This window comes from Amycolatopsis sp. NPDC051716 (assembly GCF_040681595.1).
Taxonomy (GTDB): Bacteria; Actinomycetota; Actinomycetes; order Mycobacteriales; family Pseudonocardiaceae; genus Amycolatopsis.
In genome coordinates this window covers 245,912-302,204 of the sequence record NZ_JBFAZA010000004.1, presented here as the reverse complement: position 1 = coordinate 302,204, position 56,293 = coordinate 245,912, and the positions used below count along the sequence as shown (strand labels likewise).

Below are 56,293 nucleotides of genomic sequence, written 5' to 3'. Positions count from 1 at the left end.
CATCATCGCGATACTCCCGGTGCGCGGTGGAGCCCGCGCGGTTCTGGCTCAGGCGGTGCTTCGAACAACATCATGGGGGCTACGAGGGGTAGTGGTCAAAGTGCACAGCGTAGAGACCGGCTGGCTCGTCAACCGGCGTGGCGCGGGTGGCACACGAAATCTCCACGCCCACCATCATCGCGGCAAGGGCCCTCGGGTTGAACCCCGGCCACCCATACTTCTCAGTGTGCTGACGAACTCACCCCATTGCTCGGGATTTGCTCACTGTGGGTACTGGTGCTCTGGCCGTTGTGCGGCCTGGAACAGTGTTGCATGACACGAACGGCCGCGTCCCCCGAGTCCGCTCTGTGACAACGCTTGGCCGGTCGGCGGCCATGTCGATCTTCGACGCGAGTGCTGTCCGTCACGGGGTGCCCGAAACTTCACAACTTTTTCACTACATAGCGTGATCTTGACTGGTCGATCAGCTCATCGGCCGGCGGAAGACGCCGTCCGGGAAGGCGCCGGCCTGGACGATCCGGCGGCTGAGCCCGCGGCACAGCTCTTCGAGCCGGGCCGTCCGCTCGGCACCGAGGTGGAGCCACGGCGCCCGCGCGGCGGACTCGGTCGCGATCTCGACGGCGGCCCGGATGGTGGTGCCCGCCTCGGTGAGCCCGCCCTCGGCGTCGAGGATGCCGCGGCCGGTCAGCGCGGCCTCGGCGGCCGCCCACTGCTCGTCGCTCCAGCCGCGGGTCAGCTTGGCCGGGGCGGTGGCGAACCCGCGACCGGTGGCGACGTGGGTGACCAGGGCGTCCAGGCCGCTCAAGCCGTTCAGGAGGAGGGCGGCGATGTGGCCGTCGCCGCGGTGCTCGCGGAGCAGGGTGATCGCGTGCCAGAGGACGAGGTGCGGCTCCCCCGGCCAGGCGAGCCCCGCGTGCGCGGCGTAGAGGGGACGTCCTTCGCCGGTGCACCCGTTGCTCGCCTCGCGCGCGAGTTCGGCGGCTTCGGCGACCTCGTCGCTCTTGACGTGGTCGCCGAGCAGGCGGGTCAGCGCCTGGTCGACGCCCTCGAGCCGCGCGTCCAGGACCTGGTCCGGCGTCGCCAGGGTCCAGGCGCGCGGGATCACGCGGGCGACGACCTCGGGGTTGAAGTTGTAGAAGGTGGCCGCGACGACCTCGGGCCCGACGGCCCCCATGGCCGCCGACCGGCTCGCGAAGTACGGCATCCGGCCCGGCCGCAGGCCGATGCCGGTGAGCGCGGCATCGACTTCGGGCGCGAAGTACGAGAAAGCGTGCAAAGAATCGAAAGCCGCCTTGAACCGCTTCTCGTCACCCGACATACCGGCACCCTACTACCGAGTAACCACCCGGCGGAACCACGAGCCAGGTACCCGGAGGGTCGGCCCGCGCACCTGAAGGGTCGGTTGGCGTACCTGCAGAGTCGGCTTGCGTACCTGGCAGGTCGGCTTGCGTACCTGGAGAGTCGGCTTGCGTACCGGCGGGCGGCTGGAGAGCCGACCGTCCGAGTACGCGAACCGACCGGCTGGGTACGCAGGCCGACCCTCGGGGTACGCGGGCCGACCGGCTGGGTACCGGGCTGGAGGCGGACGAGCTGGCATGTAAGCCGGATCCTGTTCCCCGGTCGCCTTGCGGCTCGCGGGGCGGCGGCCATCCATCTCGGCCTGCCGTCGCCGGCAGGCTCCAGCGGCCTACCCGCAGGCTCGGACGGGCCGTCCTCGAACGCCTGCGCAGGAGCCCGGGGGCTCCCTCTTGGCCTTGCTCCGGGTGGGGTTTACCTAGCCGTCCCGGTCGCCCGGGACGCTGGTGGTCTCTTACACCACCGTTTCACCCTTACCCCCGTCCGAATGAAGCACGGCCGGGGGCGGTCTCTTCTCTGTGGCACTTTCCCGCGGGTCACCCCGGGTTGCCGTTAGCAACCACCCTGCCCTGCGGAGTCCGGACTTTCCTCGGGCCGGGTCGCCCCGGCCCGCGACCGCCCTGCCAGCTCGTCCGCGTGCTGGATCGTAGCTCAGTAGCCGGCCACCGCCCCGGTGCGGTGGCGGGGCCGGACCTCGGGCGGGGGCTCGGCGGGCGCCGGGTGCTGGCGGGCCAGTTCGGCCGTCCAGTGCAGGACGGCGGCGGGGCTGTCGAGGCCGATCAGGCCGACGAGCCGGCCCTGGCGGACGAAGCCGGTGATGGGCCGGGTGCCCGGGACCGGCGACTCCAGCAGCACGGTGTCGGTGGCCAGGGACGGCCGGCCGGCGACCTGGATGCGGACGCCGTGCTGTTCGGACCAGTAGCGCGGCACCGGCGTGTAGGCCGGCGAGCCCTGGGGGCCGGCGAGGAGGTTCTGGGCGGCGGCGCGGCTCATCTCGACGGCGTTCAGCCAGTGCTCCTCCCGGTGGGGCGCAGGGTCGAAGCGGAGGTTGGGCCAGCGGGCGACGTCGCCGGCCGCGACGATCGTCGACGAGCCGACGACGTGGCAGGTGGGTCCGCAGACGACGCCGTCGTCGAGCGGCAGCTTGGCGCCGCGCAGCCAGGACACCGCCGGGACGCTGCCCACGGCGACGACGACGCAGGCGACCTCGAGCGCGCGGCCGTCGGCGAACTCCAGGCCGACGTGCGTGGGCGCGGGCCGCCAGCGGCGGATCGTGGTGCCGAGTTCGAGGCGGACGCCGCGGGCGGTGTGCAGCGCCGTCAGCCATTCGCCGATGTCGGGCCCGAGGACGTCGGCCAGCAGGGACCTCGCCCGGCCGAAGAGGACGACCTCGCGGTTCATCTCGCGGAGGCTGGAGGCGACTTCACAGCCGATGAAGCCGTCGCCGATCACGGCGACCGGGCCGGGGTTGCTGGCGAGGGCGCGCTGGAGGGCGATCGTGTCGGCGAGGGTGCGGACGACGACCACGCGCGGGTGGCCGTGCGGCGCGCCGGGCATCCGGCGCGGTTCGACGCCGGTGGCGATGATCAGGCCGTCGTAGTGCAGTTCCTCGTCGCGGAGGTGGACGACCTGCCGGTTCGGCGAGAGCGCGGTGACCGGCGTGTCGAACCGCCATTCGGCGTCGACCTCGAGGGGGTCGGCGAGCAGCGTGTCGGCCCGGCTGACCGCGCCGGTGAGCAGCTGCTTGGACAGTGCCGGCCGGTGGTAGGCGATGTCGGGTTCGGCGCCGAGGACGACGACTTCGCCGTCGAACCCGAGTTCGCGCAGCCGTTCGGCCGCGCGCAGGCCGGCGAGGCCGGCTCCGGCGATGACGATGCGTTCGCTCATCGGGTGGCTCCCAACAGGTGGATGGCTCTCATGGGGCAGGCGCGCGCGGCGGCCTGGACGTGCGGGACGAGCTGGGCACCCGGGCGCTTCTCGTAGGCGAGCTGCCCGTCGAGGCCGAGCTGGAAGACCTGGGGCGCCTCGGACTGGCAGACCCCGTAGGCGTGGCAGCGCTCGCTGTCGACGTCGACGCGCACGGTGGCCGGCTCCGGGTCGTCCCCGGCGGGCGGCGGTGTCACCAGGCCCGCGCGGGCCAGCACCGCGGCGGGCAGCACGCGCAGGACCGACAGCAGCACCGGCGGGACGAGCAGCGTGATGCCGGTGAGCCAGACGACGGCGAGGTGCCCGCTCGCGATGGCGCCGAGCCAGGCGTGCACCGCGAGCAGGCCGATGGCGAGGTACCCGGCCTGGTGGAAGCGCAGCCAGCGGCCCTCGCCGGCACTGCGGCGCAGCCCCGCGGTCACGGACACGGCGATGACGAGCTCGAGGCCGGCGATGCCCAGCGCGTGCCGCGGCGTGCCGTCGTAGAAGGGGAGGAGCAGGTCGGCGACGCCGAAGGGGTCGTCCTCCAGGAAGAGGAAGGTCAGCCCGTGCATGGTCCCGGTGGCGAGGGTGAACGCGGCGAGCACGACGTGCCCGGTGCGGATCGCGTCCTGGCCGCTGAACCGGCGGACCCAGCCGGTGGCGGCCAGCACGCCCCAGCACAGCGTCAGGCACATGCAGAGGTAGGTGAGGCGGCCGGACAGCGCGGCGGCCTCGGCGATCCCGGTGTCGTGCGGCGACACCGGGATCAGCGCGGCGGAAAGGGACATGGGGCGGCTTACCTCCGGGTGCGCGGCGAGGGCCTGCCGGGGGTTCCGAGCAGGCGGAGCAGGCCGAACGTGGCGACGGCGGCGAGGGCCACGAGAACGGCGCCGGCGGCGAGGGCACCGCCGCCGAGGGTGTCGTCCTCGGTGGCGGAGACGAGCAGGGACGTGGTCTCGGCGAGCCCGGTGCTCTCCAGGAGCGTCAGGTGCCCGAGGGAGGTGTCGACGGCGGTCTGGGCGAACGCGCGGACGTCGTCGTCGCGGGTGCCCGCGCGGACGTCGGAGGCGAGCCCGAAGAGCGTGCCGTACTCGGCGCGGAGGCGGTTGACGTAGGCGCGGTCGAACGCGTCGCCGGAGTCGGCGGCGATCTCGCCGGCCCAGCCGCGCTCCTGGTCGGTCGGCTCCCCCGGCAGGGTGACGGCGAGCCGGTCGGCGACCGCGCGGAGAGCGACGTCGAGGCGGGCCTGGTCGTCGGCGATGCGGACGGCGACGGCCCGCACCCGCCGGTTGGTGGCCCGGTCGGCGGCGAGCCTGCTCGACGGCACGGACCACAGCGTGTGCTGCTTGAGCCGGGTCAGCAGGGCGCGGTCGGACTGCTGCAGTTCCCCGGCCGACGCCGGCACGGCACAGCCCAGCACGAGCGCGGTCGCAGCGGCCAGCAACGCCACGAATCGGAGCGGCATCCCCGTTGTCCCTTCGCAAAGAAGTCCTCACCTCCTGTTACGGGGAGAAGGTGTGATCCGGTTCTCGCCGTCACCTTTTAGTGACCTGTGATGTGTATCACAACACCCATTGTGAACCGGTCTGCGGCGGCGCGCGCCCACACTGCATCGAATTGAGGCGTGAAACTAATGCATATGGCCTATTAAGTGATTTTGCGCTACGCTCCGATGACCCCACGGTCCGCCAGTCAGGTGAGGTTGCGAGCTTTATGGAAGCACCGGGAAGAGAAGGTCGCGGCCACGTCGGCTACGCGTCGTCCGCGACCGCGGTCGACACCGGCCCCGCCGCGCGAGACGACCTCGTCCCGCTGCTCTACAAAGACTTCCGCGCCACGCTGTTTGCGCAGGTCATGAGCCTGACCAACCATGATCGGCAGTGGGCGGAAGACGTGGTGCAGGAGACCATGATCCGCGCCTGGCAGCACTCCGACTCGCTCGAACGCGAGCCCGGAATGCTGCGCGGATGGCTGCTCACGGTGGCCCGGCGGATCGTCATCGACGGCTGGAGGAATCGCCGCGTCCGCCCGCAGGAGGTCGCTCTGGAGATCCCGGAAAACGCCGAGTCCACGGACCGCACGGACAGCTCGTTAGCCGCGCTAACGATTACTGGGGCATTGCGGGAACTGGACGCCAAATATCAGTCCGTCATCTACGAGACTTATCTCGCGGGAAACACCGTTCGACAGGCGGCGGAAATTCTCGGAATTCCCGAGGGAACTGTCAAATCGCGGTTGTACACGGCGATGCGGCAATTGCGGAAGGCGCTCGGGGAAGTGACGATCCGATGAGGGAGCGGAAGGGGGACGCCGCGGCCTACGGGCTCGGCGTCCACGATGATCCGGAAGAGTTCGAAGCCCACCTGCTGGGCTGTGCCCGCTGCCGGACCCGGGTCGCCGGGTTCACCCCGGTGGCCGGCGCACTGGCGGAGGCGGTGCGGCTGGGCTACCTGCCGCCGGGGGACGGTGCGGCCCGGCGCCGGAAGTCGGCCGGGGCGGCGGCCCTGCGGGGACCGGTGGCCGGCCCGCTGCTGCTGCTCGCGCTCGGCGTGGCGACGATGGCCCTCTGCGGGGTCCGGCCGGTCGCGGGGAGGACCCGGTTCGCATCCACTGCGTCCATCGTCTCCCCTGGTCAGGTCGTGGCCGGTACCGGCCGCGGTCCGCGGTGTCTCCCGTGGTCGGCCGGTTTCCAGTAGTCTGCCCCAACCCAACATGAAAGTCCTTACGGTGGATACCGAAGTAAATCCCGAGCACCCCGCCAGCGGGGCTTCGGTACCGAAGCGTCCCGCCCCGCGGCTCCCCGGCCGCGAGCCCGAGCTCGGCCGCCTGACCGGGCTCTTCCCGGTCGTGCTGGGCGGCACGGCCGCCAGCGCGGTGCTGGCCGGCGAGTTCGGCATGGGCAAGAGCGCCGTGCTGCGGACCGCCGGGGCGCTGGCCGCGAACGCGGGCTTCACCGTCGCGACGGCCACCGGGTCGCGGCTGGAAAGCCACCTGGCCGGCGGGCTCGTCCGCCAGCTGGCCGACGCGCTCGATGGGCCGGAGGCACCCCCGCGCCCGCCCGTCGCCGAGCTGTGCGGCTCGGCCGGCGAGAGCGAAGCGCTCGACCTGTTCTTCCGGATCGTCCGCGACGCGGCCGAGCGGGGTCCGCTGTTCCTCGGCATCGACAACATCCACCTGGCCGACGCCTGGTCCATGCGCTGCCTGGCCTACCTCCGCAGCCGCGTGCTCGACCGGCCGGTGCTGCTCGTCCTGACGTCCGTCATCGGTTATCCCCCGCACCGCGAGGTCGCGCTGCTGGACATGGTGGGGAGCACGCCGGTCACCATCACGCTGAACGGCCTCGGCGACGCGGCCGCGGCGGAGATCCTCAGCCTCGCCCCCGGGGAGCTGGCCTCCGCCTGCCGCGAGGCGACCGGCGGCAACCCGGTGCTGCTGCAGGCGCTGCGGCCGCGGCTGCTGCCCGGCGCGGACCCGCACGAGCTCGGCTCGTCGCTGATCGGGCAGGTGCTCACCACGCGGGTGCAGGAGTTCCCGCACGCGCCGGCCATCCTGCACGCGGCGGCGATCCTCGGTGAGGACGCCGGCTTCGACCTGCTGGCCCGGCTGGCCGGTGTCGACGAGCTCGACGCGCTGCAGGCGATCGACACCCTGGTCCGGCTGCACGTGCTGAACAACAGCGACCAGCCGACGCTGACCTACTCGTTCGTCCGCAACTCGCTGTTGAAGGACATGCCCCAGACCACGCGGGCGGTCAACCACTCCCGGGCGGCGAAGCTGCTGACGGAGGCGGGTGCACCGCCCGAGCGCGTGGCCGCCCACCTGCTGGAAGCGACGTCGATCCGGATCCCGTGGGCGGTGGACGTGCTGCGGCTGAGCGCGCGCGACGCGGTGTTCTCCGGGCGGTCCGAGCTGGCCGCCCGGCACCTGCGCCGGGCCCTGGAGGAGCGGCTGACCTCGGGACGCCGGATGGCCGTGCTGCTGCAGCTCGCGCACGCGGAGTTCCAGTTCGACCCGCCCGGCGCGGCGAAGCGGGTGCGGGAAGCCGTCGACACCGTCGGCAACCGCGAGACGGCCGCGTACATCGCCACGGCGATGCTGCTGTCGCTCTGCGGAGGCCAGGACGCCCGGCTCGGGATCAGCGCCGCGGGCCAGATCGCGGCGCGGCTCGACGCGGGCGGCCCGGACGCCGTGTGGCCGCTGCTCTGCATGACCTACCTCGCCGAGGCCGGCAGCCGGCTCGGCCCGCCCCCGGAGTTCCGCGACTTCGAGGAGCAGTGGGCGCCGCTGACCGACCCGGCGGCCCAGCGGAGCCGCTCGGCGCTGCTGGCCCTGGACGCCGTCCGCAGCGGCGAGTCGGCGCCGGACGCCGTCGGGCACTTCGCGGACGCGCTGAGCCAAGCCGGGGCGCCGCCCCGCGCCGGGGCCCCCGACACCCGGAGCCCCCGGGAGCTGGATCAAGCCGGGGCGCCGCCCCGAGCGCTGAATGGCGACGACGGCGGCGAGCTGTTCGAGCAGCACTACTTCTTCACGCTGGCCACCGCGGTGCTCGCGGACGAGCCGGCGCACGTCGACCGGCTGTGCCGGGTCCTCGACGTCGAGCGCGAGCCGTGGGACGTGCACGTGCCGCACGGGGCGCTGCCCACCCTGGCCCGCGGGATCGCGCTGCAGGCCAGCGGCGACCTGCAGCGGGCGAGCGTGCACTTCGAGTCCCTGCTGCGCCGCTTCGACGAGCGCGGCGGGACGACGACCTGCCCGGTCGGCGTGCTGTGCGCGGCGAAGCTCGTCGAGTGCTGGGTGGACCTCGGCCGGTTCGAGGCGGCGACGTCCCTGCTGGACCGGATGGACTTCGTCGCGAGCCAGGGCCTGTTCACGCACACGTACCTGCTGTACGCGCGGGGCCGCCTGCGCGTCGCGACGGGGTACACGCGTTTCGGGTTCGAGGACCTCCTCAGCTGCGGGCGGCGCCTGGCGCACCACGGCATGCGGTTCCCGGGGTTCGTGCCGTGGCGCGCGCACGCGGCCCGGGCGGCGCTGGCCCTCGGCCAGACCGACGACGCGGCCCGCCTGGCCGAAGAGGACATCAACGCCTCGGCCCGCTGGGGCGCGGCACGGCCACTGGGCACGGCGCTCACGACGCTGGGGCTGGTCCGCGAGGACGACGAGGCCGAGCGGGCGCTGCAGAAGGCGATCACGACGCTGCGATCGTCCCCGGCCCGCCTGCAGCTGGCGACGGCCCTGACGGAGCTCGGCACGCTGCAGTCCCGGCACGGCCAGTCCGAAAAGGCCATCGAAACGCTCCGGCAGGCGGTGGAGCTGAGCGAGCAGTGCGGAGCGCGCCCGCTGGCCCGCCGGGCGGCGGAGGAGCTGCGCTCTTCGCGGCGCGCGCTGACGCCGGCGAAGGACAACGAGCACGGGCTGACCCGGCAGGAGAACCGCATCGCGGTGATGGCGGCCCAGGGACTGACCAACCGGGAGATCGCCACGGCCCTGCACCTGACGCGGCGGACGGTGGAGCTGCACCTGTCCGGGGCGTACCGGAAGCTGGGGATTCCCGGGCGGGCGGAGCTCGGCGGGGCGCTGGCGAAGTCTTCGCAGCGGGTGGATGGTCGCTGAGCTCGGGTTTTGGGCGGTGTGCGCGGGCGGGCGATGAGCCGTTCGCGGGTCGCGCAGGTTCGGCTGGTGCAGCACGCGGGTGGGGCTGAGCCGTTCCCGGATCGCGCAGGCTCAGCCGGTGCAGCACCCGGCGGCCGCTGAGCTGAGGCAGCGGAGGTTGCGGGCGTGGGCGAGCGCGAGGGGGCGCTGAACCGTCTCGGATCGCGCAGCCTCGGCCGGTGCACCACCCGGCCGCTGAGCCTGAGGCAGCGGAGGGGTGCGCACGGTGCAAGCGCGAGAGGGCGCTGAGCCGCTTCCGGACCTCCGCAAGCCCCGCCGCGCAGCCCCGCGGAGACCCTCTGAGCCAAGGCCGCGCAAGCTCGCACTTCGGCCCACCGCTTCGGGCGGCTATGTCCAGTTTGGACTCCCGCCCGCGGGGGCGCCCCCCGTTCTCCACGCTACCCGGCGGCACCGACAAAACCGGGCCGCGGTTAGCGTGAACGCGTGAACCTCCTCGCGGGCGCGGCCAGCCTGCTGCTCCTGGCCGGTGTGCTCGTCTTCGCCATCGTCCGGCCGCGGGGGTGGCCGGAAGCCGTCGCCGCCGTGCCGGCCGCCGGGGTCGTGCTTCTGCTCGGGCTCGTGCCGCCCGCCGCCGCCGGGGCGCGGGCCGTGGAAATCCTGCCCACTCTCGGCTTTCTCGCCGCGATCCTGCTTTTGTCCTTTTTGGCCAGTGTCGACGGCGTCTTCACCTGGCTCGGCAACCGGCTCGCCGAGGCGTGCCACGGCCGGCCGCGGCGGCTGCTCGTCCTCACCTTCGCCGCCGCCGCCGGGGTCACCGCGATCCTCAGCCTGGATGCCACCGTCGTGCTGCTCACCCCGGTGGTCCTCGCCACCGCCGGCAGCCTCGAACTCCCCGCGCGGCCGCACGTCTACGCCTGCGCGCACCTGGCCAACTCGGCGTCGACGCTGCTGCCGGTGTCCAACCTGACGAACCTCCTGGCCTTCGCCGCGTCCGGGCTGACCTTCGCCGGGTTCACCGCGCTGATGGCGTTGCCGTGGCTGGTCACGATCGCCGTCGAGCTGGTCGTGTTCCTGTGGTTCTTCAAGACCGACCTGCGGCCGCGCGAGACGCCCGAACCGCGGCAGCACCTCGAGACGCCGACCTTCGCCCTCGTCATCCTCGGTCTCACGCTCGCCGGGTTCGCGGTCGGGCAGCTCGGGCACGTCGAGCCGGTCTGGATCGCCGCGCTGGCGGCGCTCATCCTCGGCGTGCGGGCGGTGGCGCGGGGCAAGATCCGGCCGTGGCAGCTGGTCACCGAGGCGGCGCCGCAGCTGTGCCTGTTCGTGCTGGGCCTGGCCGTCGTGGTCGAGGCCGTGTCGGAGCACGTCCTCGGCGGGGTGCTCCGCGAGGTCCTGCCGTCCGCGACCGGCCTGGTCGACCTGCTGGTGGCCGCGGGCGTGGCGGCGCTGCTGGCCAACCTGGTCAACAACCTGCCGGCGACGCTCATCCTGCTGTCGGTGCTGGGCCCGCACCCGGCGCCGGGCGTGCTGCTGGCGGTGTTGCTCGGCGTCAACATCGGCCCGAACGCGACCTACCTCGGCTCACTGGCGACCCTGCTGTGGCGCCGGACGCTCCCGAAGCCGCCCTCGCCGAGGACTTTCCACGCCCTGGGGGCGCTCACGACCCCGCTGAGCCTGGCCGCGGCGACCGTCGCGCTCTGGCTGAGCCTCGGGTTCGCGACCTGACGGCCGATAACCTCAGCTGGGCGTCGTGATCGTCTGGCCCGGCTTCATCGTCGCGCCGCAGTCGTCCAGCGGACCGCCGAAGCGGTCCGCCGCCACGGCCGGGATCGTCTTCGCCGCGTACTCCTGGGCCGCCTTCAGCTTCGCCGGGTCCGTCACCGCGTCACGCCGGACCCAGTCACCGTTGCGGAGGCCCTCGATCGGGGAGCTGTAGATCAGCACGTAGTCGCGGTCGAGGCGGGGGTCCAGCGCGATCCCGTTGCCCGCCGCCCAGGGGCCCCACGAGTGGATGAACGTCGGCTTGACCGTGTCGAACACGTAGTTGCGCAGGCCCGCCAGGTCGTTCTCGTGCACCAGGTCGGCGATCGGCTTGTTCACCAGGCCGGCCATGTCGACCAGCTCGAGCCGGCTGGTCATCGACGAGCCGCCGAGGTCCGGCAGCAGCAGCGACGCCTTCTGCACGCCGAGGATGTCGGCGTAGGTGTTGAAGCCGCGGCCGAAGCGGTCGGCCACCAGGCACGCCGTGATGTTCGGGTTCTTCGCGAACTTGTCCGCCGCGGCCGCGAACCCGATGGCCGACGGGACGAACGCGCCCACCAGCACCACGACGACGCCGACGCGCAGCAGCGCCCGCCGGTGGCGCAGCAGCTCACCGGCCGAGAGCGTGCCCGCGATGACCGCCAGCGGCCAGATCGGGCTGGCGAACCGGTGCTGGTACATCCAGTCGGCGACCATCACGCCGTAGGCGACGATCCCGAGCCCCAGCGGCACGAGCAGCGCGATCAACGGACGCCGCCACGGCGCCTTGACCAGCGCGAACACGATCACCAGCGCCAGCGCGATCACGCCGGCCCAGCCCGCGTAGCCGACCAGCTCGAACGGCCGCTTCACCGCGTCGAACCCCGGCAGGCCCTGCTGCTTCGCCACCGAAGGGTTGGCCAGCAGCCGCCCGAACTCCGAGTGCCGCCACAGGACGTACGCGCCGAACGGCACGGCGAACGCCGCCACCGACAGCAGCGCGAGCCGGAAGCTCTTCCAGAACAGCCCGGACCGAAGCAGGAACAGCGCCGCGAGCGGGTACGCGCCCGCGTAGATCAGGCCTTCCGGGCGGGTCAGCGCGGCGAACGCCACCAGCACCCCGGCCCACACCGCGACCTTCGGCGTCAGCAGCTTGTCCCGCCGCACCGACACGAACAGCGTCACGCCCAGCGTGACGACGACGAACGCGAACAGCGAGTTCTCCAGGCCGGACACGACCCAGATGACGTACGACGGGATCGTCGCCAGCGTCAGGCCGACGACCAGCGTGGCCAGCCACGCGAAGCGGGTGAAGATCTGCTTCGCGGCGATGTGGCAGGCCGTCAGGACGCCGCCGGTGAACAGCAGGCCCAGCGCCTTCGGGAACAGCACGTAGTCCGGGAGGCCGAAGAGGGCGCCTTGGTCGAAGAGGCCGACGAGCTTGCCGAGGCCGAGCAGCACCATCCACGTCGGGTCGGAGAAGCCCTCGACCGGCGGCGCGCCCGGCTGCAGCACCGGGCCGAGGCCGTCGGCGAAGCTGCGGGCGTAGGAGAAGGTGATGGCGGCGTCGTCGACGATCCAGTGGCCGTAGCGGGTCGCGTGGACGGCGACGGCCGCGACACCGGCGAGCACGGCCAGCACCGGCGCCAGGCGCGCGCCCCAGCCGCGGGCGGCCGTGGTGGTGGCCGGGTCCTCGGGGACGTCGCTCGGGGAGGTCTCGGTGAGTGCGCTAGCCGTCATGTCCTCGTCACTGTTCCGCCCGCAGGCTTCTGCCGGTGGGATACGCGCGAGCCGGCGCCCCCTTGCTGGACCCGGAGGCCGGACCCGACACCGCGGCGACGCGGTCGAGACACTGTAGCCAATACCCCATCCGGGGTCCGCCAGGCGTCGGGGTCGAGCGTGATCCGCCCCACACTTCTGTAAATATCTCAGCGCCGGTCAGGCCAGGTGCGAGGTGTCGTTGACGAGGCGGACCGACGCGTTCCCATCGGGGTAGAACTCGACGATCGACAGCGACGCCAGGTCCAGGTGCAGCCGGAACAGCAGCTGCGGGCCGGCGTCGAGGCCCATCCGGAGCAGGGTCTTGATCGGCGTCACGTGGCTGACCAGCACCAACGTCCGGCCGCCGTGCTCGGCGATGAGCTCGTCGCGGGCCTTGCGGACACGCCGGTGGACGACCTCGAAGCTCTCCCCGCCGGGCGGCGCCACCGCGCTGTCGCCCAGCCAGGAGCGGTGCAGTCCGGGGTCGCGGTCGGCCGCTTCGGCGAACGTCAGGCCTTCCCACTCGCCGAAGTCCGTCTCGATCAGGCCGGGGTGGGTCTCGACGCGGCCGCCGAGCGCGTCGGCGACGGCCTGCGCGGTCTGCTTCGTGCGGGTGAGCGGCGAGGAGATGATCGGGACGGCCTCGCCGTCGACGACCAGGCCCTCCATCGCGGCCAGCCGCTTCGCGGCCGCGGCGGCCTGCGTGCGGCCCACTTCGGTCAGCGGGACGTCGCCGCGGCCGGAGTAGCGGCGCAGTGCCGACATCTCGGTCTGGCCGTGGCGCAGCAGGAGCAGCCGGGTCGGGGTGCCCTGGGCGCCGGTCCAGGGCACCGCCGCGCGGTCGGGCTTGCGGGTCGGCAGCTTCGGCGGGTCGGCCGCGGCTCTGGGTTCCCGTTCGGCCGTGGCGGGTCCGCGAACGACGGTTTGCCGGGCGACCCGGCTGGCCCGGCCGGCCGTGGCGGCGCCGGGGCGGCCGGCCGCGGGCTTGCCGGTCGCGGCGTCCATGGCCTCGTTGGCCAGCCGGTCGGCGTGGGAGTTCTGCGCGCGCGGGATCCACTCGTACTTGACGCGGGAGAAGCCCCCGGCCAGCTCCTTGGCCCGCTCGGCCAGCGGCTGCATGTCCGGGTGCTTGATCTTCCAGCGCCCGGACATCTGCTCCACCACGAGCTTCGAGTCCATCCGTACGTCCACAGTGGACGCACCGACCTCGGCCGCGGCGGCCAGGCCGGCGATCAAGCCGTTGTACTCGGCGACGTTGTTGGTGACGACCCCGAGACTTTCCTTGCGCTCGGCGAGGACCTGGCCATCGCTGTCCTTCACCACGGCGCCGTAGCCGGCGGGACCGGGGTTGCCCCGCGAGCCGCCGTCGGCTTCGACCACGACATGCGACGTCACAGACCCGACTCCAAGGTCCGGACCAGGATCGCGCCGCAGTTCTCGCACTGGATGACGTCGTCCTCCGGCGCGGCCTTGATTTCGTTGACCGTGTTGCGGTCCAGCTCCAGCTGGCAGGCGCCGCAGCGGCGGGCGCGGAGCAGCGCGGCCCCGATGCCCTTGTGCTCGCGGACGCGCTCGTACAGCTTGAGCAGCGGCTCCGGGAAGCGCGGCACCAGCTTCACGCGGTCTTCTTCGCGGCGCGCACGGGTGGTGTCGAGGTCCTTGAACGCTTCGTCGCGGCGCGCGATCGCGGCGGCGACCTCGGCCTCGGCCTTGTCGACCTCGGCGCCGGTGCGCTGCGCGTCCAGGCCGAGGGCCTCGCGCTGCTCCATCAGCTCCAGCAGGTCGTCCTCCAGCGCGCTTTGGCGCCGCTCCAGCGACTGCAGTTCGTGCTCGATGTCGGTCATCTGCTTCGAGTTCACCGAGCCGGAGGCCAGGAGCTTGCGGTCGCGGTCCTCGCGGGCGCGCACCGACTCGATCTCCTTCTCCTGCCGGGCGATTTCACGGTCGAGGTCGGAGGCGGCGGTCTCCACCGAGACGAGCGCGTCGCGGCGCTCGCGGGCGGTCTTCTCCCCCGCGTCGATCTCGGCCAGCTCGGGCAGGGTGCGGCGGCGGTGCGCGGTGCGCGAGAGCTCGGCGTCCACCTTGGCGAGCTCGAGCAACTGGCGCTGCACGGCGGGTTCGGCCTTCACGGTGCTCCTCTAAATCGATGTGCGCTCGGCGCGGACGTTCCACGGGTCGGTGCGCCGCGTGGAGACGTGAACGTCGACGTTACCCGCAAAGGCCCGCGCCACGAGCGCCGAGGCTTGCCCGCACCAGGGCCACTCGCTGGCCCAGTGCGTCAACCCGACCAGCGCGGGCACCGGGCCGCGGCCCGCGAGGTGCTCGCCGGCGGGGTGATGCCGCAGGTCCGCGGTGACGAAGGCGTCGACGCCGGCCTCGGTGGCCTGCTTCAGGTAGGAGTCCCCGGCCCCGCCGGACACCGCGACGGTGCGGATCGGGCGGCCGGCGTCACCCGCGCCGAGCACGCCGGGCACGGTCGCGGGCAGGGCGTCGGCGACGCGCTGGACGAACACCGCGAACGGCTCCGGCTCGGGCAGTTCGCCGAGGCGGCCGATGCCGGTGACGCCGTCGGCCTTCGGTTCCAGCGGGCCGGTGACGCGCAGCCCGATCGCCTCCGCGAGCGCGTCGGAGACGCCGGGGTCGGCGGAGTCGGCGTTGGTGTGCGCGCAGTAGAGGGCGATGCCTTCGCGGATCATCCGGTGCACGAGGGCGCCCTTGGCGGAGTCGGCGGGGACGCCGTGCACGCCGCGCAGCAGCAGCGGGTGGTGCGCGACGATCAGCTGCGCGCCGCGTTCGACGGCTTCGTCGACGGTCTCGGCGACCGGGTCGACGCAGAACAGCACCCGGCGCACGGGTTCGGCCGGATCGCCGCAGACGAGGCCGACGGCGTCCCACGACTCGGCGAGCTCGGGCGGATAAGCCTGTTCCAGCACGGAGATGACTTCGGAAAGGGCGGGCACGCGGTGATTTTCGCATGCACGGTCGGGAGCCGTGCGCCTTCGGTCGTTGCTCGTCACGGTGACAGCGGTCCGGGCCTGCGCAACCCGCGGCCGCCACGAGCGTCCGTACGGCGTGACGAGGACGAAGTGGATGATCGCCGCGGTGGGTGCGGTCGCGGCGCTGGTCGCGGCCGGCGTGTTCGTACTGGGCGGTGCCGGTTCGGCGGACGGGATCGTGACGGCGATCCACCCGGACGGCCGGGTGGAGTGGACGGACGCCCGGTTCGTCAAGGCCGAGGAGCAGGGCCGCATCGCCGAACAGGTCCCGGGCACGGCGCACAAGGCGGTCCTGGCCGGTGACGTGCAGATCTTCACGGGAGTCGGCAGCTGGTGCGCGTCGGCGGCCGCGGGCCTCGCCATCGGCTCCGACGGTGCGGGCGCCAACCCGTGCACCCGCGCCGAGTTCCTGGCGACCACCCCGGACAGCCTGTACGCGGTCAAGATCACGGCGAAAGGCGACGTGGTCACCCGGATCGCGGAGTACTACCACCCCTGACCCGGGACGGGAGGCGCCCCGGCGGCACCAGGCCGCCGCGGGCGCCGGGAACGGTCAGTTGCAGTTGCCGCAGCAGCCGCAGCCCTGGCCGGTGCACTTCGAGCAGCACCCGTGCATGATCGCTCTCCTTCCGGTTCGCGTCCTCGCCCGATCGACGCTAAGTGGGCGCCGTGGGCCGCGGATACCGCCGTGTGGGCGGGTGACCGGGTGAATGCGGTGGTTACGCTCGGGGCGCTCGAGGGTGGTGCTCGCGGCGGGGGATGCTTGGTGGGGCGGGTTATCGCCAGGCTGATGGCGGGGGTCACCTCCGCGCGCGGGTCGATGGGGCCGCGGCGCATCTCGCCCATCCGAACTCCCGGGCCAAACGGGGCGGCCTCCACGCGCGCCGCCTGCCGGGCTGCGGGGATCGCACCCACCCCGTCCGACTGCAGCGAGCCAAGCAAGGAACGTTCGCGCCCGCCTACCAGGCCGCGGAGGGCATCGCCCCGCGCGCGGGGAGCAGTCTCCACGCGTGCCGGCCGATAGGCCGCGGGCCATCGCGCCCTTCCAACGCGCGCCCCTCCGGGCCGAGCGGGCCAGCCTCCATGCGCCGCCTGCCGGGCCCGGGCATCGCACCCACTCCACCCGACCGCGGCGAGCCAAGCGAGCAGCCTTCGCGCGGGTCGATGGGGCCGCGGGGCATCGCGCCCATCCGAACTCCCGCCTCTCCCGTCGAAGCCGGGCAGCCTCCACCGCCCAGAACCACGTGACCGGTCACCTGCTGACCCCGGCCACGTCAGGCGGACGGGTGACCAGGCGAACCCGGTGGTTACCCTCGGCGCGTGACGCACATCGTCTTCGTCTGCTCCGGCAACATCTGCCGCTCCCCGATGGCCGAACTGGTGTTCCGGGCCCGGCTCGACGACGCCGGGCTCGGTGACTCCGTCCGGGTGACCAGCGCCGGGACCGGTCCGTGGCACGCCGGTGAGCCCGCCGACAAGCGGGCCCGTGCCACGCTGAAGGCGCACGGCTACCCGACCGCGCACGTCGCGTCCGAGGTGTCCGGCGAGGACCTCGCCGCCGATCTGCTGCTGGCCGCGGACGAGGGGCACCTCGAGTTCCTGCGGTCGCGGGTCGAGGACCCGGCGAAGGTGCGGCTGCTGCGGTCGTTCGACCCGTCGGCACCCGAGGACGCCGAGGTCCCGGACCCCTACTACGGCGGCGACGACGGCTTCGAAGACGTCCTCGGCATGATCGAACGCTCGGTGCCCGGTTTGCTGGATTGGGTGCGTTCGCGGAGGTAGCGGTCACAGCCCGCGAAGGCCCGCCGGGGGCACGGGCTACCGTGGTGGGGTGCGGTTGCGGTTCCTGCTCCGGCCCGGGTGGCTGGCTCTGACGGCGGTGGTGTTCACCTTCGCCATCTGCTGCTTCACCCTGCTCTCGCCGTGGCAGTTCGGCCGGAACACCGAGCGCGAGCAGCAGAACGCCGCGCTCGAGACGTCGTTCACCGCGGCCCCCGTGCCGCTGGCGCAGCTGCTGCCGCCCGGGAGCGTGCCCGGCCGGTACACCGAGTGGCACCTCGTCACCGTCACCGGCCAGTACCTGCCGGACAAGGAAGTCGTCGCGCGGCTGCGGACCGTCCAGGGCGAAGGCGCCTTCGAGGTGCTGACGCCGATGCGGACCACCGACGGCACGATCGTGGTGATCGACCGGGGCTTCGTTCCCCTGGACAGCAAGTCGGCCGTGCCGCCGTACCCGCCGCCGCCGGCCGGGACCGTGCAGGTCACCGCGCGGGTGCGGGCGGACGAGACCGACCCGAAGCACCGCGACGCGTTCGCCGACGCCTCGACCGGCGGGCGGCTGCAGAGCTACGTCGTCGACTCCCGGGTGGTCGCGCGGGCGGGCGGGCTCGACATCCGGCCGGGCTACTTCCAGCTCGACGCCGGCCAGCCCGGTGTGCTCGGCGCGCTGCCGCTGCCGCAGACGGACTCGGGGCCGTTCCTGTCGTACGCGCTGCAGTGGATCGCGTTCGGCGCGATGGCGCTGCTCGGCTGGCTGTACTTCACGGTCCGCGAGCTGAAGCCGGGCGGTGCGCTGGACGCGTCCGAAGCCCCTTCGCGCCGGAAGTCCGTCGCGGAGATCCTCGCGGAAGACGAGCTCGCCGAAAGTGGCCATCAGAAGTAGGCCGCAAATGGCCCTGCGGTGAGGCCACTTGCCCGGGTGATACTCGGGTCATGCTGATCCACCCGTGGGACGCCGCCACTTCCGACCCGGAGTGGCGCGAGTGGCTGTCCGGGCACGACTTCGGCCAGCTGATCGCCGGCGGCCGGGGCCGCGACCTGCCGGTGGTGACGCCGGCGCACTTCGCGTTCGACGGCGACCGCACGATCGTCACCCACCTGGCCCGCCCGAACCCGATCTGGCCGCTGCTGGAGGAGCACCCGCGGGCCCTGCTGACGGTGATCGGCGACTACACGTACATCCGCGCGGACTGGAACGCGACCGCGGACCCGGCCTACGGCGTGCCGACGTCGTACTACGCGACGGTGCAGCTCGAAGGGGACGTCCGGCTGGTCGACGACCCGGCGGCGAAGGCGGCCCTGCTCGACGAGCAGCTGCGGCACTTCGAACCGGACGGTTCACGGGCGCCGGTGAGCGCCGCCCCGGACGCGCCCGACCGGCGGCTGCTGCCGGGGATCCGCGGGATCGAGTTCACGGTCACCGGGGTCAGGGCGAAGTTCAAGTTCGGCGGGAACCGGACGGCGGAGGACCGGGAGCGGATCGGGGCCCGGCTGGCGGAGCGGGGTGGGCCGCTGGACGCGCAGGCCCTGGAGCAGCTGCGCCGCCGCGGCTGAGGGACCCCAGCCGCGGCGTGCGGTTCAGCCGCCGCAGCGCGGGACCGGCAGCACGTCCAGGAAGCCGTGGATGGTCTCGCCGGTGGTGTGGTTCAGCGCGTCCGCCGTCATGTGCTGGGTGACGCCCGGCTGGTTGGCGGTCGGGTGCTGCTCACGAATCCCCGTGGTCGCCGAGACGTCGTCGCCGGTGAAGAAGACCTTGCCGTTGTCGGCGAAGGTGATGGTCCAGACCTGGCCCGCGACGTTGGTGTGGATCTCGAACTCCTCCCCCACGACGAACGGCGACCCGGCGGGGCCGTCGTCGTCGTGCTTGGACTTCAGCGTGAACGGCGTGCCCAGGCTGCCGAAGCCGTCCTGCTCGTAGGTGGGGCCGCAGCGCCGGTCCTTGGCTTCGGCGGTCCCGGTGACGACGAGGGTGAGCAGGCTCGCGGCGACCACGCCGGCCGCCATGTGCTTGTACCGCAAGGTTCCTCCCAGTTTTTCGGCGAAACGTTTGCCTACGCTCGTCGATACGCGGGAGAGTTACAGATCCCGGCGCCGGAAGCCCGTCAGCACGGCGACCACCACCGAGGTCGCCCCGGCCAGCCAGCCCACGACCCGGGACAGCTCCACCGCGCGCGTCACGTGTCCCGCGTCCGGGTTCCGGCCCACCCCCAGCACCGGCAGCTCCAGCACGCCGTGCGGGTACACCGTCCGGCCCCCGACGCGGACTTCCAGCGCGCCGGCGAACGCCGCCTCCACGCGGCCCGCGTTCGGGCTCGGGTGGGCGATCGTGTCGCGGCGCCACGCCCGCCAGGCGCCGCCCGCCGAGCCGCCGACCACCGGGGCCGCCGCCACCGTCAAGGCCGCCGCCACGCGGGTGGGCAGCAGGTGGACCAGCTCGTCGGCACGGTCCACCGCCCAGTGGCCGCGGCGGCCCGCGCGGGATCGGCGCAGCAAGCTCACCGCCCGTGCGCCCAGCAAGCCCGGCACGCCCGCCAGCGCGCCCCACACCAGCGGGGCCACCACCGCGTCGGACGTGTTCTCCGCCAGCGTCTCCACCGAGGCCCGGGACAGCGCGATCGCGCCCAGGCCGCCGGCCACCCGGGGGTCCAGTTCGGACAGTGTCGCGCGCGCCGGCTCGAAGCGGCACTCCTCCAGGTCGCGGGCCAGTTCCGTGCCCTGCTGGGCCAGGCCCGCCGCGCCGAGGACAGCCCACGTCGTCACCGCCGTCGCCGTGGCTTGCGCCAGGGGGCGGCCGCGGCTCGCCCGCTCGAGCAACGTCCCGCCCACAACGAGCGCGCCCGCGACGAGGACGCCCGAGCGGTGCGGGAGCCGGCGGAACGCCGTCACCGGGAGGCGGCGGCGGGGGTCGCCGAGGGCGCCGTCGGCCGCCACGCCCAACACCAGTCCGATCGCGCGCGCCGCGCTCACCCGTGCCCCCCGGCGGAAAGAAAGTCCAGTTCTCCCGCGGAGGCTACTCGCCCTCGGAAGGCCCCTCGGCCACCAGGGCGGCGATCTCGTCACGGGCCTGGACGACGATGTCGCGCATCGCCCGCTCCGCCCGGTCCGCGTCCCCGGCGGCCACCGCCGCGGCCACCTCGGCGTGCAGCGCGACGGCCTCGGGCTGCGGCTCCGGCGGCATCAGGCCGTGCCCGGTCCGCCCGGTGAGCACCTCCGCGACGACCTCGGACAGCTGCCCGAACATCGGGTTCCGGGACGCGGTGAGCAGCAGGTCGTGGAAGGCGATGTCGAACTCGAGGAACGCCGGAAGGTCACGGGCCCGGGCCGTCCGCGCCAGCCGCTCCCCCAGCGCGCCCAGGCGGCCGCGCTCCTCCGGCGTCGCGCGCAGGGCCGCGAACCGCGCCGCGCACGGCTCGATCGCCGAACGCAGTTCGTTCAGCGTGGCGAGCGCCGCCGGGCGGGCCGGGCCGTCGAGCTGCCAGCGGATCAGCCGCGGGTCGTAGTGGTTCCACGCCGCCGGCTCGCGGACGATCACCCCGACCCGGCGCTTGCTGGTGGTCAGCTGCATCGTTTCCAGCACGCGGACGACCTCGCGGGCCACGGTTCGCGAAGCGCCGAAGCGTTCTTGAAGGTCTTCCGAGCGCAGCACGGTGCCCGGTTCCAGGGAACCGTTCGCGATCGCCGCGCCCAGGGCATCCAGGACCTGCTCGTGCCTCACCTGATCAACATAGCGCTCTGATTCGATTAAGTAGTACTTCATCTTGAATAAGTAGTACTTTTAAGTTTGACTCGCCTGGGCACAACGAAGTGGGAGGTGCGGATGACCGTCATCGTGGTGATGGGGGTGTCAGGCTCCGGGAAGACGACGATCGGCACGGCGCTCGCCGAGGCCCTCGGCGTCGAGTACGCGGAAGCGGACACGTTCCATCCGAAGGCCAACATCGACAAGATGACCGCCGGCACGCCGCTGACCGACGAAGACCGCGCGCCTTGGCTCGAGGCCATCGCCGGCTGGATCCGCGAACACGAGGCCTCCGGCGGCGTCGTGACGTCGTCCGCGCTCAAGCGCCGGTACCGCGACGTCCTGCGCACCGGCGGCGACGTCTGGTTCGCGCACCTGCACGGCGACCGCGCACAGCTGGCCGAGCGGATGAAGACGCGCACCGGCCACTTCATGCCGGTGTCGCTGCTGGACTCCCAGCTCGCCGACCTCGAACCCCTGGAGCCGGACGAGGCCGGGGCCGTCTTCGACAACACCGGGGGCACGCCGGCCGAGATCACCGAAGCCGCGCTGGCCGCCTTCCGGGAGCACGCGTGAACGCCGTCCTCGCCGCCGGCTGGACCGGCCACGACACGCGCCTGATCATCGCGACCGTCGTCGCGATCGCCGTCATCGTCGTGCTGATCACGAAGGTGAAGCTGCACCCGTTCCTGTCGCTGGTTCTCGGCTCGCTCACGCTCGGGCTGACCGCCGGGATGCCGGTCGACAAGCTGCTCAAGAGCTTCACGACCGGCGTCGGCAGCACGGTCGCGTCCGTCGGCATCCTGATCGCCCTCGGTGCGATGCTCGGCAAGCTGCTGGCCGACTCCGGCGGCGCCGACCAGATCGTCGACACCGTGCTCGGCCGGGCCCGCGGCGGCGCGCTCCCGTGGGCGATGGCGCTCGTCGCGGCCCTGATCGGGCTGCCGATGTTCTTCGAGATCGGGCTCGTCATGCTGATCCCGGTGGTGCTGCTCGCGGTCAAGCGCACCGGGAAACCGTTGATGCTGCTGGGCATTCCCGCGGTGGCCGGGCTTTCGGTGCTGCACGGGCTGGTCCCGCCGCACCCCGGCCCGCTGGCCGCGGCCGGCGCGCTGAACGCGAACGTCGGCATCACGCTGGCGTTCGGCCTGCTCGTCGGCATCCCGACGCTGGTCGTCGCGGGCCCGCTGTTCGGCAAGCTCGCGGCGCGGCTGGTGCCGGACGCCGCGCCGCCGGAACGGCTGATCCCGGAACGCGCCGACACCGACAAGCCGCGTCCGAGCTTCGCCGCGACGCTCACGACGGTGCTGCTGCCGGTCGTGCTCATGCTGGCGAAAGCGCTGTCGGACATCCTGCTGGCCAAGGACAACCAGGCCCGCAAGATCCTCGACTTCGTCGGCGACCCGCTGATCGCGCTGCTCGCGGCGGTCCTGGTGGGCATGGTCCTGCTCGGCCGCCCGGCCGGACTCGGCCGGGACAAACTGTCCACAGTGGTCGGTGACTCGCTCGGCCCGATCGCCGGGATCATCCTCATCGTCGGCGCGGGTGGCGGGTTCAAGCAGACCCTGGTCGACGCCGGCGTCGGCGACGTCATCACCGGCCTGGCCAAGGACGCGAACCTGTCCCCGCTGCTGCTCGGCTGGCTGGTCGCGGTGGCGATCCGCCTGGCCACCGGCTCGGCCACGGTCGCGACCGTCTCGGCGGCGGGCATCGTGGCCCCGCTGGCCGCGGGCATGGACCCGTCCCACAGCGCGCTGCTGGTGCTGGCGATCGGCGCCGGGTCGCTGTTCTTCTCGCACGTCAACGACGCCGGGTTCTGGCTGGTCAAGGAGTACTTCGGGCTCTCGGTCGGGCAGACGCTGAAGAGCTGGTCGGTGATGGAGACGCTCATCTCGGTGGTCGCCATCGCGCTGATCCTGCCGCTGTCGCTGATCGTTTAGGGGACGACGCGCATGGGACTCATCCGGAAGACGCTGATGGTCGGCACGATGGGTGCCGTCCGCGGCAGCAGCAAGAAGCAGCGTGTGGCCAAGGCCCAGCTGAAGGAGCTGCGTGTCCGGACGAAACTCCAGCAGTCCCAGCTCCAGCAGCAACCGGCGGCTTTCGCGCCGGCGACGTAACCGGGCAGCGCCACCCGCACGACAAGGCCGTCACCCCACTCCCGGGGTGGCGGCCTTTTCGCGCCCGTTGACATGTGACCTTTTGGTCACCTATTCTCGCTGACGTGCCCGACGACGACCTGGTGTTCAAGGCGCTGGCGGATCCGACCCGCCGGTTCCTGCTCGACCTGCTCTTCGAGCGTGACGGCCGCACGCTCACCGAGCTGGAGACCCAGGTGGAGATGACCCGCTTCGGCGTCATGAAGCACCTGAAGCTCCTGGAAGAGGCCGGGCTCGTCGTCGCACGGAAGGAAGGCCGCGAGAAGCGGCACTTCCTCAACCCCGTCCCGATCCGCCAGATCCACGACCGGTGGATCGACAAGTACACCGAGCGCCGGGTCACCGCGCTCCTCGACCTCAAGAACGAGCTGGAAGGCGAAGAACCGTGACGAACACCGTGCAGGTCTACCGCGTCTACATCAAGGCGTCCCCGGAGCGCATCTGGGACGCCATCACCAAGCCCGAGTGGACGCAGAAGTACGGCTACACCGGCCTGGCCGACTTCGACCTGCGGCCCGGCGGCAAGCACCGCACCCGGCCGACGCAGCCGTTCATCGACGCCGGGATGACCGGGGACCTCGTCGACGGCGAGGTCCTGGAGGTGGACCCGCCGCGCAAGCTGGTCATCACCTGGAAGCTGCTGATGGCCCCGGAGGACGTGTCCGACGAGCCCTACACGACGCTCACGTACGAAATCGAGGAGTCCAAGACCGCCGGCACCCGGCTGACCGTGACCCACGACGTCACCGGCGCCCCCACGATGGCCGCGATGGTCAGCGGCTCGCTCGAGCGGCTGGACGCGCCGCCGAACGAGAACGCGGGTGGCGGCTGGGCCTGGATCCTGTCGGACCTCAAGTCGCTGCTGGAGACCGGCGAAACCATCGTCCCGGCGCCGTGAGGGGGTCTGGCGTGGCCCGTCCCGCGCCGCTTCGGGACGGGCCACGCCAGAGTTTTCAGACGCGCTGGGTCGCCGCCTTGAGCGCCGCCTTGGCGGCCTCGGGCGCCCCCAGCGTGTCGAGTCCGAACAATGCCGCGCCCACCACGGGGTTCACGTCGACGACGCGGACCACCGCGCGCGGCGCGACCTTGAGGCACCGGCGTTCGATCTCCGCGATCACCGGCGCGCCGACACCGGTCAGCACGCCGCCGCCGAGGACGATCTCCGGGGCGTCCGCGGTCAGGTCCAGCTCGCGGAGGATCACCGCCGCGAAGACGCTGACCTCTTCGACGAACCGCGTCACGATGTCCTGGGCGACCTCGTCCCCCGCCGCCGCGACTTCGAACAGCAGCGGGCACAGGCCGTGGATCGACGCCGGGTCGATCTCCTCGAAGTGCAGGCCCTGCACGACGTCCAGCAGCGCCGGCTTCCCGAAGTAGGCCGCCACCGCCGGCATCAGGGCCGTGCGCGGACCGCGGCCGTCCTCGGCGCGCACGGCCCACCACAGCGCCTCTTCGCCGAGCCGGTAGCCGCCACCCCAGTCGCCGGAGATCTTGCCCAGCGCGGGAAAGCGGTGGACGCGGCCGTCGGGGCCGACACCGGCGCCGTTGATCCCGGCGCCGCAGACGACCGCGACGCCGACCCCCGCGCTGCCCGCCCGAAGCAGCGCGAGGGTGTCGTTGCCGACCGTCAGGGTGTCGCTCCACCCGCGCGCGGACAGCGCCGCGTGCAGCGTCTCTTCCTCGCGCGGGAAGTCGAGACCGGCGAGGTACGCCGAGGTGTGCACCGCGCACGGCTTCTCCCCGAAGTCCGGGAACGCCTCCAGGACCAAGCCCTCCAGCGCCGTGACGCAGGCCGCGACGCCGATGTTCTGCGGCGAAGCACCGGGGCCTCTCGACTTCCCCAGCACCACGCCGTCTTCCGAGATCACCAGGACCTCGGTCTTGCTGTTCCCGCCGTCGATAGCGATGATGGCAGGCTTCATCCGCGGGCCCAGGGCAAGTACTCGCGGTTGATCTGCACGAGCGAATCGGCCAGGGTGTCGGCCTTCGAGTACTGACCGACCAGCGGGTGCGCCAAGAGAGCGTCGGCCACGCGGTCGCGGCCGCCCTTCAGCGCCGCCTCCAGAGCCAGGAACTCGTATGCCGTCGTCGCCGCGATGAGGCCCGAGAACCGAGGCTCCACCGGCGGCTGCGGAATCGGCGTCGCACCCTTGGAGTCCACAATGGACCGGGCTTCGATGACGGCGTCGTCCGGCAGGAACGGGAAGGTGCCCTCGTTGCGGACGTTCACCACGTGCTCCTCGGCCGGGCCGCCCGCGGTCAGCGCGTGCACCAGCTGCACGGCGGCCTCGGAGTAGTACGCCCCGCCGCGCTTTTCCAGCGACTCCGGCTTGGTGTTCTGCTCCGGGTCGAGGTAGATCTTCAGCAGCTCTTCCTCGACGTCGCTGACCACGTCCGCGCGCGGGCGTTCGGTGCGCTGCTTGGTGACCTGCTCGTCGTGCGCGTAGAAGTACTTCAGGTAGTACGACGGCACGACGTTCATCCGCCGCAGCCACTTCTCCGGCACGCTGACTTCGTTCGACAGGTAGTCCAGGTGCTGGTCCAGCAGCTCCGGGAGCCGGTCGACGCCGCCGACGAGCGCGCCGCGCTCCCAGCTCAGGTGGTTCAGCCCGGTGTGGACGAGCTTGACGTCGTCCGCGCCGACACCCAGGAGCTTCCCGAACTGCCGCTGCAGGTTGATGGCGACGTTGCACAGCCCGACCGCGCGGTGCCCCTCGTTGAGCAGGGCGCGGGTGACGATGCCGACCGGGTTCGTGAAGTTGACGATCCACGTGTCGTCGCCGGCGATCTTCCGGACGCGGTCGGCGATGTCCAGCACCACCGGCACCGTGCGCAGCGCCTTTGCCAGGCCGCCCGCACCGGTCGTCTCCTGCCCGACGCAGCCGCAGGCGTGCGGGAACGTCTCGTCCGAGCGCCGCGCCCGCTGCCCGCCGACGCGCAGCTGGATCAGGACCGCCGAAGCGCCATCGACGCCTTCCTCCAGCGACTGCGTCGTGCGGACCCGGGCCGGGTGCCCGGCGTGGTCCAAGATGCGCCGGCTGAACCCGCCGACGGCCTCGACGCGGTAGGCGTCCGGGTCGACCAGCACGATCTCATCGACGTCCAAAGTGGACCGGCGGCCGGCGATCCCGTCGATCAGCTCCGGCGTGTAGGTGGACCCGCCACCGACGACTGCCAGCTTCATCCCTTGACCCCCGTGAATGTGATGCCCTTGACGAACGACTTCTGGGCGAAGATGAACAGCACGATCACCGGCGCCATGATCAGCGCGGTCGCCGCCATCGTCATGTTCCACTCGACGTGGTGCATGCCGCGGAAGGACGCGATGGCCAGCGAAAGCGGCCAGTGGTCCTGGTTCTCGCCGGTGTAGAGCAGCGGCCCGAAGTAGTCGTTCCAGGTGAACAGGAAGCAGAACATGGCGGTGGCCGCGATCCCGGGTTTGGCCATCGGGATGAGCACGCGGTACATCGCCTGGAACTCGTTGCAGCCGTCGATCTTCGCCGCTTCGAGGTAGTCCTTCGGAATGGTGAGGAAGAACTGCCGGAGCAGGAAGATCGAAAACGCGTCGAAGAAGAAGTACGGCACGATCAGCGGAACCAGCGTGCCGGTGAGGCCCAGCCGCACCCACAGGTCGTACAGCGGCACGACGGTGACCTGCGGCGGCAGCAGCATCGCCGCCACGGTCAGCATGAAGAACAGGTTCTGCCCGCGCCACCGCAGTTTCGCCAGCGCGTACGCCGCCGGGATCGCCGAAAGCAGCGCACCCGCCGTCGCCAGCGCCGAATACAGCAGGCTGTTGCCGAAGTATTCGAGTAGCGGCGCCTTCTGGAACACCTTGACGAAGTTCTCGAAGTGCCATTCGGTCGGCCACAGGCTCGACGTCATCGCCTGGTCGCTCGCCATCACCGCGGTGAGGAACACGAACAGCAGCGGCAGCACGAAGATCACGCCGAGCGCGAACCCGATCGCGTGCGTGGCGATGAAGCCCAGCCGCTTGTCCCAGTTGCGCTTGAACCGCACCTTCGGCGGTACGCCCGCCGCTTTTTGCGGCGCTTCGGCCAGTGCGGTCATGCCCCCTCCTCCTGGTGCTGGGACTTCCGAAGCTGCCGTACGAGAATCCAGGTGAAGCCCGAGCTCACGATGAACAACAGGACAGCCATCGCCGCCGCGTACCCCATGTTGAAGTAGCGGAAGCCCTGGACGTACAGCCAGATCGGATAGGTCAGCGTCGAGTTCTGCGGCGCCCCGATGAGCTTCGAGTTGCCGGCGACGTCCGCGGTGCCCGCGCTCGCGGACGCCGCGACGATCGCCTGGGTGAAGAACTGCAGCGCGTAGATGATCGAGTTGACCACGCCGAACAGCAGCACCGGCGAGATCGACGGCAGCGTGACGTGCCAGAACCGGCGGACCGGGCCGGCGCCGTCGAGCTCGGCGGCCTCGTACTGCTCGGTGGGGACGTCCAGCAGCGCGGCCAGGATGATGATCATCAGCTCGCCGGAACCCCACAGCGCGAGCAGCGTCAGCGCGGGCTTCGACATGGCCGGGCTGTTGAACCAGAGCCCGCCGTCGATGCCGACGAGCCGCAGGAACCGGTTGACCGGGCCGAACTCCGGGTTGAACACGAAGACGAACGCCAGCGTGGCCGCCGCCGGCGGGGCCAGCGTCGGCAGGTAGCAGAGCGTCCGGACCAGGCCGACGCCCGACTTGAGACGGGAGATCACCGACGCGATGCCGAGGGAGAACACCACGCGGCAGACCGTCAGGACGACCACCAGCCACAGCGTGTTGTACGCGGCCGTGCCGACCAGCGGCTCGGTGGTGAACATCCGGATGTAGTTGTCGAACCCGATGAACTGCGGCGGGTTGATCAGGTCGTAGCGGGTGAAGGAGTAGTAGACCGTGGCGATCAGCGGGTAGCCGAAGAAGATCAGGAACCCGAGGAAGGCCGGGGCCATGAAGAACAGGACGGTCCGGCGGCGCTTGGCCCGGCGGGCCCCCGCCCGCGCCTTGGCAGGCGCGGAGGGGGAGCCGTCGGTCTTGAGTGGGACGGCGGTGGAGGTCATCCGCCCGCGCCCTTTTGCTTCAGTTCGTCGTCGATCTGCGCGTCCACCTTCTTCAGGCCTTCGGTCAGGTCGGGCACCGAACCGGCCTGCCACTTCTCGGCGAAGTCGTTGACCGCCTTGAGGTGCGCGTCACCGATCGGCGTGGTCTGGTTCGACACGAGCTTGCCGCTGTCGTACATGTCGAGGAACGTCTTGAACTGCGGTTGCAGGTCGAGGCGCGGCGACGTCAGCGAGGCCTTCGTGCTGGGCACGTTCTTCAGGCCGTTGGCCATGTCCACCAGGGTGTCGGTGTCCAGGGTGACCTGCTTGATCAGCTCCCACGCGGCGCCGGGGTTCTTGGCGCCCTTGGGGATGGCGATGATCGTGCCGGTGGTGAAGGCACTGCCGTACTTGTCCGCCATGGTGGTGAGCACCGGGGCGGGCGCGGTGGCGTAGTTCAGGGCCGGCGCCTGGTCTTTGATGAACGCGGTGCGGAACTCACCGTCGTAGATCATCGCCAGCTTGCCCTTCTGGAAGCCGTTGTCGGCGGAGTACTCGTCACCGAGACCGGCCTTGAACTGCTCGACCTTGTCGTGGCCGCCGAGCGCGTCGATCAGCTTCTGCTGGAACTCGAACATCGCCTTCCAGCCGGGGTTGGTGGCGAGGTCCGACTTGCCGTCCGGGCCCAGGAACGGCGCGCCGAAGTTCGGCGCCCAGTACTGGGCCTGGTTGGCGTAGAACGGCATCGACGGCAGGAAGCCGGCGACCTTGATCGAGCCGTCCGCGTTGTACTCGGTCAGCTTCTTGGCGGCCTCGAGCAACTCGTCCGTGGTCTTCGGCGGCGAGGTGACGCCCTTCGCCGCGAACATGTCCTTGTTGTAGTAGAAGCCGTAGACGTCGGCGAGCATCGGCATGGCGCACCGCTTGCCCTGGTACTCGGTGTAGTTGCGGACCGCCTCGGGGATTTGGTTCAGGTCGATCTTGTCGCGGTCGATGTAGGGCTTGAGGTCCTGGAAGCTGCCCGTGGAGCACCAGGCACCGAGGTTGTCGGTGTAGAAGGAGATCGCGACGTCGGGCGGGTTGCCGCCGCGGATCGACTGCGTGAGCTTGTCGTCGTCCTGGTTGCCCTCGTGCTTGATCTCGATGTTCGGGTACTTCGCCTTGAGCTTGTTCAGGCCCGCCGTCACCACGCCGTACTCGCGGTCGGTGAACTTGCTGTAGACCGTGATCGTGATCTTGTCGTCCTTGCCGGGCGCGGCGGCCGCGTCACCGCCGCTGGGGGCGGCGGCGCCGGAACAGGCGCTGGTCAACAGGACGGACGCCGCGGCGGCGGCCACCAGCAGGGCGCCGCGGCGGGTCCGGGTGGTCGGGGGCATGGCCCTCCTCCTCATCGGTTGGGGCTACTCGGTCGGGGACGGGTGCTGTCGCCCTCGGGCCTGCGCGACCCGAGGAGCGTGGGGGGTGACGACGCCGAAGACGTCCTCACGGGTGGTGGCGAGCGCCGACTGCAGCGCGCCCGCGCGAACGGCGTTGCCCTGCACGGAAGCGCAGCCGACGGGCGTGCGCGGCAGGACGAGTTCGTGCAGCTTTTCCTGGACGAGCGCGGCGAAGTCCTCCCCGCCGGCCCGGCTGGTGTCGCCGCAGAGGAGCACGAGCTGAGGGTCGGCGACGGCGACGAGGTTGGCGACACCGCCGGCGACCCGCCTGGCGAGATCGTGTCGGAAGGGATGGTCCGATCCGGTCTTCGCCACGGCTTCCCAGGCGGTGTCGGCCTGGATGCCGTGGGCGGCGGCGAGGCGGCAGATGGCGGGCGAGTCGACCAGGTTGCCGAACCGGGCGCCGGCCTCGGGCCAGACGTCCCCGGTGTCCACGGTGGCCGGATCGGGCACGCGCATCCAGTCGATCTCGCCGCCCCCGCCGGTGGCCCCGCGCAGCAGCCGCCGTCCGATCACGACGGCACCGCCGACGCCTTCGGACAGCCAGACCATGACGAAGTCGTCGACGTCCTGGGCCAGCCCGGCGGTCATCTCCTCGACGGCGACCAGGTTGACGTCGTTTTCGATGAGGACGTCGACGCCGAGTTCGTCGCTGAGCTTCTGCGGGACGTCGAATCCCAGCCAGCCGGGGATGTGCGGCGCGGAGGAGAGCAGGCCGGTCCGCGGATCGAACGCCCCCTGCGCGCCGATCACGACGTGGGCCAGGTCCTCCCGCTGGATCCCGGCTGCTTCGGCGACTTTCTGGAGAGCCTCGCCGAAGGCCCCGACGACGTCGGCACCCGCGTGCACGGGCAGCGGCGTCCGGTACTCGGCGAGGACGACCCCGGCCACATCGGCGACGACGAAATCGGCGACGTGCGGCGTGAGATCGACGGCGGCGACGAAGGCGAGGCCGCCGTTGGCCGCCCAGAGCTGGGCCCGCGGCCCGCGACCGCCACCCCGCACCCCGGCCTTGACGACGAGATCGTCCAGTTCGAGCCGGGTGAGCAGCTGGGCGGTGGCGGGCTTGGAGAGCCCGATGGTGAGCTCGAGTTCGGCCCGCGTCAGAGGCCCCTCCCGGAGGAGGACCTCGATGGCCGCGCGATCGTTGATCTCGCGCAGCATCCGCGGGCTACCGGCTCGCACTCGTTCCTCCGGACTTAATTAGGATACTTTACAGACGGTTTCCGGGGACTGTAGTGAGCCGGGGCACAGCCGTCAACGGCCTCGTGAAACGGCCAGGTAACGCTTGGGGCCGTTGGGCCAGGTGGCGGCCGTACCGGTGAACCAGTTGCGCCGGGGTTGGCGGGCTTGGTCAGGGAATTTCGGGTTGCGTCGCCGGGGATGCTGGTCGTTGTGGACGTCGTGGCACAGCGGGTGCGAACCACCTGGACCAAGCGATCCCGGGGCGGGCCTGCGGCTGCGGTGCGCAACCGGGTGCCGGACGCGTTCCCGCTGCCTCCGGGCGTGGAACTCCACGACGTGCAGATCGACGAGTCGACCGGCTTCGAGCCGCGGTTCGCGCTGCGCCCGCTCGGCGAGCTCGAGGACGTCACGCTTCGTGAGGCGGAGGGTGGTCTGTCGGTGCTGGTCACCCCATCGCCGTGGGGGATGCCGAAGCGCGGCTGGCGGCGATTGCCGGTCCGGCTCGAACCCGGCGAGTGGCTCCGTTGGCAGTTCAACCTGCGTTTCGGGGCAACGTGCGGCTGCGGCAGCGACTGGAGCTACCGGCTGGAGACGCTCAACCTGGCTTACGGCCGGCCCGCGGGCTTCTCGGGGAAGCCGGCCCGCTCGGTGATCGAACTCGATGACCTGCGCTGAGCTTCGGACGTACTACTCCGCATCCGCCCATGCCTCGAGCTTCACTCGTGTGGAGGGTGCTTCGGTGGCCCCAGTTCGCTGTGCCCCTCCCCTTCCCGGCTGCCTGGCACCGCCGGTTTCGCCACCCCGTCTGCCCACTGCTTGAACCGGGTCGCCAGCCACTGCTTCGTTTCGTCCGAGATGTAGGCGCGCGCATCTCGCAGGAGCGGGTCGATGGCGTGCTCCTGTACTTCCTTGTGGTTGTTGGGCGCCGGGCAGATGAAGATGGCGATGATGCGGAGATTCCTCAGCAGTTCTTCACCGCTGAGCATGCCGAACAAGGGTGAATGGGCGATGGCGGCGGCTTTGAAGGCCGACCACGCCTTGTCCACGACCATGTCCACGACCTGCTCGGTGAGCTTCGACCGCTTTTTCTGCTTGCTGGAGCCGCAAATGGCTTCGGTGATGATCTCCTTGGCCTTGTCCGGAACCTTTTCGACCACCTTGCCGAACGCCTCCAGAGCCTGCACGAACCCGATGAACAGGTCGCACCAGCAGTGATGAGCGAATTGGAGGCGGATCGCCTTGATCTCCTCAGGGCTCCCTTGGAGCTCCCCGAGAACGTCCTGCCAGATGTCCTTGGTCATCGCTTGGGCGAAGGCGTCAACCTGCTCGACCGCGTCCGGCCGATCCGGGTCGACCTCGTATGGAACCCGTGCGACCTCGGCTTCGGAGGCCGATCCATCGGGCTCATCGGCAGGTGCCCGCGAACCGGGTTGATCGCCCGCGGCCGGTGGCTCGGCGGACGTTTCCCCGGACTCGGTCCGCGCGTTGTGGCGGGGTATCGGGGCGGAATCGGGAGCGGCGCCGGCAGCGCTCCACGCGAGCCAACCGGCGCAGTCGATCCGCAGCAAGTCCACGGTCGCTTCCTTGGGATACACCTTCGCCTTCGGCTTCTCCCCGCGCTTCGCCGACCAATCGGTCAGCATCCGGATGAGCCTCATCCGTCTCTCGGTGCGCACCGGCTCCGGTTCGCGGGCGATCGCGACCCAGTTGCTCCAGCCGTGTTGCGTGCCACCGCAGTTGGTGCATTCGCAGCCGGGCCGCGTCGCTTTCGCGCAGCTCGGGGGATGCGTTTTCGTCGCTGCCATCGGCCGGCCCCTCGCTCGGCAATCCACCCTGCTCGATCTTCCGAGGGGGCCCGAGCGAGCAATACCGCCACGCTGGTAATCAAGAGGTCACGAATCGTGACAAGGCTTGGTCTCACAAATCCCGATCACCGCAGCCGCAGGAATCGCCGGTTGCCGCGGCAGCCGGGTGAAACGGTGTGAGAGCAGACCGGCAATGCCTGCCCTCACACCGTCGGGATCACTCCTCCGCGTCCGCCCAGGCCTTGAGCATCACGCGGGCGATCGACGAATTCCCCGGCAGGATGATCTCCGCCGCCCCATTCGCGATCGGGGTCGGCTTCGAACCCTCGCCCCGCGCCGCGCTGTTCTCGAACGCCGTGCGCACCTCGGCCCGCGACACCCACAGCGCTTCTTCGATCTCCCCGTCCGCCGGGACCAGCGGGGCGGCACGATCCGCCCGGGCCGTGAACCCCAGCATGATCGACCTCGGGAACGGCCACGGCTGGCTGCCCAGGTACCGCACGTCGGACACCGAAGCGCCCACCTCTTCGTGGATCTCCCGGACCACGCACGCCTCGAGGGACTCCCCCGCCTCCACGAACCCCGCCAGCACCGAATACCGGCCCGCCGGCCAGATCGGCTGGCGGGCCAGCAGTACGTGCGAGCCGTTGACGCCCTCCTGCGAATGGACCAGGCAGATCACCGCCGGGTCCGTGCGGGGGTACTCCTCGCGCCCGCAGCCCGTGCACTTGCTCGCCCAGCCGAACTGGGTCAGCTCCGTCGGGCTGCCGCAGCGGGTGCAGAACTTCGCCTGGCGACGCCAGAAGCGCAACGCCTGTGCCGTGGTGAACAGCCCGGCCGACGTGTCGTCCAGGAGGTCGCCGTAGCCGCGCAGCTCGACCCAGACCTCGCCGTCCGCGCGCGGGACCTCCTCCACGAAACCCCAGCTGCCCGCCATCTTCACCGTGTCGGCCTCGCCCGACGGGCCGCCCGGCAGCGACCAGTAGTCGACGTCCTGCCACTCGCCGAGGAACACCGCGTCCGCGGGCGGCGAAGTGCCGAAGTCGACGGCCTTCCGGAACGCCAGCGTCGACGCGCCTTCGGCCACCGGGGTGCGCCCGGCGTCGTCCAAGAGGACGACCCGGGCGTCGGCCCAGCGCGACACCAGCCGCGACGGGTTGGTGCGCAAGTCCTCCTGGCGGTCCACTGTGGACCGGGACAGGGTGGGCAGGGCACCGAGGGTGAACGGGACGGACATCAGGCCGGCTCGCCCACGACGACGTCGCCGAGCGCCAGGAGCTTGCGCTCCAGCACCGCCGCGTCGCCGACCACCACACCCGTGAACCGCTTGGGCGCGAAGTACTTCAGCGCCGCTTCCGCCACGTCCTCGGCCGTCACCGCGGCCACCCGCGCCGGGTGCTCGGTCAGCCACTCCAGGCCGAGCCCGGTCGAAGCCAGCGCCAGCACCTGCCCGGCCAGCCCGGACTGCGACGACGTCGAAGTCAGCAGCGAGCCGATCGCGTACTGCCGCACCGACTCCAGCTCGTCACCGGACGGCGGGACCTGGCCGAGACGGCCCAGCTCGTAGCGCGTCTCCAGCAGCGCCGGGGCCGTCGCGTCGGTCGCGGTGTCCGCGTCGACGTTGACCACCGCGGTGCCGTCGGTGAACTCGAACCCCGAGTGCGCGGAGTAGGTGTACCCCTTGTTCTCGCGGATGTTCTCGACCAGCCGCGACGAGAAGTACCCGCCGTAGGCCAGGTTCGCCAGCTGCAGCGCCGCGTAGCCGGGGTCCGTGCGCGGAACCGCCTGCGCCGAGAGCCGGATCTGCGACTGCACCGCGCCGGCGCGCGGCACCAGCAGCACGTCCGGCCCGGTCAGGTCGGGCAGCGACGGCAGCCGCACGGCGGACCGGTCCGACGCCCAGCCGCCGAGCACCTTCTCCAGCTCGCCGATCACCCCGGCGGGGTCGAGGTCGCCGACCAGCACCAGGGCCGAACCCCGCGGCAGCACCGACGCCTCGTGCAGCGCCCGGACCTGCTCCGGCGTCACGACGGCGACGTCTTCGGCGCGCGGGACCTCGCGGGTCGCCGGGTGGTCGCCGTAACGGTGCTTCTGCAGGGCCTCCCGCGCGATCGTGCGCGGCTGGGTGCGCGAGACGGCGATCCGCTCGACCAGCCGCTCCTTCTCGCGGGCGATCTCCTCGTCGGCGTAGGTCGCCCCGGTGAGGACGTCGCCGAGGACGTCGAGGAACGTCGGCAGCTTGTCGGCCAGCGCGGATCCGGTGAGCACCAGGCGTTCCGGGTCGACGCCGGCGCCGATGTCGCCGCCGATGAGCGCCAGCTCGGCGTCGATCTCGATGCGGTTGCGGCGGGCCGTGCCGGTCAGGATCGTCTCGGCGAGCACCTCGGCGATCGCCGGGTGCAGCGCGTCGTCACCCGCGAACGGGATCCACAGCCGGGCCTCGACCATCGGCACGGTCGCCTTGCGCACGGCCACCACGCGCAGGCCGTTCGCCAGCGTCGTGTCCACATGGGACAGTTCGGCGGCGGCCCGCTGCTCGCCGAGCGGCGGCAGCGGCCGCGGCCCCCGCGCGGTGCGGCCGATCTCCTCGGCGCTGCGGTGCGTTGCTGAAGTCACTGCTCGTTGTTCCCTTCCGAAGCGGGCTTGACCACCAGCACGGCGCGCGCGTCCGGGCGCAGCGCCTTCGCCGCCGCCGACACGGCTTCCGAGGTGACGGCGGACATCCGGTCCGCGAGCCGGTACACCAGCGACGCGTCGCCGTAGAGCAGTTCGAACGAGCCGAGGGCCAGGGTCCGGGACACCAGCCTGTCGTGCTCCGAGTGCAGGCTCGCCGCCCAGCGGGCGGTGACCTTGCGCAGCTCTTCCTCGCTCGGCGGGGTCTCGGCGAGCTTCTCGAGCTCGTCGTCGAGCGCGGCGAGCACCCGCTCGCGGGACACCTCGTGCGGGTGGATCAGGGTGATGGTGAACGTGTCGGGGTCGCGGGCCTCGAACGGCCCGAACAGCCCGGCGCCGGCGCCGATGTCCACGACCAGGGGCTCGCGGTGCACCAGCCGCTGCTGCAGGCGGGAGCCGTCGCCGTCGGTGAGCACACCGGCCAGCACGAGGTAGGCCAGGTAGCTGTCGACGTCGTTGATCGGGTCCGGCATCCGGTAGCCGATCCCGAGCGCGGGCAGCGGGGCGTGCGCGTCTTCGACTTCGCCGTGCAGCTCGGTGGTCGGCAGCGGCTCGGCGAACGAAGGTCGCTGCGGCGCCGGCCGGTGCGGGACGTCGCCGAAGTGGTCCTCGATCAGCTTCTTGGCGTTGTCGAGCTCGAAGTCGCCCGCCACCGTGAGCACCGCGTTCGCCGGCGAGTAGTAGGTGTCGAAGAACGCCGCGCAGTCCTCGACCGTGGCGCTTTCCAGGTCCTCGAAGCCGCCGTAGCCGTTGTGCGCGTTGGGGAACGTCGAGTACAGCACCGGCGGCAGGGTGATCCAGGGGAACCCGCCGTAGGGCCGGTTCAGCACGTTGAGCCGGATCTCCTCCTTGACGACGTCGATCTGGTTCGCCAGGTTCTCCGCCGTCAGCTTGGGCGCGCGCATCCGGTCCGCTTCGAGGAACAGCGCGCGCTCGAGCGCGGCGCTCGGGAGCACCTCGAAGTAGTCGGTGTAGTCGGGGTGGGTGGACCCGTTGAAGGTCCCGCCGCTGGACTGCACGTGCCGGAAGTGCGCGAGTTTCTCCAGGCTCTCGGAGCCCTGGAACATCAAGTGCTCGAAGAGGTGCGCGAAACCGGTGCGCCCCTCCGGCTCGGAGCGGAAACCCACGTCGTAGTGCACGCTGACGCCGACCACCGGCGCGGTCGCGTCGGGGGCGAGAACCACCCGCAGACCGTTGTCGAGGGTGTATCGGACGAGCTCGGGATCGGCCATGACCCCACCCTACGACGGCTCGGCCGTTGCCTGCGTCCCGGCTCGTGAGTGGTAAAGAGCGTTAGAACCCTCCTTACCACTCACGAGCTCGATCAGGTGGCCGCGGTGGGCGCCCGCGAAGGTGCCCGACACCGCCGCCGCGAAGGCTCCGGCCTGGTCAGGGCTGATTTCGCCGGCGTGCCAGTAGACCGGCGGCGGGTGCTCGAGGCGATCGAACGCGGCCACCCACGGGGCCAGTTCGCCCAGAGCGAGCGCGTACGGCAGGCCGCGGGAGAAGACCAGTTCGCGTTGCGGCTTGTCCAGGTCCCCGACCTCGACCGACGCGAGCGTCTCGCCGAGGCCGCGCAGGCGCCGCGCCACGTCGGCACCGGCCCGCCGCCGCGCGGGCAGCGCGGCCGAGGCGGCGACGGCGGCGGCCCCGCCCAGCACGACCATGACGCCGAGCTGGGCGTAGCCGGCGGTCAGGGCAAGCAGGACGGTGAGGAACAGGCCGTAGCAGGCGATCCGGACCCCGGCGCGGCCGAGCCGCCGGGGCCGCGGGGCGAGCCAGCCGCGGCGGACGACGTCGGCGTACAGCTCGGCCGGGCCGACGGTGACGTGCCGTTCCCGCAGTTCGGCGAGGGTCACCGGCTCGTCCGGGACGACGGCCGTGTAGACGGCGGTTTCGAAGGCGGTGAGGTGCTCGTCGGGTGGGTTGCGGCGGGCCAGCCGCCAGCCGCCGTCCCCGGCGCTCACCCAGAGGTAGTTGCGGACGGCCAGGTCGAGCACGGTCGCGGCGAGGTCGGCGGCCCCGGGGCGGCCGCGCAGGAGGACGCCGGCGTGGCCGGGCAGCACACCATCGGGTGAGGCGAACTCGCCGTTCGGGGCGACCAGGCTCGTGCTCTCCGGCTCGCCGGTGCCGGACTCACGACGCCGGGCCGTCCAGACCAGCCCGGCCATGAGGAGCAGCAGCGCGCCGAAGACCGCCCAGGCCCAGCCGACCGGGGCGGTGAGCACGAACGCGCCGGCGATCGTCTTCGCCGGGACCAGGACTTCGTTGGCGGGGACGGTGCCCGCGGGCAGTTCGACGGTCGCCGTCATCCGCTGGCCCGCGGCGAGGTTCTGCTGGCTGAACCGGGTCAGCCCGGCGTGGTCGATCTGCGCGGCCGCGCAGGAGAAGTCGGAATCCGGCGGCCCGGCGAGGCAGTCGACGGCGGTGGGGATCTTCGGCGCCGCGAAGGAGGCGCGGAGGAACTTCAGCTCGGCGTTCCAGCCGCCGGCCAGCTCCCAGGTGACCCGGTCGCCGGCGACCGCACCGTCCACTGTGTACCGGACGATCGAGGTCCCGGGCGTGAGGTGGACGGTGAAGAAGTCCTTGTCCACGTTCGCCGTCCCGCTGCCTTCCAGGACGACGTCGCGGACGCCGTAGACGCGGTCGCGGTGGTGCGGCGCCGGGACCCGCAGCGCGACCCGGCGATCCATCGTGACACCGCCGGGGACCGAGATCGCTTCGGCGACCGACAGCGAGCCGTCGCGCTGGACCTTGAGCTGGATCTCGGCGCTCTGCGGCACGGTGGGCAGGGGCGGCTGGTCGGCGGGGCCGGCGGCCAGCGCGAGCGCCAGGAGCGCCCCCGCGAGCACGGTCAGCGGGCCGCGGCGGCGGTGAGCACGCCGTCGAGCGCGGTCAGGAACGACGGGAAGTGCGCGCCGAAGCGGCGCAGGTCGTGCTCGGCCTCCATGCCGCCGTACCAGTACAGCCCGGCCGAGCCGTCCGCCGAGGGGTTGAGCGCGGCGAAGGCGCCGAGCCAGCGTTCGGTGTCGCCCAGGACGACCGCGTACGGCAGCGAGCGGGAGAAGACCAGCTCACGGTCGGCGGGCGGGATGTCCTCGGCCTTCGCGGTGTGCAGGTAGTCGAGCAGGCCGCGGACCTGCCCCACCAGGGCGCGGCCGCGGGCGGTGCGGGACGGCAGCAGCGCGGCCACCGCGACGACCGCGAGCCCGGCCAGCGCGACGGCGACGCCGAGCAGCGCGTACCCGGCGGTGAAGGTGAGCACCGCGGTGGTGACCAGGCCCAGCGTGAAGATCCCGGCGCCGAGCCAGGTCAGCCGGCCGCGGGCGGTGTCCGGGCGGCGGGAGAACCAGCGCTTGGTGACGACGTCGGCGTACATCGCGTCGCTGATCCGGCGCAGGTCGAGCCCGCCGCGGGCGCGCAGCTGCGACACGAGCACGGTGTCGGTGCCCGGCGGCAGCAGGGTTTCGCAGACGGCGCGCTCGAAGTCGTGGAGGTGTTCGTCCGGCGGGTTGCGGCGGGTGAGCTGCCAGTCGGGCCCGGGGACTTCGGCCAGCCACAGGTAGTTGCGGACGGCCAGGTCGACCACGGTGGCGCTGATGTCGACGACGTCGACGGTCTCGTCGACGACCGTGCCGACCTGGCCGGGCAGCACGCCGTCGGGGCTGGCGAAGAAGACGCGGTCGCCGTCGCGCAGGAGGACTTCGACCGGGCCGGTGGCGGTGCGCAGCGCACCGGCGTCCTGCTTGCGGCGCCGCCGGACGAAGAGCGCGGCCGCGACGAGGAACGCGAGCAGGACGGCGAAGGCGATCCCGGTCGGCGGCGTCAGCGCGAAGGCGTTGGCGAGCAGGCCGATGTCCGCGAACTCCGCGTTCGCCGGGGCGGTGCCGGCGGGCAGGCCGACGAGGAGGTCGACGCGCTCGCCGGGGCGGACGTCGTTCTGTTCGAGCCGGACGACCCCGGTGTGGTCGACCTCGGCGAGGGTGCAGCGCTGGCTGGAGCCGACCGGTCCGGCGAAACAGTCCACAGGGGACAATTGGGTGCTCGGGGCGAGCAGCGAGGCGGTGAGCTTGGCCAGCGGGGAATCGAACCCGCTGGCGACCTGCCAGCGCGCCTGCTGGCGGCCGTTCTGGTCGGCGACGGCGCCGTCGACGGTGAACGTGGCGCTCCCGGTGCCGCCGGCGAAGGTGAGGACGAGCTGGTCACCGGTCAGTTCGCCGGTGGCCGCGCCGTCGGTCTTGACGTCGCGGACGGCGAAGACGCGGTCCTGCTCGTCGCTCGCGGGGACCTTGAGGGGGACGCGTGAGACGAGCTGCCGGCCGCCGGGGACGGTGACGCGTTCGGTGACGGAGAGGGTGCCGTCGCGCAGGAGCTTGAGGGCGACGTCGGCGGTGGCCCCTTCGGGCGGCTGAACGTCCTGCCCGGTGAGCAGCTGGGGTTTCTTGACCTGGTCGGCGGGCAGGTTCGGCAGGACGGGCCCGGCCGACGGCCCCTGCGCGGCCGCGGGCCCACCGGCGGCCAGCACCCCCGCGACGGCGATCGCGGCGGCGGTCCCCCATTTCATCGGCACAGCACCACACCCTAGAGCACTCGATCTATGCTGACGCCCGGAACGGCGCGATCATCGCAGGTACGCCGCTTCCGACGGGGAAATCGCACGGGGGGTTCCACTCGATGACGCACGGCCCGCAGGGTCCTGGTCCCGGTCCGCAGGACCCGCGCCGCCCGCTGCCGCCACCGGGAGCGCGGCCGCTGCCGCCGCCGGGGGTGCGGCCGTTGCCGGGGCAGGGGCAGGGTGGGCCGCCGAACCGCTTCGGTGCGCCTGGGCAACAGCCGCCGCCCGGTCCCGGCGGCACTGGCACTCCCCGGCCGCCGAACCCCTCCGGTGCGCCCGCCCAGCAGCCGCCAGGTCCCGCGCCCGGGCAATCCAGGCCGCCCGCAGCACCCGGGCCGCCAACCCCCTCCGGTGCGCCCGGCCAGCAGCCACCAGGTCCTGGCCGCCCGCCCGGGCAAGCTCCGCCGGCCGCACCCGGGCCGCCCAACCCCTTCGGAACGCCCGCCCAGCAACCGCAAGGCCCCTTCGGTGCGCCGCCGCCTACCCAGTACGGGCCGCCCACCGGGCCGTACCGCCATCCCCTTCCGCCGCCCGCGCGGGCCCCTCTGCCGCCGCCGGCCGCCGCCGCTGCGCCCGTCTTCGTCCCCGGCTATGCCGGGCCGCCCTCCTTCGGGCCGCGGTTCGCGCCCGGCTACACCCCCTACGTCGCCAAGAAGTCGACCGCCGGGGTGATCGTCGCGGTCGCCATCTTCGCGATCGTCGTCGTCGCGGGTGGGCTCGTCGCCGCCGTCGCGCTGTCCGGGAAGCACCAGCGGCACGTCGCCGACGCCGGCTACTCCAGCACCTACCTCACCACGACCGACGAGACCACCACCGAGGCGAGCACCACCGCGACCACATCCTCCACCGAGGAACCGACCACGCGTCCGGCCCGCACCACCGAGCGCGAGACACCGACGTCGCGACCCCCGGCCGGGCCGCGCTCGGTCGTGGCCACCGGGGACAACCCGCTCTTCGGCGGCGCGGACTACGGCCTGCAGAACGTCCCGTGCTCACTGAGCCGCTGGGCGACCGACCAAAGCAGCGTCACACGCTTCTTCCAGTCCGGCATCGCCTGCCTCGACGCGATGTGGTCGCGCATGCTCGGCGCCGTCGACCTGCCGTTCCGGACGCCGAACCTGTCGGTGCCGCGGTCGCTGTCGGAATCGTCGACGCCGTGCGGCAGCGGCGGCACCACGACCGGCGTCACGCCGTTCTACTGCTCGGCGAACAACACGATCTATATGCCGATGGACCGGATCGAGCTCGACGTGTGGGGCAACCACCCCGGCCCGTACCTGTCGATCCTGGCCCACGAGTACGGCCACCACGTGCAGAACATGTCCGGCATCACCGAGGCGTTCGCCAACCAGCGCTACGACGCGGGCGCCGACTCGGCGGCCGGCCTGGAACTGTCGCGGCGCCTGGAACTCGAGGCGCAGTGCTTCTCCGGGATGTTCCTCGGCTCGGCCTCGGTTTCCGGCGGCTCGGTCGACAAGAACATCTACAACGAAGCCTGGAACGCCCAGGACCGCGGCGACGACTACGCCCGCAACGGCAAACGCGACCACGGCAGCGCCAAGCACAACATCAGCTGGTGGCAGCACGGTGCTTCGAAGAACCGGAACCAGCAGTGCAACACGTGGCTTTCGCCATCGGGTGACGTGTCGTAGCGCCGGTCAGCCGCGGTCGTGGAGCGTGACGTGGTAGCCGTCGGGGTCGGCGAAGGTGAACGTCCGGCCGAAGGGACCGTCGATCGGGGCGGAGACGATGGGGTGCCCGTCGGCGGCGAGAGCGTCGTGGATGGCCTGGACGTCGGTCGCGTGGAGCCAGATCGCCGCGCCGATGCCGGGCTGGGCGGCGGAGGCGAGATCGGTGCCGGGGACGATGTCGCGGAGCGCGAACGCGATCGGCTTCGTCTCGAAGACGACGGCGTGCGGCGGTCCGGCCGGCGAGCGGACGAGGCCGAGGTACCGCTCGTAGAACGCCTGCGACGCGGTGAGATCGCGCGCCTGGAACGAGATGAAGTCGGGGCCGGTGGCGGGCATGGTGTGCTCCTTTTTGGCTCATGTCAGGTTCCTGACATGAGCCACCTTATGTCAGGAACCTGACATGAGTCAAGACGGCCTCGGCTCACTGCTCTCGTCGCGAAGGAGCGCCCGTCAGCTGGGCGGGGTGAAGGGGTTCTCCACGGGCACCGGCGTGCCGGACGGCGGCGTCGGGGGCTCGGGCTGCGCGGTGGGCTGAACGCCGGCCGGGTGCGGCCCCGCCTGCGGCCATGGCGACGCCGCCGGCCCCGGATAGGGCGCCACCTGCGGATAGCCGGGCCGGTTCTGAGCCGCGTACGCCTGGAACGCCCGGGCGTGGTCACGGTTGCGCCGCTCCGCCAGCACCGCCGCCAGGAACGCCCACGGCGGCACCTCGGGCGGCACCGGCGTGCCCAGCGCGTTCCCCATCTGCTGCGCGAGCCCCCAGCCCAGCGCGTGCGACGCCTCCGGCCGCAACTCCCGGAACCGGGCGAGGAACTGGCGGCTCGCCAGCGCGAGGTCGTCCGGCAGCCGCGTCAGGTCGAGCTGCGCCGCCCAGCCCTCGAGGCCCGGCGGCATGGCGACCGCCGCGTACCCGGCGGTCGACGGGGCCCGGTCGCGGACCACCAGCGTCCCGGCCAGGAAGTCGCCCACGCGACGGCCGTTCGACGAGCACAGCGACACGATCACCGCGACCGCGCCGAACAACCCGAGCGCCCAGAAGTCCACGACGAAGCCGGCCAGCCCGCGCACCAGCGCGTGCCGGAACCGGATCGGGCCGCCGTCGACGCGCACCACCCGCAGGCCCACCGCCATCTTGCCGAGCGAACGGCCGCGCGAGAGCGTCTCGAACACGACCGGGTAGCCGACCATGACCAGCACCATGAACACCAGCAGCACCGTCAGGACGAGCGATTTATCGGCGCCCGGCATCACGAACGAGAGCACCATGATCGCCGCCAGCAGCAGCGCGAACTGCAGGAGCACGTCCAGCGCCATCGCCAGTGCGCGGCTGGCGAGCTTGGCCACGCGCAGGTCCAGGACGACCGCTTCGCCGGTGACCAGCTCAGATTCCTCGTGCACGCTGCCCAGCGTATCGACGGATAGGGTGGTCGGCGTGGATGTGGACGTGTTCGTCGCCGCGCACGCGGCGGAGTGGACCCGGCTCGGTGAGCTGATCCGGCGCGGCGGCAAGCTGACCGGGCCGGAAGCCGACGAGCTGGTGACGCTCTACCAGCGGACCGCGACGCACCTGTCGATCGTGCGGTCGGTCGCGCCGGACCCGGCCCTGCTCGGCCGGCTGTCCGATCTGGTCGCCCGCGGCCGGTCGGCGGTCTCCGGGGCGCACAACCCGGCCTGGCGCGAGGTCGCCCGCTTCTTCACGCACCGGTTCCCCGCCGCGGTCTACCTGTCGCGGCGCTGGTGGATCCCGGCCGCGCTGGCGTCGATCGCCGTGATGGTGGTGATCGCCGTCTGGGTCGCGCGCGACCCGCTCGTGCGCGCGTCGCTGGGCACCCCGGACGAGCTGAGCGAGCTGACCAAGCCCGGCGGCCAGGCGGAGAACTACTACTCGACCGGGCCGGCGGCGTCTTTCGCGGCGCACGTGTGGACGAACAACGCGTGGGTGGCGGCGACCTGCCTGTTCCTCGGCGTCGCGCTGGGCCTGCCGGTGATCGGCGCGCTCTGGCTGAATTCGCTCAACGCCGGGCTGATCATCGGCGCGATGAGCGCGGCCGGCCGCGGCGACGTGATGATCGGTCTCCTGCTCCCCCACGGCCTCCTGGAGCTGACGGCGGTGTTCGTCGCGGCGGGCACCGGCTTGCGGCTCGGCTGGACGGTGATCGACCCGGGCCGCCGCTCCCGCACGGCCGCGCTCGCCGAACAGGGCCGGTCGGTGGTGGTGATGGCGCTCGGGCTGACGTGCGTGCTGTTCGTGTCCGGGGTGATCGAGGCGTTCGTAACCCCGTCGGGCTGGCCGACGGGGTTGCGCGTCGGCATCGGCGCGCTGGCCGAAATCGCCTTCCTGACTTACGTTTTCACCCTCGGCCGCCGGGCGGCGAAGGCCGGCGAGGTCGGCGACCTCGACGCCCGCGACGCGGGTGACGCCCTGCCCGAAGCCGCCTGAGCGTGCGGGAAGGGTCGACTCGCGTGATCAGGGAGCCGACACGCGTGATTGGCGGGTCGACACGGCGAAGCATCGTGTCGACCTCCGGATCACGCGTGTCGACCCTTTGATCACGCGAGTCGGCTGTCCGATCACAGCCGTCCGGCGGCTTTCAAAGCCAGATAACGGTCCGCGAGCGCCGGCGGCAGCTCCTCCGGGACCGCGTCCACCACGCTCACCCCGTGCCGCACCAGCCGCTCGGTGACCCGCAGGCGCTCGGCCGTCGTGCGCGCCGCCGATGCCGCGTCGTAGACCGCTTCCGCGTCGCCGCGGGCCGCCAGCATCTCCGCCACGCGGGGGTCGGCCACCGACGCCACCACCAGCTCGTGCCGCCCGGTCAGCGTGCTCAGCACCGGGAACAAGCCCTCCTCCAGCGGCGCCGCGTCCAGCCCGGTCAGCAACACGACCAGGGCCCGGCGGCGGGTGCGCCGGAGCACTTCCGCGATCATGCCGCGCGCGTCCGTCTCGACCAGCGACGGCTCGAGCGGCGCCATCGCGTTCACCAGCGACGTCAGCAGCGAAGCGCCGGACGAACCCTGCACCGCCGCCCGCAACCGCCGGTCGTAGGCCAGCAGGTCGACGCGGTCGCCGGCCCGGGAAGCCAGTGCGGCCAGCAACAATGCCGCGTCCATCGCCGCGTCGAGCCGGGGCGCGTCGCCCACCCGGCCCGCCGAGACGCGGCCCGTGTCGAGCACCAGCACGACGTGCCGGTCGCGCTCGGGGCGCCAGGTCCGGACCATGACGTCGTGCGCCCGCGCGGTCGCCCGCCAGTCGATGGACCGGACGTCGTCGCCGATGACGTACTCGCGCAGCGAGTCGAATTCCGTGCCCTGGCCCCGGATCAGCACCGCGTTGCGGCCGTCGAGCTGCTGCAGCCGCGCCAGCCGGGACGGCAGGTGCTTGCGGCTGTGGAACGGCGGCAGCACCCGGACCGTCCACGGCACCGCGTGCGAACCCTGCCGCGCGGCCAGGCCCAGCGGCCCGACCGACCGGACCGTCACCCGCGCCGCCGTCCGGTCACCCCGCCGCGACGGCCGCAACGCCGTCACCAGCGCCCGGCGCTCCCCCGCCGGGACGCGCAGGGCATGGCGGTCGGACGCGCCGGCGCTCGGCGGCCACGCGTCGCGCAGCTGCCCGCGCACCGCGCGGCCACCGGGGTTCGCGACCACCAGCGTCACCTCGCACGGCTCGCCGAGCCGGACCGAAGTGTCGCCCGAGCGCGAAAACCTCAGCGCCCGCACGCTTCCCGCCAGCACGAGGTCGACGACGACGAGCACCAGCAGCACCGCGGCGACCGCCAGCATCCCCGTGCCCGACGGCAGGAGCAGCCCGACCACCAGCGCACCGAACAGCGCCAGCAGCCCGAGCCTTCCGGTGACGGCCATGTCAGCGCGGCACGGGCACGGACGCGAGCACGCGGTCCAGCACGCCGTCCGCGGTGACGCCCTCGAGCTCCGCCTCCGGCCGGACGTCCAGACGGTGCCGCAGCGCGGGCCGGGCGAGAGCCTTGACGTCGTCAGGGGTCGCGTAGTCGCGCCCGGCGAGCCACGCCCAGGCGCGGGTCACCGCGAGCAACGCCGTGGCACCACGGGGGGAAACGCCGATCCGCACCGACGGCAGCTGCCGCGTCGCCCGGCACAGGTCGACGACGTACCCGATCACCTCGGGCCCGATCGTCACGCGGGCCACGGCTTCGCGCGCCGCGGCCAGTTCGGGGGCACCGGCGACCGCGCGCAGGCCCGCCGCGGCCAGGTTGCGCGGGTCGAAGCCCTGGGCGTGCCGCCACAGGATTCCGATCTCGTCTTCGCGCGAGGGCGCCGGCATGGTCAGCTTGAGCAGGAACCGGTCCAGCTGCGCCTCCGGCAGCGGGTAGGTGCCCTCGTACTCCACCGGGTTCTGGGTGGCGATCACGATGAACGGGTCGGGCAGCGGCCGTGACTTGCCGTCGATCGAGACCTGCCGCTCCTCCATCGCCTCCAGCAGCGACGACTGCGTCTTCGGCGGGGTCCGGTTGATCTCGTCGGCGAGCAGCAGGTTCGTGAACACCGGCCCCTCCCGGAAGGAGAACTCGCCGCTGTGCGCGTCGTAGACGATCGAGCCGGTGACGTCGCCGGGCATCAGGTCCGGGGTGAACTGCACGCGCGTGGTCTCCAGGTCCAGCGCCGCCGCCAGCGCCCGCACGAGCAGCGTCTTCGCCACGCCCGGTACGCCTTCGAGCAGCACGTGCCCCCGGCAGAGCAGCGCCAGGATCAGCCCGGTGACGGCGGCTTCGTTGCCGACGACGGCCTTGCCGACCTCGGCGCGCAACGCGATCAGCGCGTCGCGGGCCCCGGTCGCGTTCTCGGTACCGCTGGTCAAGTTCGCCCTGCCTCTCGTTCCACCTGATCGAGTTCGCCGGCCAGCCGGACCAGCGCGGGGTCGTCCGGCACCGGCGGGCCGTAGAGGATCGCGCCGACGTCGTGGGGCGGCCTGCCGGTCCGCGTGCTCACCGACTCCACCAGCGCCGCCGGGTCGGCGTCGCGCGGCAGGCCCAGCGCGGTCCGCAGCCGGCCGCGCGCCGCTTCCCGCAGCGTCTCGCCCGCGTGCCCGGCCGCCTTGGCCCGCCGGTACAGCCGGGCGCGGCCTTCCGCCGTTTCGGCCGCGCGGACGACGATCGGCAGCGGCTCGGTGACCACCGGGCCGAGCCGGCGGGCCCGCCACAACGCCAGCAGGGCGACGGCGACGAACGCCTGCGCGGCCCCGAAGTACCAGCCGTCCGGGATGAGGTCGAAGATCGACCGGCGGGAGGCGTCGAGCGCCGGGTCCGCTGTGGTCGGCAGGTACCAGACGAGCTTCGGGTGCGCGCCGAGCAGGCGCAGCGCCAGCGCCGCGTTGCCCTGTTCGGCGAGCCGGGCGTTGGTCAGCGGGGCCGGTGAGCCGAGCAGCGTCGTCGTGCCGCCGCCGTCGGCGAGCTGCAGCAGCGTGCCGCCGCCGTCCTCGCCGGGGTAGCACGAGCGCGCACCGGGCGAGGCGTAGCCGATCCCGCCGAGCGTGACCTCGCCCGCCGCGACCGCCGCGGCGACCGTGCACTGCGGCGGCAACGTCCCGACGTCGCTGTGGCCGGCCTGGTGCACCAGCGGCAGCGAATCGTGCAGCGTCGGCTCCCCCGGCGTCACCAGGACGACGTCGGCCGCGCGCTCGCGCAGGGCGTCGAACCGCTTCGCCGGGGCCAGGTCGGGTGCGGTGACGAGCAGCGTGGCGTCGTCGCCGATTTCGGCGTCCGCTTCGGCGGCCGTGTGCACGGTCCGGACGTCGACGCCCTGGTCCTCCAGCAGTTTCGCGAGTGCGTGCGCGCCACCGGGTTCGTACGAGCCGGGTTCGAGGGCGCCGTGGGTCTGCTCGCCGCGGCCGAGCAGGAGCAGGGCACCGGCGATGAAGATCAGGACGAGAAGCGCCAGGGGAACGCGGGCACCGCGCCAGATCCGGCGTACGTCGGGCGAGACCGAGGTGCTCACTGGGCCGCCATGGCGACGGGTCGCTCGCGGCGGCAGCGTTCGTCCAGCTCGGTCAGTGTGCGGTACGCCGCTTCGGTGCCTTCGCGGCCGCCGTAGTGGACGTCGTCGAAGAGCCGGGCGCCCTGCCGCAGCTGCTCCGCGACGTTCGGCAGCAGCAGGCCGGCCTCGGCGGCGGCCTCGTCCGCCGTCCGGCCGGAACGGGAGTCCAGCAGCGCGCGTTCCTCCAGAGCCCGCACGACGGCGCGGAACCGGTCGCGGACGGCGTCGCCGAACCGCCCCGCGGCGGCGGCTTCCTCGGCCGCCCGCCGGTAGTCGGCCGCGTTCTTGCGCTGCCCGCCGAAGACGACGCGATCGGCCCGCGCCGAGCCGGCCATCTTGCCGGTGCGCAGCCGGATCACCACGACGAGCACGATCAGCAGCGCGACGACCAGCACCACCCCGAAGATCCCGCCGGGGACGTCCGAGGACAGGCTGTTCAGCAGCTTTTCCAGCTGCTCCCCGAGCCACTGGCCGATCTGCTGCAGGAAACCCGGCCGGGCGTCGCGGTACTTCGGGTCCGACAGCTCCTGTTCGGCCGCGCGGCGGGCCGCGTCCCGGTCGATGTCGACCGGGACGTCGATGAGCCGGAAGGTCACCACGCCTGGGGCGGCTGCACCCCGGCGGCGCGGGCCAGCTCGATGTCCATGCCTTCGCGGCGCATCCGCTGGTCGAGGTACACGATCACGGTGACCAGCGAGATGAACGGGATCGAGATGGTGCCGGCGATGATCTGCCCGGCCGAGGCCAGCAGCAGGTCACCGGTACCCGGCACGGTCACCTTGGTCGGGTTGAGCAGCTGGCCGAACGCGCCGCTGCCGAGGGTGAACGGCAGCTGGATGATGCTTTCGAAGAACGACCCGATGATCCGGGCCAGCAGCAGCACGCCGAGCACCCGCCAGAAGGCGCCGCCGACCAGTTTGACCGACCGCGCGAACGCCGCCCGGAACGTCCCGCGCTCGAGCACGAGTGCCGGGGCGGCCAGCGCCCAGAACACCCAGGCGAGCACGCCCGGGATGATGCAGAGCATGACACCGATGGTGGTCAGGAGCGCGTAACCGAACGCCACGCCGAGCAGCGGCAGCAGCCGCGGCTGCACCTCGCGCCAGGCGAGGCCGAAGCTGACCTCGCGGCCCAGCACGGCGCGACCCATCACCGCGGCCATCAGGCCGGTGGTGACGGTCAGCAGGAACGTCGAGACCAGCGTCTGGGAGACCAGCACCAAGACGGCGTCGCCGAACGTGCCGAAGACGGCGTTGCGGAGCTCCTCCTCGGTCGCCGCGGGACCGAGCCGGACCGTCGACGTGAAGCTCTCCAAGTCCGTGAACAGGTACTTCTGCAGGACGAACGTGACGGCGGCGCCGATCACCGCCATCACCGCGCCGATGCCGAGGACCAGCAGCGCGTGCCGGCGGATCGTGGTGATCGCGCCGTCGAGGATGTCGCCGATGTTGAGCGGCCGCAGCGCGATCACGCCGGGCTTGCCGAGCCCGTGCGGGTTCCAGCGCGACTGCTGGAACTGCGGCTGCTGGAACTGGGGCTGGGCGCCGAACGGCGGCAGCGCCTCCGGCCGGTAGCCCGGCCCGTGCTGCCAGCCCGGCGGCGGGCTCGGCGGTGCGGCCTGCGCGTCCGGCGCCTGCCAGCCTCGCGGCGGCGTCGCCGGTGACGCGGCGTGATCTTCGAGCCGGTTCGGCTCACCCGATCCGGGGGCGGGAGCCTGGGGGATGCCCTGGCTCGGAGTCGGCGTGTCGGCGCCCTCGCCGCCGGGCGCGCCACCGGTGTCTGTCATCGAAGCCCCTCGCCTGCAGTACCTGCTTGCGTTCACTCTCTCAGAGCCGGTTGCACCCGGCCAGACCTGGGGTGACGTCGGTGCGCCGTGACCGCACGCGCACGGACGGGTGCGAGCCGACCCATTCCCCCGATATGCTGAATGGCGGGATCGGGTACCCCCGGTCCGTACCGAGACCCTTCGGGACTGCCTAGTGACGCAACCGCCCCCCGGCCAGGTACCGCCTCGCGGGACCGTCCAGCCGCCGCCGGTGCCGGATGCGCAACCGGATCTTCCGTGGCTCGGCCGCCCGCACACCGTGTCCGCACCGAGGCGCCGGTCGCCGGCGGCGGTGATCGGCGTGTGCCTCGGCGCGGTCGCCGTGCTGGTGCTCGGCCTGGTCGCGATCGTGGCCCTGAACCGCGACAACACCCCCCTGGCCACCCCGAACCTCCGCGACGTCCCGTCCTCGCAGGACGTCCCCCCGCAGCAGCTGCCACCCGGCGGCGCGGGTGCCCCGGCGTCGGCGTCGAGCCCGGCGACCGAGCTGTCGACGCCCAGCCCGACCGGCCCGCAGAAGATCCTCAAGCTGGCCGACCACCCGATCCTGCAGGACCCCAACGCCGGGCTGCAGAACCGCGTCTGCACGCTGCCGGCCTGGCAGAGCACGCAGGCCGGCGCGGAAGCGTTCTTCACCGCGGCCAGCAAGTGCCTCGACGCGGCGTGGGGCCCGTTCCTCACGGCCTACCAGCTGCCGTTCACCCCGCCGTCGCTGCACTTCCCGACCGGCGCGAGCTTCGAGACCGAGTGCGGCACCATCCAGGTGGGCATCGCGACGGCCGCGTACTACTGCGAAAACAACCTGTACGTCCCGTTCCGCGGCCTGCAGACCGACCAGTACGGCAACAACCCCGGCGTCTACCTGGCCCTGTTCGCCCACGAGTACGGCCACCACGTGCAGGAGGTCGCCGGGCTGATGGACGCGGCCTGGCAGAAGATCTACGAGGCCGGCCAGAACAGCCCGGCCGGGCTTGAGATGTCGCGGCGCAAGGAACTGCAGGCCCAGTGCTTCTCGGGGATGTTCCTCGGCGCGCACGTCGACCAGGGCGGCACGGTCACCCGCGACATGTACAACAAGGCCTGGAACGACCAGGAGACCCGCGGCGACAACACCTCCCGCAGCCACGACCACGGGACGAACGCGCACTACGCGTCCTGGTGGCGAGCGGGCGCGACGAGCAACCGGATCTCCGACTGCAACACCTTCGCGGCGCCGTCGTCCGAGGTCAGCTAGCGGTTTTGGGCCTGACTGCCGTGGGCCTGGCCGTCTTGGGCCGCAGCGGGATGCTCAGCCAGAGGTAGACGAACATCCCGCCGGAGAAGCACGCGAACACCAGCAGCGCCAGGCCGAGCGGGCGGCGGGCGTCCGACGCGCCCATCGACGTGTCCGCGAGGGTGACGGCGACCGGGCCCTGGTCCGGCACCACGTCCGGCACGGCGACCTCGACGCGTTCGCCCGGGCCGTGCCCGCAGCCGTCGAGCGTGCCTTCGTGGGCCTTCCCGCCGACGGTGAACTTGACGGTTTCCTTCGCGTCCGGCCGGTCGCACGGCGCCGGCTTGGTCACCTCGGCCTGCACCGGCGCGCCCAGGACTTCGTTGCCGATGCCGAGCAGCCCGGGCCCGGCCAGCCAGGCGAGCAGCACGACGAGCACGCCCGCCGCGGCGGGGATCGCCACCGTGGGCCACTTGAGGGCGAGAGGTCGCGGGGGCACCTGGTCATGGTTCCAGATCCCGCGGGCAAAACCCAGGTGCCCTGGTCAGCGCTCGATCTTCTCCGCCTGCGTGACCTTCTTGACGTAGAGCAGCTTGTCGCCGGGCTCGATGGCGTCGGCCTGCGGCGCGTCGACGCGGTAGAGAACGCCGTCGCGGACCAGGCCGAGAACGAGGTCGGACAGGTGCCGCGGCGACCCGCCCTCTTCGGACGGCTCGACCGCCCGCTCGGCGATCGCCAGGCCCGATTCGGGGGTCAGCAGGTCCTCCATGATGTCCACGACCAGCGGCGTCGACGTCGCCATGCCGAGCAGCCGCCCGGCCGTCTCGCTGGAGACGACGACCTGGTTGGCCCCGGACTGCTTGAGCAGGTGGACGTTTTCCGCCTCCCGCACCGACGCGACGATGTGCGCCTTCGGCGCCAGCTCGCGGGCGGTGAGCGTGACGAGCACCGCCGTGTCGTCGCGGTTCGGGGCGACCACGACCGCGCGGGCGTGCTGCACCGCGGCGACGCGCAGGACGTCGGACCGGGTCGCCGAGCCGTGCACGGCGACGAGGCCGAGCGCGCTGGCCGCGTCGAGGGCCTGCTGGTCGGTGTCGACGACGACGATCTGGCCCGGGGCGATGTTCTCGTCGCCGAGCAGCGCGTTGACGGCGGACCGGCCCTTGGTGCCGAACCCGACGACGACCGTGTGGTCGCGCACCTTCGTCCTCCACTTCTGGATCTTGAACGCCTGGCGGGAGCGCTCGGTGAGCACCTCGAGGGTGGTCCCGACCAGGACGATGAGGAAGAGCACCCGCAGCGGCGTGATCACCAGGACGTTCACCAGCCGGGCGGACGACGTGGCCGGCGCGATGTCGCCGTAGCCGGTCGTCGACAGCGAGACCGTGGCGTAGTACAGGCTGTCCAGCAAGGACAGGCCGTCGCCGTTGGCGTCGCGGTAGCCGTCCCGGTCGACGTAGACGATGATCACCGTGGCCAGCAGCGCGAGCGTCGCACCGATGATCCGCTTGACGATCGCGCGGAGCGGGCTGACCGTCAGTTCCGGCATCCGCAAGATGCCGACGAGCTCGTGGTCGGGCCGATCGGTGAGACTGCCCAGCGGCAACCGTTTGAGGGCCCTCATGCTGGCTCGTGTCGAGCGTCACTCACGCCCGGAGGATAGCCGAACCGGAGACCGCGCCGCCGCGTGAAACGATGAGTTCATGGCAACCTCGCAACGGCCCGCCCACGTCCTGGCCGGCGTGCTGGGCACGATGGGCGTCCTGCACTTCGCCGTCCCCAAGCCGTTCGACGGCCTGATCCCCGCTTCGCTGCCGGGTTCGCGCCGGGCGTGGACGTACGGGTCGGGCGTGGCGGAACTGACCATCGCGGCCGCGGTGGCGGCCCCGCGCACCCGCCGCCTCGGCGGCCTGGCGGCGGCGCTGCTGTTCCTGGGCGTCTTCCCGGGCAACGTCAAGATGGCCGTGGACGCCCGGCGCGCCCCCGCTCCCCGCCGCGCGATGGCCTGGGCCCGCCTCCCCCTCCAGTGGCCGCTGATCGCCTGGGCCCTGAAGGTCCGCGACAACGCCTGACCCGGAGGGTCGGTTCGCGTACCCAGACAGTCGGCTCGCGTACCTGGAGAGTCGGTTGCGAGCCGACCGTCCAGGTACGCGAACCGACTGCTCAGGTACGCGAACCGACCCTTCGGGTACGCGGATCACGCCTCGGGGAGGTCGCGGAGGAGGCGGCGGAGGGCTTCCGGGTCCAGGAGGTCGGCCGGGCGGATCGTGCGGTTCGCGCGGACGTAGTGGAAGGCCGCGCGGACCTGCTCCACCGGGACGTTCTTCAGGGCCGCCCAGGCCATCCGGTAGGCCGCGAGCTGGACCGACAGGGCCGGGATCCGGGACTCCGGCGGGACCGCGCCGGTCTTCCAGTCGACCACCGTCCAGCCGCCGTCGGGGTCGGCGAAGACCGCGTCCATGCGGCCGCGCAGGGTGAGGCCTTCGACGTCGGCCGAGAACGTCACCTCCACCGCCACCGGGACCCGCGACGCCCACTCGCTCTTCTCGAACTCCGTCTGCAGTTCCTCGAAGTCCGCGTCGGGGGCCTCGCCGAAGTCGGCCGCGCCCGGGAGGTCGTCGATCTCGATGAGCTGGTCGCCGGCGAACCGGCGTTCGAGCCAGCCGTGGAACTCCGTGCCGCGGCGGGCGAAGCTGTTGGGTTCCACCGGGAGCGGCCGGCGCAGGTCGGCGGCGAGCCGGGCGGCGTCGTCGGCCAGGGCGACCAGCTGGCTCACCGAAAGCCGCGACGGCAACGGGACCAGCTTGACGTGGTCGTCCTTGCGCGCCCACTCCTCCAGCAGGACGTCGGTGTCGGTCAGCCAGCCGTCGGGGTCGTCGTCCTCTTCGGACACTTCCTCGTCCGGCGGCGAGGCGAGCGCCTCGGACACGAGCTCCACGCCGGTCTGCACGCCGGTGCGGCGGTCGGAGAGGGGGTCGACCGGCCAGCGCGCCGCCCGCGAGTCCGAGACGAGCGGGTTCTCGTCGTCCTCGGTGGGTTCCGGCGCCCACTCCGCGAGCTGCCCGGCGCCGGTCTCGCGCACGACATCGGCGATCTCGGTGAGGAACTCCGACGGCCCCTTCGCCCGGCTGCTGCTTTCGTTCCACCAGTGCCCGGAGACGAGCAGCGCGTGCTCGGACCGCGTCAGCGCGACGTAGCAGAGCCGCCGTTCCTCCGCCTGCTCCCGCTCGACGAACCCGGCTTCGTGCAGCTCGAGTCCTTCTTGGACTTCCTTGCGGTCGTAGCCTTCGGCGATCCGCAATTCGGGCAGGTCCTCGGCGTCACCCCGGAGTTTCGCCGGCAGCGACGTCGCGGTCCGCAGCCACGACGACGACCGCCGCCGCCCGGGGAACACGTCGTGCACCAGGTGCGGCACGGCGACGACTTCCCACTCGAGCCCCTTCGCCGAGTGCACGGTCAGCACCTGCACCCGGTCCGGGACGACCTCGACCTCGCCCGGGGTGAGCCCGTCTTCGGCGTGCGCGGCGGTGTTCAGGTAGTCCACAAAGGACAGCAGGGTCGCCGTGGGCGCCGTCTCGGCGTAGTCGGTGACGACTTCGGCGAACGCGTCCAGGTGCGCCCGGCCCGCCGAGCCCGGCCGGGCCAGGGATTCGACGTCCAGGAGCATCGTGCGTTCGACGTCGGCGACGAGCTCCGGCAGCGACTGGTCGAGCCGCCGCCGCAGCGCGGCCAGCTCCCAGCCGATCCGCCGGATGCGTTTGTACCCCTCCTCGGAGTACCGCGCCGGGTCGCCCGGCTCGTCGACGGCGTCGATCAGCCCGGCCTGCTCGACGCGCTCGACGACCAGTTCCGGCGTGTCCGGCTTCTCCGGGCTGGACAGCTCGCCGGCCCGCCGCCACAGCGCGGCGACGTCGGCGGCCGAGAGCCGCCAGCGCGCACCGGTCAGCAGCCGGGCCGCGGCGCTCCCGGACAGCGGGTCGGCCAGCACCTTCAGCGTCGAAACGAGGTCCGCGACCTCGGGCTCGTCCAGCAGCCCGCCGAGCCCGACGACCTCGACCGGCAGCCCGCGCGCCCGCAGTTCGGCGGCGATCGGGGCCATGTCGGCGCGGCGCCGCACCAGCACCGCGGCGGTCGGCGGCTTGCCGGCCTGTTCCTGGTGGGCGTACCAGCGCCGGGCGAGCGCGTCGGCGACCCACGCGCGCTCGGCGCGGATGTCCGGCAGCAGCGCGCACGCGATGTCCGCGGGCCCGGCGCCTTCGCGCGCCCGCAGCCGTTCGACGCCGAGGCCGCGGGCGCGCAGCGGTTCGGCGATCGCGTTCGCGAGGTCCAGGATTTCCGGTGGGTTGCGGAAACTGGTCAGCAGCCCGAATTCGTGCGCCGGGACGAGCCGTTCGCCGTCGAAGCGCGGGAAGTCCGTGGTGAACCGGGGCAGGTTGGCCGCGCTGGCCCCACGCCAGCCGTAGATCGCCTGCGCGGGGTCGCCGACGGCGGTGACCGGCATCGGCGGGTTCTCGACGCCGCCGAACAGCGCCCGCAACAGCACGCGCTGGGCGTGCCCGGTGTCCTGGTACTCGTCGAGGAGCACGGCGCCGTAGCGCTCACGTTCCCCGCGCACGACCGACGGGTAGCCGCCGGCCAGCTGAGCGGCGAGCGACATCTGGTCGGCGAAGTCCAGCGCGCCTTCGTTGCGCTTGCGGCGGTGGTAGTCGTCGACGAGCGGCAGCAGCGCGAGCCGGAAGTGCTGCGCGGCCATGATTTCGGTGAGCTTCTGCGGCAGCGCGGCCCGCTGTCCCTTGGCGCGCGGGGCGTTCTCGATGACGCGGCACAGCCACGTCGTGTATTCGGCGAGCTGCTCGGTGGAGACGAGGTGCTCGCCCAGCTCGCCGGCCAGGGTGAGCACGTCCGCGGTCACGGTCGGCGGGACGCGGTCGGTGTCGAGTTCGTTGTCCCAAGTGGACACCACCCGGTGCGCGATCTGCCACGACGACGTTTCGGAGAGGAGCCGGACACCGGGCTGGACCGGGAGGCGGAGGCCGTGTTCGGACAGCAGGCGCCCGGCGTAGGCGTGGTAGGTGAGGACGGTGGGTTCACCGGCGACCACAGTGGACCGCAGGCCGCCGGTCGGGTCGAGCCGGTCGAGCAGGCCCGAGCCGGCGAGGCGGCGGAGCCGGGCCCGGACGCGTTCGCCGAGCTGGCGCGCGGCTTTGCGGGTGAAGGTGAGGCCGAGGACGCGATCGGGGCTGACGATGCCGTTGGCGACGAGCCAGACCACCCGCGCGGCCATGGTTTCGGTCTTCCCGGCCCCGGCCCCGGCGACGACGAGCGAGGGTTCGACGGGCGCGGCGATGACGGTGGCCTGTTCGGGCGTGGGGCGGTGCAGGCCGAGGGCATCGGCGAGTTCGGCGGGCTCGACGGGGTTGGCGATGAGGAGCGGGCTCACGGACGCACCCCACCGCGGCTCGGCACTGCCGCGAATGACTCATTCGGGTCTTCGGAGGTCCCGAATGAGTCATTCGCGACACCGGGGCGACGGCTCGGATAGTTCACGGCCCCGGCACCTGCCGCCCCTCGGGGCGCAGCGGGCAGCACCCGCGCGCGGGACACCGGTCGCAGTCCGGGTTCTCCTGAGCCTGGTAATCCGGCCCCGCCGCCGACGCCGCCGCCTTCTGGACCAGCTCCAGCCACTGCTTGCCGCCCACCTCGTCGAGCGGTGGCTGCGACCGCTCCGTCGCCCCCGTCTTGTTG

The 56,293-nt window shown here is 72.3% G+C and carries 53 protein-coding genes and 1 other RNA gene (2 of these 54 cut by a window edge); 18 read left to right on the top strand and 36 right to left on the bottom strand.

What is annotated here, in order from left to right; translation table 11 throughout:
- The 6 genes from AB0M30_RS07530 to AB0M30_RS07505 form a co-directional block, all read right to left on the bottom strand.
- Positions 1-6 carry the beginning of a hypothetical protein gene (locus tag AB0M30_RS07530; RefSeq protein WP_004562703.1) on the bottom strand. The gene continues 261 nt to the left of window position 1, outside the view, so only the first 6 of its 267 coding nucleotides appear in the window; its start codon is at positions 4-6; its stop codon lies beyond the left edge, outside the window.
- A gap of 457 nt (positions 7-463) precedes the next feature.
- Complete coding sequence (locus tag AB0M30_RS07525; protein ID WP_364581135.1) at positions 464-1,318, bottom strand: hypothetical protein; 855 nt, start codon at positions 1,316-1,318, stop codon at positions 464-466.
- 264 nt (positions 1,319-1,582) lie between these two features.
- Positions 1,583-1,987: RNase P RNA component class A (rnpB, locus tag AB0M30_RS07520), an RNA gene on the bottom strand.
- A gap of 20 nt (positions 1,988-2,007) precedes the next feature.
- Positions 2,008-3,243, bottom strand: coding sequence for an FAD/NAD(P)-binding oxidoreductase (locus AB0M30_RS07515; RefSeq protein WP_364581132.1), 1,236 nt, complete (start codon positions 3,241-3,243; stop codon positions 2,008-2,010).
- Positions 3,240-4,052, bottom strand: a complete 813-nt coding sequence (locus tag AB0M30_RS07510; protein ID WP_364581130.1) for a ferredoxin — start codon at positions 4,050-4,052, stop codon at positions 3,240-3,242. Before AB0M30_RS07510 ends, AB0M30_RS07515 begins: the two co-directional genes overlap by 4 nt.
- A gap of 8 nt (positions 4,053-4,060) precedes the next feature.
- On the bottom strand, positions 4,061-4,729 hold the full coding sequence (locus tag AB0M30_RS07505; RefSeq protein WP_364581127.1) for a DUF4142 domain-containing protein: 669 nt from the start codon (positions 4,727-4,729) through the stop codon (positions 4,061-4,063).
- Positions 4,730-4,977: 248 nt separating this feature from the next.
- Here AB0M30_RS07505 and AB0M30_RS07500 point away from each other — a divergent pair, with 248 nt between their 5' ends.
- From AB0M30_RS07500 to AB0M30_RS07485, 4 genes are all read left to right on the top strand, one after another.
- Positions 4,978-5,556 carry a sigma-70 family RNA polymerase sigma factor gene (locus AB0M30_RS07500; RefSeq protein ID WP_364581124.1) on the top strand — a complete coding sequence of 193 codons (579 nt, stop codon included), beginning with the start codon at positions 4,978-4,980 and terminating at the stop codon, positions 5,554-5,556.
- On the top strand, positions 5,553-5,960 hold the full coding sequence (locus tag AB0M30_RS07495) for a hypothetical protein (protein ID WP_364581122.1): 408 nt from the start codon (positions 5,553-5,555) through the stop codon (positions 5,958-5,960). Before AB0M30_RS07500 ends, AB0M30_RS07495 begins: the two co-directional genes overlap by 4 nt.
- A 31-nt stretch (positions 5,961-5,991) precedes the next feature.
- The gene (locus AB0M30_RS07490) at positions 5,992-8,877 is read left to right on the top strand and encodes an AAA family ATPase (protein ID WP_364581120.1); all 2,886 of its coding nucleotides are present in this window, start codon (positions 5,992-5,994) and stop codon (positions 8,875-8,877) included.
- A gap of 483 nt (positions 8,878-9,360) precedes the next feature.
- Positions 9,361-10,602 carry an SLC13 family permease gene (locus AB0M30_RS07485; protein WP_364581118.1) on the top strand — a complete coding sequence of 414 codons (1,242 nt, stop codon included), beginning with the start codon at positions 9,361-9,363 and terminating at the stop codon, positions 10,600-10,602.
- Between the two features lie 12 nt (positions 10,603-10,614).
- Here the strand turns inward: AB0M30_RS07485 and AB0M30_RS07480 are convergent, their stop codons facing one another.
- The 4 genes from AB0M30_RS07480 to AB0M30_RS07465 form a co-directional block, all read right to left on the bottom strand.
- On the bottom strand, positions 10,615-12,357 hold the full coding sequence (locus AB0M30_RS07480; protein WP_364581115.1) for a hypothetical protein: 1,743 nt from the start codon (positions 12,355-12,357) through the stop codon (positions 10,615-10,617).
- 198 nt (positions 12,358-12,555) lie between these two features.
- Positions 12,556-13,773, bottom strand: coding sequence for a bifunctional RNase H/acid phosphatase (locus AB0M30_RS07475; protein ID WP_364581112.1), 1,218 nt, complete (start codon positions 13,771-13,773; stop codon positions 12,556-12,558).
- Positions 13,770-14,507, bottom strand: a complete 738-nt coding sequence (locus AB0M30_RS07470) for a C4-type zinc ribbon domain-containing protein (RefSeq protein WP_103340571.1) — start codon at positions 14,505-14,507, stop codon at positions 13,770-13,772. The genes AB0M30_RS07475 and AB0M30_RS07470 overlap by 4 nt, the downstream gene beginning before the upstream one ends.
- A 9-nt stretch (positions 14,508-14,516) precedes the next feature.
- Positions 14,517-15,338, bottom strand: coding sequence for a Nif3-like dinuclear metal center hexameric protein (locus tag AB0M30_RS07465; protein WP_364581108.1), 822 nt, complete (start codon positions 15,336-15,338; stop codon positions 14,517-14,519).
- A 112-nt stretch (positions 15,339-15,450) separates the two neighbouring features.
- Here AB0M30_RS07465 and AB0M30_RS07460 point away from each other — a divergent pair, with 112 nt between their 5' ends.
- From AB0M30_RS07460 to AB0M30_RS07445, 4 genes are all read left to right on the top strand, one after another.
- On the top strand, positions 15,451-15,873 hold the full coding sequence (locus AB0M30_RS07460) for a hypothetical protein (protein WP_364581106.1): 423 nt from the start codon (positions 15,451-15,453) through the stop codon (positions 15,871-15,873).
- An 821-nt stretch (positions 15,874-16,694) separates the two neighbouring features.
- Positions 16,695-17,156, top strand: coding sequence for a low molecular weight protein-tyrosine-phosphatase (locus AB0M30_RS07455; protein WP_364581104.1), 462 nt, complete (start codon positions 16,695-16,697; stop codon positions 17,154-17,156).
- Between the two features lie 49 nt (positions 17,157-17,205).
- Complete coding sequence (locus tag AB0M30_RS07450) at positions 17,206-18,036, top strand: SURF1 family protein (RefSeq protein ID WP_364581101.1); 831 nt, start codon at positions 17,206-17,208, stop codon at positions 18,034-18,036.
- Positions 18,037-18,086: 50 nt separating this feature from the next.
- Entirely contained in the window at positions 18,087-18,707 is a 621-nt protein-coding gene (locus tag AB0M30_RS07445) for an FMN-binding negative transcriptional regulator (RefSeq protein WP_364581099.1), read from the top strand.
- A 24-nt stretch (positions 18,708-18,731) separates the two neighbouring features.
- Here AB0M30_RS07445 and AB0M30_RS07440 read toward each other — a convergent pair whose 3' ends face one another.
- From AB0M30_RS07440 to AB0M30_RS07430, 3 genes are read right to left on the bottom strand one after another with little or no spacing between them, the layout of a single operon-like run.
- A complete protein-coding gene (locus AB0M30_RS07440; RefSeq protein ID WP_364581097.1) occupies positions 18,732-19,172 on the bottom strand; it encodes a hypothetical protein in 441 nt (146 codons plus the stop codon).
- Between the two features lie 57 nt (positions 19,173-19,229).
- Entirely contained in the window at positions 19,230-20,120 is an 891-nt protein-coding gene (locus AB0M30_RS07435; protein WP_364581094.1) for a cobalamin biosynthesis protein, read from the bottom strand.
- Positions 20,121-20,163: 43 nt separating this feature from the next.
- Positions 20,164-20,910 carry an FCD domain-containing protein gene (locus AB0M30_RS07430; RefSeq protein ID WP_364581091.1) on the bottom strand — a complete coding sequence of 249 codons (747 nt, stop codon included), beginning with the start codon at positions 20,908-20,910 and terminating at the stop codon, positions 20,164-20,166.
- Positions 20,911-20,970: 60 nt separating this feature from the next.
- On the opposite strand from AB0M30_RS07430, the gene AB0M30_RS07425 reads away from it, so the two are divergent.
- The 5 genes from AB0M30_RS07425 to AB0M30_RS07405 all read left to right on the top strand — a co-directional run bounded on the left by AB0M30_RS07425 (position 20,971) and on the right by AB0M30_RS07405 (position 23,949).
- Positions 20,971-21,468: a gluconokinase gene (locus tag AB0M30_RS07425; protein ID WP_364581089.1), complete on the top strand. Its 498-nt coding sequence runs from the start codon at positions 20,971-20,973 to the stop codon at positions 21,466-21,468.
- Positions 21,465-22,832, top strand: a complete 1,368-nt coding sequence (locus AB0M30_RS07420; protein ID WP_364581088.1) for a gluconate:H+ symporter — start codon at positions 21,465-21,467, stop codon at positions 22,830-22,832. Before AB0M30_RS07425 ends, AB0M30_RS07420 begins: the two co-directional genes overlap by 4 nt.
- A 12-nt stretch (positions 22,833-22,844) precedes the next feature.
- Positions 22,845-23,012, top strand: coding sequence for a hypothetical protein (locus tag AB0M30_RS07415; RefSeq protein ID WP_364581085.1), 168 nt, complete (start codon positions 22,845-22,847; stop codon positions 23,010-23,012).
- Between the two features lie 104 nt (positions 23,013-23,116).
- Complete coding sequence (locus AB0M30_RS07410) at positions 23,117-23,440, top strand: metalloregulator ArsR/SmtB family transcription factor (protein WP_103340579.1); 324 nt, start codon at positions 23,117-23,119, stop codon at positions 23,438-23,440.
- Positions 23,437-23,949 carry an SRPBCC domain-containing protein gene (locus tag AB0M30_RS07405; RefSeq protein WP_364581082.1) on the top strand — a complete coding sequence of 171 codons (513 nt, stop codon included), beginning with the start codon at positions 23,437-23,439 and terminating at the stop codon, positions 23,947-23,949. Before AB0M30_RS07410 ends, AB0M30_RS07405 begins: the two co-directional genes overlap by 4 nt.
- A 55-nt stretch (positions 23,950-24,004) precedes the next feature.
- Here AB0M30_RS07405 and AB0M30_RS07400 read toward each other — a convergent pair whose 3' ends face one another.
- Genes AB0M30_RS07400 through AB0M30_RS07375 form a run of 6 tightly spaced genes read right to left on the bottom strand, consistent with a single transcriptional unit; the run spans position 24,005 to position 30,714 of the window.
- Positions 24,005-24,973: a BadF/BadG/BcrA/BcrD ATPase family protein gene (locus AB0M30_RS07400; RefSeq protein ID WP_364581080.1), complete on the bottom strand. Its 969-nt coding sequence runs from the start codon at positions 24,971-24,973 to the stop codon at positions 24,005-24,007.
- Entirely contained in the window at positions 24,970-26,235 is a 1,266-nt protein-coding gene (locus tag AB0M30_RS07395) for a 6-phospho-beta-glucosidase (RefSeq protein WP_364581078.1), read from the bottom strand. Before AB0M30_RS07395 ends, AB0M30_RS07400 begins: the two co-directional genes overlap by 4 nt.
- Entirely contained in the window at positions 26,232-27,122 is an 891-nt protein-coding gene (locus AB0M30_RS07390) for a carbohydrate ABC transporter permease (protein ID WP_364581076.1), read from the bottom strand. The genes AB0M30_RS07395 and AB0M30_RS07390 overlap by 4 nt, the downstream gene beginning before the upstream one ends.
- Complete coding sequence (locus AB0M30_RS07385; RefSeq protein WP_364581074.1) at positions 27,119-28,114, bottom strand: sugar ABC transporter permease; 996 nt, start codon at positions 28,112-28,114, stop codon at positions 27,119-27,121. Before AB0M30_RS07385 ends, AB0M30_RS07390 begins: the two co-directional genes overlap by 4 nt.
- Positions 28,111-29,469, bottom strand: a complete 1,359-nt coding sequence (locus AB0M30_RS07380) for an extracellular solute-binding protein (protein ID WP_364581071.1) — start codon at positions 29,467-29,469, stop codon at positions 28,111-28,113. The genes AB0M30_RS07385 and AB0M30_RS07380 overlap by 4 nt, the downstream gene beginning before the upstream one ends.
- A 24-nt stretch (positions 29,470-29,493) precedes the next feature.
- Entirely contained in the window at positions 29,494-30,714 is a 1,221-nt protein-coding gene (locus AB0M30_RS07375) for an ROK family transcriptional regulator (protein ID WP_364581068.1), read from the bottom strand.
- Positions 30,715-31,035: 321 nt separating this feature from the next.
- On the opposite strand from AB0M30_RS07375, the gene AB0M30_RS07370 reads away from it, so the two are divergent.
- The gene (locus AB0M30_RS07370; RefSeq protein ID WP_364581066.1) at positions 31,036-31,389 is read left to right on the top strand and encodes a hypothetical protein; all 354 of its coding nucleotides are present in this window, start codon (positions 31,036-31,038) and stop codon (positions 31,387-31,389) included.
- A gap of 41 nt (positions 31,390-31,430) precedes the next feature.
- On the opposite strand, the gene AB0M30_RS07365 is transcribed toward AB0M30_RS07370, so the two are convergent.
- The 6 genes from AB0M30_RS07365 to AB0M30_RS07340 all read right to left on the bottom strand — a co-directional run bounded on the left by AB0M30_RS07365 (position 31,431) and on the right by AB0M30_RS07340 (position 39,756).
- Positions 31,431-32,519, bottom strand: coding sequence for a hypothetical protein (locus AB0M30_RS07365; RefSeq protein WP_364581063.1), 1,089 nt, complete (start codon positions 32,517-32,519; stop codon positions 31,431-31,433).
- Positions 32,520-32,736: 217 nt separating this feature from the next.
- Positions 32,737-33,756, bottom strand: a complete 1,020-nt coding sequence (gene nudC / locus AB0M30_RS07360) for an NAD(+) diphosphatase (protein WP_364581060.1) — start codon at positions 33,754-33,756, stop codon at positions 32,737-32,739.
- Complete coding sequence (locus AB0M30_RS07355; RefSeq protein WP_364581058.1) at positions 33,756-35,135, bottom strand: pitrilysin family protein; 1,380 nt, start codon at positions 35,133-35,135, stop codon at positions 33,756-33,758. Before AB0M30_RS07355 ends, nudC begins: the two co-directional genes overlap by 1 nt.
- Positions 35,132-36,424, bottom strand: a complete 1,293-nt coding sequence (locus tag AB0M30_RS07350) for a pitrilysin family protein (RefSeq protein WP_364581056.1) — start codon at positions 36,422-36,424, stop codon at positions 35,132-35,134. The genes AB0M30_RS07355 and AB0M30_RS07350 overlap by 4 nt, the downstream gene beginning before the upstream one ends.
- Positions 36,425-36,433: 9 nt before the next feature.
- Entirely contained in the window at positions 36,434-38,044 is a 1,611-nt protein-coding gene (locus AB0M30_RS07345; RefSeq protein ID WP_364581053.1) for a DUF2207 domain-containing protein, read from the bottom strand.
- 2 nt (positions 38,045-38,046) lie between these two features.
- Entirely contained in the window at positions 38,047-39,756 is a 1,710-nt protein-coding gene (locus AB0M30_RS07340; protein ID WP_364581050.1) for a DUF2207 domain-containing protein, read from the bottom strand.
- A 719-nt stretch (positions 39,757-40,475) separates the two neighbouring features.
- Between AB0M30_RS07340 and AB0M30_RS07335 the strand changes: the two genes are divergently transcribed.
- Positions 40,476-41,459: a neutral zinc metallopeptidase gene (locus tag AB0M30_RS07335; protein WP_364581048.1), complete on the top strand. Its 984-nt coding sequence runs from the start codon at positions 40,476-40,478 to the stop codon at positions 41,457-41,459.
- 6 nt (positions 41,460-41,465) lie between these two features.
- Here AB0M30_RS07335 and AB0M30_RS07330 read toward each other — a convergent pair whose 3' ends face one another.
- Both AB0M30_RS07330 and AB0M30_RS07325 read right to left on the bottom strand, forming a co-directional pair.
- Positions 41,466-41,834, bottom strand: a complete 369-nt coding sequence (locus tag AB0M30_RS07330; protein WP_364581046.1) for a VOC family protein — start codon at positions 41,832-41,834, stop codon at positions 41,466-41,468.
- A gap of 114 nt (positions 41,835-41,948) precedes the next feature.
- The gene (locus AB0M30_RS07325) at positions 41,949-42,896 is read right to left on the bottom strand and encodes an RDD family protein (protein ID WP_364581043.1); all 948 of its coding nucleotides are present in this window, start codon (positions 42,894-42,896) and stop codon (positions 41,949-41,951) included.
- A gap of 34 nt (positions 42,897-42,930) precedes the next feature.
- Between AB0M30_RS07325 and AB0M30_RS07320 the strand changes: the two genes are divergently transcribed.
- Positions 42,931-43,938: a stage II sporulation protein M gene (locus tag AB0M30_RS07320; RefSeq protein ID WP_364581041.1), complete on the top strand. Its 1,008-nt coding sequence runs from the start codon at positions 42,931-42,933 to the stop codon at positions 43,936-43,938.
- 131 nt (positions 43,939-44,069) lie between these two features.
- Here AB0M30_RS07320 and AB0M30_RS07315 read toward each other — a convergent pair whose 3' ends face one another.
- Genes AB0M30_RS07315 through AB0M30_RS07295 form a run of 5 tightly spaced genes read right to left on the bottom strand, consistent with a single transcriptional unit; the run spans position 44,070 to position 49,296 of the window.
- Positions 44,070-45,362: a DUF58 domain-containing protein gene (locus tag AB0M30_RS07315; RefSeq protein ID WP_364581039.1), complete on the bottom strand. Its 1,293-nt coding sequence runs from the start codon at positions 45,360-45,362 to the stop codon at positions 44,070-44,072.
- Position 45,363: 1 nt separating this feature from the next.
- A complete protein-coding gene (locus AB0M30_RS07310; protein WP_013223047.1) occupies positions 45,364-46,335 on the bottom strand; it encodes a MoxR family ATPase in 972 nt (323 codons plus the stop codon).
- Entirely contained in the window at positions 46,332-47,471 is a 1,140-nt protein-coding gene (locus AB0M30_RS07305; protein WP_364581036.1) for a DUF4350 domain-containing protein, read from the bottom strand. The genes AB0M30_RS07310 and AB0M30_RS07305 overlap by 4 nt, the downstream gene beginning before the upstream one ends.
- Positions 47,468-48,109 (bottom strand): DUF4129 domain-containing protein, encoded by a 642-nt coding sequence (locus AB0M30_RS07300; protein ID WP_364581033.1) that lies wholly within the window; start codon positions 48,107-48,109, stop codon positions 47,468-47,470. The genes AB0M30_RS07305 and AB0M30_RS07300 overlap by 4 nt, the downstream gene beginning before the upstream one ends.
- Positions 48,103-49,296, bottom strand: coding sequence for a hypothetical protein (locus AB0M30_RS07295; protein ID WP_364581030.1), 1,194 nt, complete (start codon positions 49,294-49,296; stop codon positions 48,103-48,105). Before AB0M30_RS07295 ends, AB0M30_RS07300 begins: the two co-directional genes overlap by 7 nt.
- Positions 49,297-49,594: 298 nt before the next feature.
- Between AB0M30_RS07295 and AB0M30_RS07290 the strand changes: the two genes are divergently transcribed.
- Complete coding sequence (locus tag AB0M30_RS07290) at positions 49,595-50,569, top strand: neutral zinc metallopeptidase (protein WP_364581027.1); 975 nt, start codon at positions 49,595-49,597, stop codon at positions 50,567-50,569.
- Here the strand turns inward: AB0M30_RS07290 and AB0M30_RS07285 are convergent.
- Together AB0M30_RS07285 and AB0M30_RS07280 are read right to left on the bottom strand one after the other, a co-directional pair.
- Entirely contained in the window at positions 50,562-51,011 is a 450-nt protein-coding gene (locus AB0M30_RS07285) for a hypothetical protein (RefSeq protein ID WP_364581255.1), read from the bottom strand. The two genes, AB0M30_RS07290 and AB0M30_RS07285, sit on opposite strands and share 8 nt — an antisense overlap.
- A gap of 81 nt (positions 51,012-51,092) precedes the next feature.
- On the bottom strand, positions 51,093-52,172 hold the full coding sequence (locus AB0M30_RS07280; protein ID WP_360183931.1) for a potassium channel family protein: 1,080 nt from the start codon (positions 52,170-52,172) through the stop codon (positions 51,093-51,095).
- A gap of 79 nt (positions 52,173-52,251) precedes the next feature.
- On the opposite strand from AB0M30_RS07280, the gene AB0M30_RS07275 reads away from it, so the two are divergent.
- Positions 52,252-52,620: a hypothetical protein gene (locus AB0M30_RS07275; RefSeq protein ID WP_360183933.1), complete on the top strand. Its 369-nt coding sequence runs from the start codon at positions 52,252-52,254 to the stop codon at positions 52,618-52,620.
- 125 nt (positions 52,621-52,745) lie between these two features.
- On the opposite strand, the gene AB0M30_RS07270 is transcribed toward AB0M30_RS07275, so the two are convergent.
- Positions 52,746-55,988, bottom strand: a complete 3,243-nt coding sequence (locus AB0M30_RS07270; protein ID WP_364581023.1) for an ATP-dependent DNA helicase — start codon at positions 55,986-55,988, stop codon at positions 52,746-52,748.
- A gap of 103 nt (positions 55,989-56,091) precedes the next feature.
- On the bottom strand, positions 56,092-56,293 hold the 3' portion of the coding sequence (locus tag AB0M30_RS07265) for an ATP-dependent DNA helicase (RefSeq protein WP_364581253.1). The gene runs 2,972 nt beyond the window's last position; only the last 202 of its 3,174 coding nucleotides appear in the window; its start codon lies beyond the right edge, outside the window; the stop codon is at positions 56,092-56,094.

What these genes read in the sequence shown, in the direction of transcription:
- AB0M30_RS07525 (WP_364581135.1), bottom strand. Translation starts at nt 1,318, where the DNA reads ATGTCGGGTGACGAGAAGCGGTTCAAGGCGGCTTTCGATTCTTTGCAC.
- AB0M30_RS07515 (WP_364581132.1), bottom strand. Translation starts at nt 3,243, where the DNA reads ATGAGCGAACGCATCGTCATCGCCGGAGCCGGCCTCGCCGGCCTGCGC.
- AB0M30_RS07510 (WP_364581130.1), bottom strand. Translation starts at nt 4,052, where the DNA reads ATGTCCCTTTCCGCCGCGCTGATCCCGGTGTCGCCGCACGACACCGGG.
- AB0M30_RS07505 (WP_364581127.1), bottom strand. Translation starts at nt 4,729, where the DNA reads ATGCCGCTCCGATTCGTGGCGTTGCTGGCCGCTGCGACCGCGCTCGTG.
- AB0M30_RS07500 (WP_364581124.1), top strand. Translation starts at nt 4,978, where the DNA reads ATGGAAGCACCGGGAAGAGAAGGTCGCGGCCACGTCGGCTACGCGTCG.
- AB0M30_RS07495 (WP_364581122.1), top strand. Translation starts at nt 5,553, where the DNA reads ATGAGGGAGCGGAAGGGGGACGCCGCGGCCTACGGGCTCGGCGTCCAC.
- AB0M30_RS07480 (WP_364581115.1), bottom strand. Translation starts at nt 12,357, where the DNA reads ATGACGGCTAGCGCACTCACCGAGACCTCCCCGAGCGACGTCCCCGAG.
- AB0M30_RS07445 (WP_364581099.1), top strand. Translation starts at nt 18,087, where the DNA reads ATGCTGATCCACCCGTGGGACGCCGCCACTTCCGACCCGGAGTGGCGC.
- AB0M30_RS07430 (WP_364581091.1), bottom strand. Translation starts at nt 20,910, where the DNA reads ATGAAGTACTACTTAATCGAATCAGAGCGCTATGTTGATCAGGTGAGG.
- AB0M30_RS07425 (WP_364581089.1), top strand. Translation starts at nt 20,971, where the DNA reads ATGACCGTCATCGTGGTGATGGGGGTGTCAGGCTCCGGGAAGACGACG.
- AB0M30_RS07415 (WP_364581085.1), top strand. Translation starts at nt 22,845, where the DNA reads ATGGGACTCATCCGGAAGACGCTGATGGTCGGCACGATGGGTGCCGTC.
- AB0M30_RS07400 (WP_364581080.1), bottom strand. Translation starts at nt 24,973, where the DNA reads ATGAAGCCTGCCATCATCGCTATCGACGGCGGGAACAGCAAGACCGAG.
- AB0M30_RS07395 (WP_364581078.1), bottom strand. Translation starts at nt 26,235, where the DNA reads ATGAAGCTGGCAGTCGTCGGTGGCGGGTCCACCTACACGCCGGAGCTG.
- AB0M30_RS07390 (WP_364581076.1), bottom strand. Translation starts at nt 27,122, where the DNA reads ATGACCGCACTGGCCGAAGCGCCGCAAAAAGCGGCGGGCGTACCGCCG.
- AB0M30_RS07385 (WP_364581074.1), bottom strand. Translation starts at nt 28,114, where the DNA reads ATGACCTCCACCGCCGTCCCACTCAAGACCGACGGCTCCCCCTCCGCG.
- AB0M30_RS07380 (WP_364581071.1), bottom strand. Translation starts at nt 29,469, where the DNA reads ATGCCCCCGACCACCCGGACCCGCCGCGGCGCCCTGCTGGTGGCCGCC.
- AB0M30_RS07365 (WP_364581063.1), bottom strand. Translation starts at nt 32,519, where the DNA reads ATGGCAGCGACGAAAACGCATCCCCCGAGCTGCGCGAAAGCGACGCGG.
- nudC (WP_364581060.1), bottom strand. Translation starts at nt 33,756, where the DNA reads ATGTCCGTCCCGTTCACCCTCGGTGCCCTGCCCACCCTGTCCCGGTCC.
- AB0M30_RS07350 (WP_364581056.1), bottom strand. Translation starts at nt 36,424, where the DNA reads ATGGCCGATCCCGAGCTCGTCCGATACACCCTCGACAACGGTCTGCGG.
- AB0M30_RS07340 (WP_364581050.1), bottom strand. Translation starts at nt 39,756, where the DNA reads ATGAAATGGGGGACCGCCGCCGCGATCGCCGTCGCGGGGGTGCTGGCC.
- AB0M30_RS07330 (WP_364581046.1), bottom strand. Translation starts at nt 41,834, where the DNA reads ATGCCCGCCACCGGCCCCGACTTCATCTCGTTCCAGGCGCGCGATCTC.
- AB0M30_RS07315 (WP_364581039.1), bottom strand. Translation starts at nt 45,362, where the DNA reads ATGGCCGTCACCGGAAGGCTCGGGCTGCTGGCGCTGTTCGGTGCGCTG.
- AB0M30_RS07295 (WP_364581030.1), bottom strand. Translation starts at nt 49,296, where the DNA reads ATGACAGACACCGGTGGCGCGCCCGGCGGCGAGGGCGCCGACACGCCG.
- AB0M30_RS07280 (WP_360183931.1), bottom strand. Translation starts at nt 52,172, where the DNA reads ATGAGGGCCCTCAAACGGTTGCCGCTGGGCAGTCTCACCGATCGGCCC.
- AB0M30_RS07275 (WP_360183933.1), top strand. Translation starts at nt 52,252, where the DNA reads ATGGCAACCTCGCAACGGCCCGCCCACGTCCTGGCCGGCGTGCTGGGC.